38 protein-coding genes and 5 tRNA genes (2 of these 43 cut by a window edge) are annotated in these 57,671 nt (G+C 41.8%); 21 read left to right on the forward strand and 22 right to left on the reverse strand.

Annotated elements, in window-relative coordinates; genetic code table 11:
* Both CRJ00_RS05400 and CRJ00_RS05405 read left to right on the forward strand, forming a co-directional pair.
* Window positions 1-765, forward strand: the 3' end of a protein-coding gene (locus CRJ00_RS05400) for an NAD+ synthase (protein ID WP_099365862.1). Its footprint begins 876 nt before the window's first position; 765 of the gene's 1,641 nt are visible here — the last part of the coding sequence; its start codon lies off the left edge, out of view; its stop codon occupies window positions 763-765.
* Window positions 766-814: 49 nt separating this feature from the next.
* A complete protein-coding gene (locus CRJ00_RS05405) occupies window positions 815-1,363 on the forward strand; it encodes a DUF4136 domain-containing protein (protein ID WP_099365863.1) in 549 nt (182 codons plus the stop codon).
* A gap of 355 nt (window positions 1,364-1,718) precedes the next feature.
* On the opposite strand, the gene CRJ00_RS05410 is transcribed toward CRJ00_RS05405, so the two are convergent.
* Entirely contained in the window at window positions 1,719-2,429 is a 711-nt protein-coding gene (locus tag CRJ00_RS05410) for a FadR/GntR family transcriptional regulator (RefSeq protein WP_245153183.1), read from the reverse strand.
* Window positions 2,430-2,682: 253 nt separating this feature from the next.
* On the opposite strand from CRJ00_RS05410, the gene CRJ00_RS05415 reads away from it, so the two are divergent.
* Genes CRJ00_RS05415 through CRJ00_RS05445 form a run of 7 tightly spaced genes read left to right on the forward strand, consistent with a single transcriptional unit; the run spans window position 2,683 to window position 12,346 of the window.
* A complete protein-coding gene (locus tag CRJ00_RS05415; RefSeq protein WP_099365864.1) occupies window positions 2,683-3,606 on the forward strand; it encodes a dihydrodipicolinate synthase family protein in 924 nt (307 codons plus the stop codon).
* A gap of 23 nt (window positions 3,607-3,629) precedes the next feature.
* Window positions 3,630-4,727 carry a hypothetical protein gene (locus CRJ00_RS05420; protein ID WP_144038107.1) on the forward strand — a complete coding sequence of 366 codons (1,098 nt, stop codon included), beginning with the start codon at window positions 3,630-3,632 and terminating at the stop codon, window positions 4,725-4,727.
* A 12-nt stretch (window positions 4,728-4,739) separates the two neighbouring features.
* Window positions 4,740-5,966: an MFS transporter gene (locus CRJ00_RS05425; RefSeq protein WP_099365866.1), complete on the forward strand. Its 1,227-nt coding sequence runs from the start codon at window positions 4,740-4,742 to the stop codon at window positions 5,964-5,966.
* Window positions 5,950-8,016 (forward strand): GDSL-type esterase/lipase family protein, encoded by a 2,067-nt coding sequence (locus CRJ00_RS05430; protein WP_099365867.1) that lies wholly within the window; start codon window positions 5,950-5,952, stop codon window positions 8,014-8,016. The genes CRJ00_RS05425 and CRJ00_RS05430 overlap by 17 nt, the downstream gene beginning before the upstream one ends.
* Before the next feature lie 4 nt (window positions 8,017-8,020).
* Entirely contained in the window at window positions 8,021-9,217 is a 1,197-nt protein-coding gene (locus tag CRJ00_RS05435; protein WP_099365868.1) for an AGE family epimerase/isomerase, read from the forward strand.
* 11 nt (window positions 9,218-9,228) lie between these two features.
* Window positions 9,229-11,169 (forward strand): family 20 glycosylhydrolase, encoded by a 1,941-nt coding sequence (locus CRJ00_RS05440; protein ID WP_099365869.1) that lies wholly within the window; start codon window positions 9,229-9,231, stop codon window positions 11,167-11,169.
* 19 nt (window positions 11,170-11,188) lie between these two features.
* Window positions 11,189-12,346 (forward strand): sialidase family protein, encoded by a 1,158-nt coding sequence (locus CRJ00_RS05445; protein ID WP_099365870.1) that lies wholly within the window; start codon window positions 11,189-11,191, stop codon window positions 12,344-12,346.
* A gap of 151 nt (window positions 12,347-12,497) precedes the next feature.
* On the opposite strand, the gene uxuA is transcribed toward CRJ00_RS05445, so the two are convergent.
* Entirely contained in the window at window positions 12,498-13,670 is a 1,173-nt protein-coding gene (gene uxuA, locus CRJ00_RS05450) for a mannonate dehydratase (protein WP_099365871.1), read from the reverse strand.
* Between the two features lie 6 nt (window positions 13,671-13,676).
* The gene (locus CRJ00_RS05455) at window positions 13,677-14,498 is read right to left on the reverse strand and encodes an SDR family oxidoreductase (RefSeq protein ID WP_099365872.1); all 822 of its coding nucleotides are present in this window, start codon (window positions 14,496-14,498) and stop codon (window positions 13,677-13,679) included.
* 77 nt (window positions 14,499-14,575) lie between these two features.
* Here CRJ00_RS05455 and CRJ00_RS05460 point away from each other — a divergent pair, with 77 nt between their 5' ends.
* Window positions 14,576-15,565 (forward strand): sugar kinase, encoded by a 990-nt coding sequence (locus CRJ00_RS05460; protein ID WP_099365873.1) that lies wholly within the window; start codon window positions 14,576-14,578, stop codon window positions 15,563-15,565.
* Between the two features lies 1 nt (window position 15,566).
* The gene (locus CRJ00_RS05465) at window positions 15,567-16,214 is read left to right on the forward strand and encodes a bifunctional 4-hydroxy-2-oxoglutarate aldolase/2-dehydro-3-deoxy-phosphogluconate aldolase (protein WP_257213695.1); all 648 of its coding nucleotides are present in this window, start codon (window positions 15,567-15,569) and stop codon (window positions 16,212-16,214) included.
* A gap of 41 nt (window positions 16,215-16,255) precedes the next feature.
* Here CRJ00_RS05465 and CRJ00_RS05470 read toward each other — a convergent pair whose 3' ends face one another.
* From CRJ00_RS05470 to CRJ00_RS05540, 15 genes are all read right to left on the reverse strand, one after another.
* Window positions 16,256-16,933: an MgtC/SapB family protein gene (locus tag CRJ00_RS05470; protein ID WP_257213696.1), complete on the reverse strand. Its 678-nt coding sequence runs from the start codon at window positions 16,931-16,933 to the stop codon at window positions 16,256-16,258.
* A 159-nt stretch (window positions 16,934-17,092) separates the two neighbouring features.
* A complete protein-coding gene (gene rpoC / locus CRJ00_RS05475; RefSeq protein ID WP_099365874.1) occupies window positions 17,093-21,370 on the reverse strand; it encodes a DNA-directed RNA polymerase subunit beta' in 4,278 nt (1,425 codons plus the stop codon).
* Between the two features lie 75 nt (window positions 21,371-21,445).
* Entirely contained in the window at window positions 21,446-25,240 is a 3,795-nt protein-coding gene (gene rpoB, locus CRJ00_RS05480; RefSeq protein WP_367575541.1) for a DNA-directed RNA polymerase subunit beta, read from the reverse strand.
* 176 nt (window positions 25,241-25,416) lie between these two features.
* A complete protein-coding gene (rplL, locus tag CRJ00_RS05485) occupies window positions 25,417-25,794 on the reverse strand; it encodes a 50S ribosomal protein L7/L12 (protein ID WP_099365876.1) in 378 nt (125 codons plus the stop codon).
* 80 nt (window positions 25,795-25,874) lie between these two features.
* The gene (gene rplJ, locus CRJ00_RS05490; RefSeq protein WP_099365877.1) at window positions 25,875-26,393 is read right to left on the reverse strand and encodes a 50S ribosomal protein L10; all 519 of its coding nucleotides are present in this window, start codon (window positions 26,391-26,393) and stop codon (window positions 25,875-25,877) included.
* A gap of 2 nt (window positions 26,394-26,395) precedes the next feature.
* Complete coding sequence (gene rplA, locus CRJ00_RS05495; RefSeq protein ID WP_099365878.1) at window positions 26,396-27,094, reverse strand: 50S ribosomal protein L1; 699 nt, start codon at window positions 27,092-27,094, stop codon at window positions 26,396-26,398.
* 22 nt (window positions 27,095-27,116) lie between these two features.
* Entirely contained in the window at window positions 27,117-27,560 is a 444-nt protein-coding gene (rplK, locus tag CRJ00_RS05500) for a 50S ribosomal protein L11 (protein ID WP_099365879.1), read from the reverse strand.
* A gap of 515 nt (window positions 27,561-28,075) precedes the next feature.
* The gene (gene nusG / locus CRJ00_RS05505) at window positions 28,076-28,621 is read right to left on the reverse strand and encodes a transcription termination/antitermination protein NusG (RefSeq protein WP_099365880.1); all 546 of its coding nucleotides are present in this window, start codon (window positions 28,619-28,621) and stop codon (window positions 28,076-28,078) included.
* 23 nt (window positions 28,622-28,644) lie between these two features.
* Window positions 28,645-28,839: a preprotein translocase subunit SecE gene (secE, locus tag CRJ00_RS05510; RefSeq protein ID WP_099365881.1), complete on the reverse strand. Its 195-nt coding sequence runs from the start codon at window positions 28,837-28,839 to the stop codon at window positions 28,645-28,647.
* 25 nt (window positions 28,840-28,864) lie between these two features.
* Window positions 28,865-28,935 (reverse strand) — tRNA-Trp (locus tag CRJ00_RS05515).
* 154 nt (window positions 28,936-29,089) lie between these two features.
* Window positions 29,090-30,277 carry an elongation factor Tu gene (gene tuf, locus CRJ00_RS05520; RefSeq protein WP_099365882.1) on the reverse strand — a complete coding sequence of 396 codons (1,188 nt, stop codon included), beginning with the start codon at window positions 30,275-30,277 and terminating at the stop codon, window positions 29,090-29,092.
* 72 nt (window positions 30,278-30,349) lie between these two features.
* Window positions 30,350-30,421: transfer RNA gene (locus CRJ00_RS05525), tRNA-Thr, on the reverse strand.
* 106 nt (window positions 30,422-30,527) lie between these two features.
* Window positions 30,528-30,600, reverse strand: a tRNA-Gly gene (locus tag CRJ00_RS05530).
* A 54-nt stretch (window positions 30,601-30,654) separates the two neighbouring features.
* Window positions 30,655-30,738, reverse strand: a tRNA-Tyr gene (locus tag CRJ00_RS05535).
* A 24-nt stretch (window positions 30,739-30,762) separates the two neighbouring features.
* A tRNA-Thr gene (locus tag CRJ00_RS05540) sits at window positions 30,763-30,835 on the reverse strand.
* Window positions 30,836-31,122: 287 nt separating this feature from the next.
* On the opposite strand from CRJ00_RS05540, the gene CRJ00_RS05545 reads away from it, so the two are divergent.
* The gene (locus tag CRJ00_RS05545) at window positions 31,123-32,292 is read left to right on the forward strand and encodes a BamA/TamA family outer membrane protein (RefSeq protein WP_099365883.1); all 1,170 of its coding nucleotides are present in this window, start codon (window positions 31,123-31,125) and stop codon (window positions 32,290-32,292) included.
* A gap of 29 nt (window positions 32,293-32,321) precedes the next feature.
* Here CRJ00_RS05545 and CRJ00_RS05550 read toward each other — a convergent pair whose 3' ends face one another.
* From CRJ00_RS05550 to CRJ00_RS05565, 4 genes are all read right to left on the reverse strand, one after another.
* Window positions 32,322-32,846 (reverse strand): hypothetical protein, encoded by a 525-nt coding sequence (locus tag CRJ00_RS05550; protein ID WP_144038108.1) that lies wholly within the window; start codon window positions 32,844-32,846, stop codon window positions 32,322-32,324.
* A gap of 143 nt (window positions 32,847-32,989) precedes the next feature.
* Window positions 32,990-34,309 (reverse strand): sensor histidine kinase, encoded by a 1,320-nt coding sequence (locus CRJ00_RS05555; protein ID WP_099365885.1) that lies wholly within the window; start codon window positions 34,307-34,309, stop codon window positions 32,990-32,992.
* Between the two features lie 4 nt (window positions 34,310-34,313).
* Complete coding sequence (locus tag CRJ00_RS05560) at window positions 34,314-35,666, reverse strand: sigma-54-dependent transcriptional regulator (protein WP_099365886.1); 1,353 nt, start codon at window positions 35,664-35,666, stop codon at window positions 34,314-34,316.
* Window positions 35,667-35,681: 15 nt separating this feature from the next.
* Window positions 35,682-36,989: a TolC family protein gene (locus CRJ00_RS05565; RefSeq protein WP_099365887.1), complete on the reverse strand. Its 1,308-nt coding sequence runs from the start codon at window positions 36,987-36,989 to the stop codon at window positions 35,682-35,684.
* A gap of 224 nt (window positions 36,990-37,213) precedes the next feature.
* On the opposite strand from CRJ00_RS05565, the gene CRJ00_RS05570 reads away from it, so the two are divergent.
* The 9 genes from CRJ00_RS05570 to CRJ00_RS05615 form a co-directional block, all read left to right on the forward strand.
* The gene (locus tag CRJ00_RS05570) at window positions 37,214-38,467 is read left to right on the forward strand and encodes an efflux RND transporter periplasmic adaptor subunit (protein ID WP_099365888.1); all 1,254 of its coding nucleotides are present in this window, start codon (window positions 37,214-37,216) and stop codon (window positions 38,465-38,467) included.
* 47 nt (window positions 38,468-38,514) lie between these two features.
* Entirely contained in the window at window positions 38,515-39,192 is a 678-nt protein-coding gene (locus CRJ00_RS05575) for an ABC transporter ATP-binding protein (RefSeq protein ID WP_099365889.1), read from the forward strand.
* 225 nt (window positions 39,193-39,417) lie between these two features.
* The gene (locus CRJ00_RS05580; RefSeq protein ID WP_099365890.1) at window positions 39,418-41,775 is read left to right on the forward strand and encodes an ABC transporter permease; all 2,358 of its coding nucleotides are present in this window, start codon (window positions 39,418-39,420) and stop codon (window positions 41,773-41,775) included.
* Between the two features lie 216 nt (window positions 41,776-41,991).
* Complete coding sequence (locus CRJ00_RS05585) at window positions 41,992-44,397, forward strand: ABC transporter permease (RefSeq protein ID WP_099365891.1); 2,406 nt, start codon at window positions 41,992-41,994, stop codon at window positions 44,395-44,397.
* A gap of 246 nt (window positions 44,398-44,643) precedes the next feature.
* Window positions 44,644-47,043: an ABC transporter permease gene (locus CRJ00_RS05590; RefSeq protein ID WP_099365892.1), complete on the forward strand. Its 2,400-nt coding sequence runs from the start codon at window positions 44,644-44,646 to the stop codon at window positions 47,041-47,043.
* A 300-nt stretch (window positions 47,044-47,343) separates the two neighbouring features.
* Window positions 47,344-49,746, forward strand: coding sequence for an ABC transporter permease (locus CRJ00_RS05600; RefSeq protein ID WP_180268423.1), 2,403 nt, complete (start codon window positions 47,344-47,346; stop codon window positions 49,744-49,746).
* Window positions 49,747-50,082: 336 nt separating this feature from the next.
* Window positions 50,083-52,479 carry an FtsX-like permease family protein gene (locus tag CRJ00_RS05605; protein ID WP_099365895.1) on the forward strand — a complete coding sequence of 799 codons (2,397 nt, stop codon included), beginning with the start codon at window positions 50,083-50,085 and terminating at the stop codon, window positions 52,477-52,479.
* 459 nt (window positions 52,480-52,938) lie between these two features.
* Window positions 52,939-55,341, forward strand: coding sequence for an ABC transporter permease (locus CRJ00_RS05610; RefSeq protein WP_099365896.1), 2,403 nt, complete (start codon window positions 52,939-52,941; stop codon window positions 55,339-55,341).
* Window positions 55,334-57,671, forward strand: partial view of an FtsX-like permease family protein gene (locus CRJ00_RS05615; RefSeq protein WP_099365897.1) — the 5' portion only. 59 nt of this gene lie beyond the right edge of the window; the window shows 2,338 of its 2,397 coding nt (coding positions 1-2,338); its start codon is at window positions 55,334-55,336; its stop codon lies beyond the right edge, outside the window. Before CRJ00_RS05610 ends, CRJ00_RS05615 begins: the two co-directional genes overlap by 8 nt.

Here is a 57,671-nt window from a genome sequence, read left to right on the forward strand (position 1 = left end):
GTTCTAGGGCTTTCCGGAGGTTTGGATTCTGCCTTGGTAGCCGCTCTTGCCTGTGAAGCTTTGGGCGCAGAAAACGTGCTGTCGGTCTTGATGCCTTCCATTTACTCCAGCGACCATTCCTTGAAGGATGCCTTGGATTTAGTGGAAAACACCGGATGCCAAAAGCTCATCCTTCCGATAAAAGACATTGCAGCGGCTTTTGAGGCAACATTGGCTCCAGCATTTGAAGGTCGGAACCCTGATACCACCGAAGAGAACATCCAGGCTCGCACGCGTGGAACCTTATTGATGGCCCTATCCAACAAATTCGGAAACATCTTATTGAACACATCCAATAAAAGTGAGGCTGCTGTGGGATACGGAACCTTGTATGGCGATATGGCGGGTTCCTTATCCGTGATCGGTGATGTGTACAAAACCCAGGCCTATCAATTGGCAAAATACATCAATAGGGACCGGGAGATCATCCCATTGAACACCATCGTAAAACCGCCTTCCGCAGAACTTCGCCCTGGTCAAAAAGATTCGGATTCCCTTCCGGAATACGACATCTTGGATAGCATACTTTACCAATTGATCGAAAAGGAAAAACCATATACCGAAGTGATTGCCTTGGGCTTTGATGAAGCAACGGTTCTACGGGTCAATAAGTTATTGAACAATGCAGAGTTCAAGCGCTTCCAAGCGCCACCAATTTTGAGGGTTAGTCCGAAAGCATTTGGTCCCGGAAGGGCCATGCCATTGGTCGCAAAATTTTCTTTCTAGCCATTAAACGTTTAGCAACCCATGTAGTCTAATTAAAAAAATGAGAATTATGAAGACGCTTAGGACTTTTTTCATGGCAGGAATCGTGTTATTCCTGGCTTCCTGTGCCTCGTACAATTATAACATGACGAGGGTGCAGCAATTAGACTTTTCACAATATAAAACATATGGATGGTTACCGCCTGTAGATTCCTTGTCGAAAAACTATTTCAACAATGATATTGCGCGAGAGAACATCCTTTCTGCAGCGAATCGGGAATTAGCAGCCCGTGGTATGCAATACAGCAAGAACGATCCGGATATCCTATTTCGCTATGTGACCATCGTCAATAACAAGAGCCGTATGGTCTATGGCCACATGGGTGGCTGGGGCGGCTGGGGATGGTACCGTCCTTGGGGCTATTACATGAGCCCTTCCTATCCTATCGGAAAGGAAAAATACCGGTATTCGCATTTGATCATAGAAGCGGTGGATAGAAGAACAAATTCCGTGGTATGGCAAGCTCGTGGATCGGGAGAGATCAAAGCTCCAGAAAAAGCGATCAATAAATTACCGGAAGTGGTTCAAGGTATTTTCAAGGAATATCCAATTAAATAGTAGAAAGTCCGAATTTTATATAATATAAATTAAGCCAAGCGGTATGCTTGGCTTTTTTTATATTCTCTCGTCATTGCGAGGAGGCTATCTCGTCATTGCGAGGAGGTACGACGAAGCAATCTTTCGATTAGTGTAAAGATTGCTTCGTTCCTCGCAATGACGCTGTATGTCGCAATGTCGCTGTTTCTCGCAATGACGCTGTTCCTTCCAATGTCGAAGTAGCTTCGATTTTCATTCGCTATGTATGTAAATTCTAAGCAGGATGTAAGCAAGATATAAGTGCATAAAGTCACTTACAACTCACTTACACATCACTTACACCTCACTTGCAGTAAGTAGCCTGTACGAAACAAACTTAGCCTAAAATCCTCTTGAAGTGGTTGTTCAAATGTTTCCGAATGGCATTCCGGTAAGCATCTGCATCGCGCGTTTTCAATACTTCCACCAATTCCTTATGGGAAACAAAATCTCCCGTCACCACCTCACTCGATAATAGGCCACTTTCATGAACATAATTGAAAATCGGCATCAGCATCACCTGTAGCTCCAACAGGATCCTATTTTTAGAAATCTTATACAATTTGCTATGGAATCTGATCTCATCTTCCACCTGCCAGGTCTGCGCCGTATCACCCGACCCTACCTGGTTCGCAATATCTTCTAGTTCCTTGATATCCTCATCAGTGATATTCTTTACGATGAAATCGGCCATCCCGACCTCTAATCCCAATCGAAGTTCGAACATATCCTTCAGGGTAGCATCATCCAAAATAGATGGATGGAATACTTTACGTAATGATCCCAATACATCCGGATTGCGCAATACTGCACCCTTATGTTTTTTGGACTCCACCAACCCGATAGTCTTCAGGCGTAAAAGAGCTTCCCGGATGACGGTCCGACTTACCCCTAGATTAAGCGCAAGATCCAACTCCTTGGGCAATACATCACCAATGACCATCTTGTTCTCTTGGATATATTGAACAATGCGTTCCTCTGCTTTGTCGACTAAACTGGAGGTGTCTATGGTGCCTATTTTCCCCATATTCTCATTCGGATACTCCATATGTGCATTTAAATAGTTAATGTTAAAAGGTACAATTATATCAAAAAAAAATTTGGAAGTAAAACATTAAGTCTTACATTTGAAATCATTATATGTATGACATAATCTAATTTATAAAATATATTCGATTATTAAACATGTATAAGGTATAAAAATTACAGACCAGAACCATTTAGGCAAAAATATGTTTGTAATCAAATATTAATCAATTAGAACAAAACGTAACATTTACCCTGAGAAAATTTCAGAACCCATGCTTAATAAAAAAATTGAAGGATTAATTGCTGCCCCTTTTACCCCATTCGACGAACAAGGCGAATTGAACCTAGAACTCATCCCTTCTTACTATGATTCTTTAAAAAAGAACCAGATTAAAGGAGCATTCATCTGCGGATCTACGGGTGAGGGTGTATCCCTAACCTTCCAGGAAAAAGTAGCCACCTTAAAAGCATGGACTGCCCTAACCAAAAGCGATGATGATTTTGCGTTGATGATGTTTCTTGGAGGAACAAATGTGAAAGAATGCCAAGAATTGGCAAGAATAGCGGAACAGGAAGGTGCAGATGCCATTTCCTTTACCTCCCCCTATTATTTCAAACCGGCCAACGTAAAACAATTGGCCAAATGCTGCCAGGAAATTGCTTCTGCTGCGCCAAAGACTGCATTCTACTATTACCATATCCCGGTTTTGACGGGTGGAACCTTCAACATGATCGACCTTTTGCAAGAAATCGATGAACAGATTCCAACCTTTAAAGGCATAAAATATACCCATGAAGATTTTATGGATTTCCTTTCCTGTTTAAATTTTAAGAACAGAAAATATGATATGTTATGGGGAAGAGATGAAAACATGTTATCTTCCCTAATCCTTGGATCTAAAGGTGCAGTGGGCAGTACGTATAATTACGCCGCCCCGCTTTACTTGGACCTTATGGAAGCCTATGAAAATTCTGATTTCCAGAACGCCAATGCCCTTCAGCAAAAATCGATCGATATGATCCGGTTATTGGGCAAATATGGAGGTATTGCAACCGGAAAGGCCTATATGAAATTAATAGGTTTGGATTGTGGAACATTCCGCTTACCTATTGCCAATATGACAGAGGAGCAGTTTGCCTTATTCCAAGCAGATGTGGCTGACCTCGGTTTTGAACATTTTAAATCAATTCGTTGATGCGAAACATCGGGTTTATGATCATGACCATACTATTAACGGGATGTGAACCGAAAAACACATCCTTAGCAGTACAATGGCTACCTTCGGCAAACCTGCCTATGCAGGAAGAAAAGGCGCATCTGGGTCTTGCAGGTCCTGTTACCGGCATACTACAGGATAAGTTACTTATTGCTGGAGGCGCAAATTTTCCTGACGGAATGCCTTGGGAGGGTGGTAAAAAGAATTATCACAACTCCATTTACCTCTATGATATCGTAGGAAAGGAATTGCAGTTCAAAGAAGAAATTGCTTTGGATAGGGAAATTGCCTACGCGGCCAATGTGGTTATGGATGATAAGCTTTATAGAGCTGGTGGAGAAGACTCTACTGGAGCTATCAAGAACTTCCAAGCCTATTCGATCTCGGAAAATAAGGAGCTGAAAACGGAAGAACTATCCGAGTTGCCCTTAGCGTTGACCAACGCTGGGCTTGTGCATCTTTCGGACAAACTTTATTTCGTTGGTGGGGAAAATGCCGAATTGGTTTCCAATAAGATATATTGCTATCAAATCGATCAAGATAATAAGGGCTGGCAAGAATTCCTGACCCTGCCCTACCCGATTTCCAATGCTGTAGTGTTGGCCGACGGAAAAGAAAAGATATATATCGTTGGGGGTAGAAAGAAGAATGTGAATGCCAAGAGCGATATCTACGATCAGGTCCTTGAAGTGAATATAGGCAGCAAGGAAATAAAAGCAATCAGTAGATTAGCAAAGCCGATGGCTGCAGGAACCGGTGTATTATATAAAAACCATCTCCTATTGTTTTCAGGAGATGATGCCCGTACTTTCCATCAGGTAGAACAGGCCATCGCCAACATCAACTTAAATAGCGATCCTTCTAAAAAGGATAGCCTTATTACCGCCAAAAACAATATCTTGGTGAACCATCCTGGTTTTGAACGCCAGGCATTGGCGTTAAACCTAAGTGATTTGACCTGGAAAACATTAGCAGCATTACCATCAGCAGGAACAGTAACGACAACTGCCCTATTACATCAAGATTTATTGATTATTCCTTCGGGGGAGATCAAAGCCGGCGTAAGAACAGATCAGATCTTATTGGGGCAATTAAAATAATTTTTTACTACCATGAAAAATAGCAGAAAATATCCTTGGGTGATTGTCGGATTATTATGGTTTGTGGCTCTTCTGAACTACATGGATAGGCAAATTCTATCGACCATGCGACCAGCGATGGCCCTGGATATTTCTGAATTGGAGAGTGCCGCCGTATTTGGCAACCTCATGGCTATCTTTTTATGGATCTATGGATTTATGAGCCCGGTAGCGGGTATTGTAGCCGACAAATGGAACAGAAAATGGTTGATCGTGGGGAGTCTGTTTGTATGGTCGGCCGTAACCATGGCTATGGGCTATGCAGATACCTACGAACAATTATATGCCCTACGGGCTATTATGGGCGTTAGTGAAGCCCTATACATCCCTGCAGGTTTATCTTTAATCGCCGATTACCATTCCGACAAGACCAGATCACTGGCCATAGGTATACACATGACCGGGTTTTATTTTGGACAGGCCTTAGGGGGATTTGGTGCCACCGTCGCTGCCTCCTATTCCTGGCATTATACCTTTATCCTCTTCGGACTGATCGGGATTATATATTCCTTTATATTGATCTTCTTCCTTCAAGAGGCTCCGCACCGCAGCGAAACCAACACCCTAGTAAAGGAAAAAGTACCTGTATGGAAAGGCTTATCGGTGCTATTTTCCAATATTGCGTTTTGGGTCATCCTATTATATTTTGCCATCCCCAGTCTGCCGGGATGGGCAACGAAGAATTGGCTGCCAACCCTTTTCTCTGAAAACCTGCATATCCCGATGGAACAAGCTGGCCCATTGGCCACCATTACCATTGCGCTATCCTCCTTCTTTGGGGTCATCCTGGGGGGAATATTATCCGACCGTTGGATACAGAAAAACATTAAAGGAAGGATCTATACCAGTGCCATTGGCTTGGCCTTGACCATCCCTGCCGTGATCCTGATGGGATTTGGCGACAATGTCTATGCAATCGTCGCAGCAGGTTTGATGTTCGGGTTTGGATTTGGCATGTTCGACGCCAATAATATGCCGATCCTTTGCCAGTTTGTATCTTCCAAATACAGAGCAACCGCTTATGGGATCATGAATATGGTCGGTGTTTTTGCTGGTGCATACATTACAAAGATCTTAGGTGCATCTGCCGATGAAGGCCGTTTGGGAAGTGATTTTGCCCTTTTGGCAGGTATCGTGCTCTTGGTGCTGATCATTCAATTAGCCGTTTTAAGACCAAAGTCACATGAAGCCGTATCTTAGTTCCATTCTTATATTCCTCTTTTCCATTCAACTCCTTCTTGCCCAACAAAAAAAGAAGGTGGCCTGTATCGGTGATTCGGTTACCAAAGGCTATGGATTGGCCAAGGGAAAATCCTATCCAGACCAACTTCAGTCCTTATTGGGTGAAGATTATATCGTTGAAAATTTTGGGAGAAATGGGGCTACATTGCTCCAGCATGGGCATAACCCCTATTTAAAATCTGAAGAATTAAAAGCAGCGTTGGAGTTCCAGCCTGATATCGTGGTTATCGCGCTTGGATTAAATGATACCGATCCGCGGAATTGGCCTAATTATCAGATGGAATTCAGAAAAGATTATCATCAACTATTATCACTTTTCTGGCAGAACAATCCCGCCGTGGAATTCTATATCTGTAAGATGACGCCGATTTTCAGTGGTCATCCTCGTTTTTTATCGGGGACTCGGGATTGGTATGATCAGATTCAAAAAGAGATCGTAGCTATTGCCAAGCAGCATGATATCCCATTGATCGATAATCATCAATCCCTTGCCAGTCGGATCGATCTGTTCAACGATTTCCTCCATCCCTCGGAAGCAGGTGCAGCAATGATCGCCAAACAAGTGCATGGACATTTGGTTCCGAAGGAACAAGAACTTTCGGTGGAGCATCCTTTTGGTTCCCATATGGTGTTGCAACGAGATAGGAAGAATGTGTTAAAAGGAAAATCGAATGCTTTCTCGGAAATCAGTGTGCAACTTAAAGGTAGAACCTACCAAACACAAGCAGATTATTTGGGAAATTGGAAAGTAGATCTTCCGCCCACTCCAACCTCAGGCCCAACGGATATCGTCATTCATGCACAAGGGGAAAACCTAACTTTAGAAGATATATTGTTTGGGGATGTATATTTAGCTTCGGGCCAATCCAACATGGCCTTTCCTTTAAAACATGCCCTGCAATCGAAAGAGTGGATCGAAAAGACCAGCAACAATCCTAACATCAGGTTATTCAAGCATAAAGCGATTGCAGAGACCAATAACCAGGCTTGGACTGCGGAAATCCTGCAACAAGTAAACGACTTAGCCTACTTTAATGGTACATGGGAAAAGCCGACAAAAGAACATGCCGCTGATTTCTCGGCCGTCGCCCTTTCTTTTGCCCAGGATATACAATTGAAATCAGGGGTACCAGTAGGGATAATTGAATTGGCTGTGGGTGGATCGAATACGGAATCCTGGATTCCGAGGAAAGCTCTGGAGGATGATGACCTGTTAGCCTCTTATATACATTCTTGGAAAACTGCTGATTTCATCCAGGATTTTTGTCGGGAGAGAGCATCCGTAAACTTAAAGAACTCCACGCTCAAAAACCAAAGACACCCGTATGAACCTGCCTACAATTATGAGGCTGGTATGGCTTTATGGAAGGATGTACAGTTTAAGGCTATTCTATGGTATCAAGGGGAAAGTAATGCCCATAACCTGGAATTACATGAACATCTTTTCGGAACATTGGTTCAATCATGGCGGGAGGAACTGCAGCAGCATGTTCCCTTTTATGTCGTTCAGCTTTCCAGCCTGAACCGTCCATCTTGGCCAAGATTTCGGGAGAGTCAACTCCTATTAAGCCAAAAGCTGCCAAACGTACATATGGCCGTTTCCTCGGATCTTGGCGACTCGACGGATGTACATCCAAGGGATAAGGTTCCAGTGGGTTTGAGGCTATCGGCCCTGGTCCAACAACATGAATTCAAGAAGCCAATAAACGCTGATGCTCCTTATGCCGTAAGCTATGAGCTAAAAGGAAGCAACCGGTATGTGCTTAAATTCAATAACTGCAAAAGCCTTTCCACGAAAGGAAATCAGCCCTTAAAAGGCTTCCAGATCATGGATATCTATGGAAAAATAGTGGATCTTGAAGCCGTTCAAATCGAAAAAAACAACATTATCATAACCACCGCGGAGAAACCGACCCGAATACTATATGCCTATGAGCCTTTTACCAGGGCAAATCTGCAGAATGAGATGGGTACTCCCGCATCGACCTTTTCTATAGCTATAAAATAACACCATGTATACGACCCAGGAACTTGCCGAACTTGCCGATTTTTATAAGAACCAATTGTTGAACGATACGGTCCCTTTTTGGTTTCCAAGGTCTTTTGATGAGGAATTTGGAGGATACCTGCTGATGCGTGATGCGGATGGCAGTTTGATCGATACAGATAAGGCGGTATGGATTCAAGGCCGGGCATGCTGGCTATTGGCAACCCTGTACAATACAGTGGAGCAGAAAGAAGAGTGGTTGAAAGGTGCCCAACTGGGATACGCCTTCCTGAAGGAAAAATGTTTCAACGCGGAAGGAAAAATGTATTTCCACGTGGATAGAGCTGGCAACCCGATCCGGATGCGTCGCTATTTTTTCTCGGAGACCTTTGCGGTGATCGCCTTCGCTGCTTATGCGAAAGCATCGGGCGATGAAGAGGCTGCGGAATTGGCGCGGAAAATCTTTGGTACTTGTATGCAATATGCAGATGGAAGCCTTAAAATGGATCCGAAGTTTGAGGATACGAGACCATCCAAGGGTATTGGCATACCGATGATCATGATCAACACCGCACAACAATTGCGGGAAAGCATCGGAGATCCCCGTTGTGATGTGGCAATTGCCAATTGGATAAAAGAAATCGAAAGCAATTTTGTGAAGGATGATATCCGTTGTGTGATGGAACAAGTGGCACCGGATGGAAGTATCATTGACCACATCGATGGTAGGACCTTGAATCCGGGACATGCGATTGAAGGGGCCTGGTTTATCCTGCACGAAGCCCGATATAGAAATAACGATCCAGCGATGATCGATTTAGGTTGTAGAATGTTGGATTATATGTGGGAAAGAGGTTGGGATAAAGAACATGGCGGAATATTGTATTACCGGGATGTTTATGATAAACCAGTTCAGGAATATTGGCAGGACATGAAATTCTGGTGGCCTCAGAACGAGGCGATCATCGCTTGCCTTCTGGCCTTTCTGATGACCAATGAAAAGAAATATGCCGAAATGCATAAACAGATCCATGACTATGCCTATGCCTATTTTCATGATAAGGAAAATGGCGAATGGTTTGGTTACCTGCATCGGGATGGCCGGATCGCCCAAACTGCCAAAGGGAATCTGTTCAAAGGACCATTCCATCTACCAAGGCAAGAATGGTATTGTTCTCAGATCATACAGCAATTCTTGGCCGATAAATCCATAAACTCTTAATCGTTGGAATAATGAAACTAAAATTTACTTATTTTCTTTTATTGGTCTTGTTGCTGCGTATTCCTACGAGCTTATTTGCCCAACAGGCACTCATCCCCCTTCCTCAAGAGCTGAGCTGGAAGAAAGGTACACTGAATTTGGATAAAGGGATTTTTATTCCAAATTATCTTTTTTTCAAGAATGAGATGGGCCTTGTTAAACAGTTTTTTGAACAGAATAATATAAAGGATTTTGAAGAAGGGAGAAGAAAGCCTCTTTTTACTTTACAATTATTGACCAAGACCGAATTAGGAAACGAAGGTTATAATTTAGAGATCAATGCGAAGGGGATTACGATTGGAGCTGAGCAGGAGACTGGCTTATTCTATGCCCTTAAAACATTGGAGCAATTGTTACTGGAGAACAAAAAGCTCCCTTATGTCAAAATAAGGGATATTCCCGCTTTTTCCTTTCGGGGATTTTTACTGGATGTAGGCCGAAATTATCAGCCCATGGCTATGCTCAAGGAGCAGATCGATGTGATGGCGAAGTATAAATTGAATGTGCTGCATTTTCATTTCACGGAGGACATCGCTTGGCGATTGGAGAGCAAAAAATATCCGGGCTTAACGGCCAGCAAAAATATGACCCGTTGGCCTGGAAAGTATTATACCGAAAAGGAATTTAAGGAACTGATCGATTATTGTAAAAAAAGGCATATTCTTTTCTTGCCCGAAATCGATATGCCAGGCCATAGTGCTGCCTTCGAAAGGTACTTTGGGCATAATATGCAGTCGGATTCGGGGATGTACTATATCAAATCCCTATTAAAGGAGTTTAAGGAAACCTATCCTTCCTTAACGCATCTGCACATTGGGGGCGATGAGGTCAAAATCAGCAATAAGAATTTCATGCCTGAAATCACGCGATTTGTGGAAGATTTGGGATTTAAAACCTATGGTTGGGATCCTGGAAGTAACCTGCAGGCAAGAACTGTTCGGCAGTTGTGGATGGGTGGTCCTAAAGCCATCGATCAGGCTAGCCAGTTTGAGTTCATCGATTCCAAGCACCTCTACATCAACCATATGGACCCCTTGGAAACTGTAACCACCCTTTTCTTCCGGCAGTTTGCCGAGCAAAAGCAGGAAAGTGAACAGTTGAAAGGTGCTATATTATGTTCCTGGCCAGATCGGGCGGTAGCCCATCCGGAAGATATGTTCCTACAGAGTGCTATCTACCCAGGATTGTTAACCTTTGCAGAAAGGGCTTGGCGGGGCAATGGAGAAACGGAATGGAAGGCTAATTTACCGCAGGAAGGAACGGCATCGTTCGAGGCGTTTTCGGAATTTGAGACGAGATTATTGCAGCATAAGGAACGATTTTTTGAAGGGATGCCTTTTCCCTATGTGCAGCAGACGAAGCTAAAATGGGAACTGATTGGTCCTTTTGACAATGGAGGCGATCTTCAAAAGCGTTTTGATATTGAGCAAGCTCCTTTTGCGGATCATTTGAAAGTAGCCAAAACACAGGTTGGTGCCACGGTGATCTTAAGGCACTGGTGGGCGGATGTTGTCAAAGGCGCGCTTGATGATCCAAAACCGAACAGCACCTGGTATGCAAGGACAAAAATATGGAGTGACAAGGAGGAAGTTCGTTCCTTTTGGATCGGATTTGGAAACCTTTCCCGATCCTATGCTAGCGATACACCTAAGGAAGGGACTTGGGATGACCTTTCGAGCCGGGTTTTTGTAAATGGCTCGGCTATCCCTGCTCCTTCTTGGCTTTTTCCAGGCCGAAAGGGTAGCTTGGAAGTTCCATTGATCGATGAAGGGTATTCTTTCCGGATGCCAACAAAAATAAAATTAAAAAAAGGCTGGAATGAGGTGCTAATCAAGGTTCCTGTGGGTAAATTTGCAGGGAAAGATTGGCAGAATCCAGTGAAATGGATGTATACCTTTACACCGATACCGTAAACCAACAAAAACATCATATATGAAAAAATTACTTTTATCCTTACTTGCTGCTTGCTTTATTTCGGGCACACAGGCCCAGGAAACCGTTGTTTTCCGTTCTGGAGAAGATGGCTATGCCAGTTACCGCATCCCGGCTTTGATCAAAAACAAAAACGGTGACCTGATAGCCTTTGCGGAAGGACGAGTTGACCATGCTGGAGATTATGGAAATGTGGATATTGTGTATAAGATCAGTGAGGACAATGGGAAAACTTGGGGGAAATTGGCGATTGCTGCTGATTATGATAAGTTGCAGGCGGGTAATATGGCGCCAGTAGTGGACCTAACGGATCCGCAATATCCTAAAGGAAGAATATTTTTGTTCTATAATACTGGTAATAACCATGAGGGCGAGGTGAGAAAAGGAAAAGGACTTCGTGAGGTATGGTACATTACTTCGGTGGATGGTGCGAAGACCTGGTCGGAACCGGTAAATATTACCACGCAGACGCATCGTCCGAAGCAACCGCAGTTGAACCCTTCTTATAATTTCTCAGAAGATTGGAGAACATATGCGAATACGCCTGGCCATGCTTTTCAATTTGTTTCCGGACCGAAGAAAGGAAGGATCTATGTGGCAGCTAATCATAGTGCTGGCGACCCTGCCCCTGCCGGAAAGGATTGGAATGCACATGCATTTTATTCCGATGATCACGGAAAGACTTTTCAGTTGAGTGATAATGTGCCTTTTAAGGGATCTAATGAGTCTTTGGCAGCACAGATCGGGGATAATGAGGTGTATATGAGTTCGAGAAATCAACAGATCCAACCGAAGCAACGGATTATTTCTATTTCTCATGATGGGGGTGAATCTTGGGTTTCTTCAGCACCAGATCCGAATCTGCCTGATCCGATCAACCAGGGAGCTGTGCTTTCTTGGAAGAAGGGGAAGGGTTTTATCTTGGCGCATATTAATGCTGCGGATCAGAATAACAGGGATAATTTGACGTTGAGGTTGTCGAAGGATAAGGGAAAAACCTGGTATTTTAATAAAGTGATTGCGAAAAGCCCGGCTGGGTATAAAGGATCGTATTCTGCGTATTCGGATATTGTGTTGATCAAACCGAAACTGATGGGTATTGTGTATGAAAAGGATAATTATAAAGAGATTGTTTTCTTAACGGAGAAATTGAAGTAAGGGGGCTCGTCATTGCGAGGAACGAAGCAATCTTTACCCGTCATTGCGAGGAAAGAAGCAATCCACCCGTCATTGCGAGGAACGAAGCAATCTTTCGAATAGTTTAAAGATTGCTTCGTCGTACCTCCTCGCAATGACGGTTAAAAAAACATTACCCTTCTGCCCTTATCACCCCCAATTCCAATCCCCTTAATTCCGCAAGGCCTCTCAACCTACCAATCGCCGAATACCCCGGATTAGTCACCTTTTCCAAATCATCCAACATCTGATGACCATGATCCGGACGAAAAGGCATCGCCATTTCCCGTTTCTGATTCTCTTCCACCAGCGCCTTCATGATCAAATACATATCCACATCCCCATCCAAATGATCTGCCTCATAAAAACTTCCCAATGCATCCTTCTTCACATTCCTCAAATGCACAAAATTCACCCGATGCTTAACCTGGTCAAAGATCCTCGGAAGATCATTCGCCGGCCCTGCACCCAAAGAACCCGTACAAAAACAAATCCCATTAAATTCCTTTTCCTGACCATTGATCAAATACAACAGATCTTCCTCGTTACTTACCACCCTAGGAAGCCCTAAAATACTATATGGCGGATCATCCGGATGAATGGTCATCTTAATACCATTAGCCTCACAAACCTCCTCTATCCCCTCCAAAAACAACAATAGATTCTTTCTCAATCCATCCCTGCCTATACTCCCATAGGTCTCGATGCTATTGCTCAAGGATTCCAAGGAAATATCCCCTTCACCAGGAATTCCCATCAACACATTATGCTGAAGGTTCAGCAAATCCTCTTTACTCATCTCCCCCAACCGATCTGCTGCTTGTTCCTGTATCTCCTGAGAATAATCATCCAATGCTCCTTCCCTTTTCAGGATATGGATATCAAAAATGGCCAGATCTATCCAATCAAAATACAAAGCTTTGGATCCATCCTTCATTTCCAGGTCCAATTGAGTTCTAGTCCAATCCAATACCGGCATGAAATTATAGCAAACGGTATAAATGCCACAATCAGCCAAGTTCTTTAAGGATTGCCTATAGTTCTCCAGATAAATACCGGCATCCTCAGCATTGGTCTTGATCGCCTCATGTACCGGAACAGATTCCACGACCGACCATCTCAAGCCAGCATCCTCAATCAGTTTCTTACGTGCTAAAATATCTTCCACCGGCCAAACATCGCCATGTGGGATATGATGTAGTGCTGTTACAATTCCCGTTGCACCAGCTTGTTTTACATCGTTCAAGGAAACGGGGTCATTGGGACCATACCATCTCCAGGTTTGTTCTAAAAATTTCTTGTTCATCTTTTTTTATACGCCACACCAAGCATCAAAACCACCATCTACAAATATTGTTTCGCCCGTTACGAAGGCCGAAGCATCGCTTAATAGGTAAACCAAAGTCCCCTCCAGCTCAGAAGGATCGCCCAATCGCCTATAAGGTGTTCCGTTAATAAACTTCTGTGCCCGATCGGTATAGCTACCATCTGGGTTGGTCAAAAGGTTCCGATTCTGCTCTGTTAAGAATACGCCCGGAGCGATCGCATTGACACGCACCTGATCGCCATAACGAAGGGCCAGTTCCGTAGCCATCCATTTGGTAAATCCATCTATTCCATGCTTCGCAACCGTATAGCCCAGCACCCTGGTTAAGGGTCTGCTCGCGGCTAGCGAAGATATATTAATGATGGAACCTTTTCCCTTGGAAGCAATGATCTCACCGAACACCATGCTTGGAATAATGGTTCCGTAAAGATTCAATTCGATGGCCTTAATGGTGTCTTGGATTTTATTATCAAAAATAGATTGTTGGTCGCCAATCGTTGCACCCGGGATATTACCCCCAACCGCATTGATCAAGCCATCAATGGTACCCCATTGCGCTAGGATTTCTGATTTCGCTGCCTGAACAGCCTGCTCATCCATCACATCAGCAATAATTCCAATGGCTTCTGCGCCTAGCGCCTGTGCCTCTTTAATTCGTTCATCAATTTTCTCTTGGCTTCTACCGAGGATACAAATTGATGCGCCAGCTTCTGCTAATGCATGTACAAAGGCCTTCCCTAAAATGCCTGTACCGCCTGTAATAATAATTTTCTTGTTTCTTAAAGAGAACTTCTCTAGGATTCCCATAGTATGTGGTTAGATTTTAACCCAATAATAGTGAAAATCCTCAAGAAAAAGAATTAACTTGCCAATCAATTCAACCAATGAACACAATACTTTCCTTTGGAGAAATCCTGATTCGTCAACAAAGTCTTGGGAGTCATTTTTTTGACAGCCCCAACAATCTCTTGCGTATTTACCCTGGTGGAGCTGAAGCCAATGTAGCAGCCTCACTGGCCCAAATGGGAAATAAAGTGGAATATGTAAGTGCTTTCCCACAAAACAGTTTGAGCCAAGAAATCGTTCAGAAATTGAATGGGCTAGCTGTTGGAACCAATAAGATTATTTGGTCTGGGGATCGATTGGGAAGCTATATCTTACTTTCAGCAAATGGACTGAGTTCGGGAGAAGTGATTTACGACCGTAAATATTCCAGTTTTAGCCAATTGAGCAAGGAAGATTTCCCTTTCGACAGTTTATTGGAGGATGTTTCTTGGTTGCATTGGTCGGCATTAACACCTGCTTTGAATCAGGATATGGCAGACCTGATGGAAGTTCTCCTAAGGAAAGCTTCCGAGAAAGGGATTCAGATTTCGGTGGATCTCAATTACCGGAGTAAGCTCTGGCAATATGGTAAAGCCCCAATAGCGATTATGCCAGCTTTGGTCAAATATTGTGATGTCATTATGGGCAACATCTGGGCATCCAATAAAATGCTAGGAACTGCTATTGATGAACAGCTAAATAGAAACAGTAGTAAGGAAACCTATTTCGAATTTGCTAAGCAGAATGCCCAAGAGATACGGAGAGTGTTTCCAAAGGTCAAATACATTGCAAACACGTTCAGGTTTATGGATCGGCCTACGCATAACCTCTTTTATGGAACCTTGCATACCGAAACGGAAGATGTGATTTCCGAAGTCTATGAAACCGAAGAAGTGATTGATCGAATTGGAAGTGGGGATGCGTTCATGGCGGGATTGATACATGCGCTTTCCCATCAATGGGATGCCCAGAAAGTCATAGATACTGCCACAGGCGCTGGTTATCAGAAATTATTTGTGGAAGGTGATTTTGGAAACGGTAAATTTTAACATGATGAAAAATCAAATCTTAGATACCATAGCAGCTTATCCGGTCATCCCGGTTTTTTACCATGATGAGGTGGAAATCTGTATAAATGTATTAAAAGCCTGCTATGAAGGTGGAATCCGTGTTTTTGAATTTGTAAACCGCGGAGCTGCTGCTACGGAGAATTTCAAGGCTTTAATGGCTTATAAAGTGGAACATTTCCCTGATCTAAAATTAGGCATCGGAACCATTCTGGATACCGAAGCCGCTAAAAAATTCATCAAATTGGGAACAGAATTTCTAGTGAGTCCTATTTTCACGCAGGAGCTAGCTAAACTGGCTAAAGAAAAAGGTATACTATGGATTCCTGGATGTATGACACCATCTGAGATCGCAGCGGCCATGCATGCAGGATGTGGATTCATCAAATTGTTTCCGGGAGAAACCTTAGGTACAGGCTTTCTAAAAAGCATCAAACCTTTGTTCCCTACTGTTAAGTTTATGCCTACTGGAGGTGTGGATGTCACGCAGAGCAATATCCAGAACTGGTTTGAAGCCGGCGTATCGGCAGTTGGATTGGGTTCAAAATTATTTGTGAAAAACCAAACAGGATTTGATTATCAGGCAATCAGTCAAAATTGTAGGAATCTTTTAAGTTGGGTCAAAAAATAGCTGAGCATCAACCCCGCAAATAAGCTACAGCCGATTTTAGCTTATATACTGATCTCAATGAGCTTTCTATTGGCCAAAATGGTCCTTTCGAATTTTCGGATATTTTCCTTGTTGATCAATACCTCCAAAATTACAGTAAGTTCATCCTCGGTCATGGTGACTTTTTTCACCTTGAGCTGTTTGGTTAAGGGTTTAAGTTCCTTGATGAGTTCATCTTTCGCATCCAGGTCTTCACGGTCTAGGGTAATGGTTACCTGCCTTCCCACACTCTTAATGATATGTTTATTGATGAATTTTCCGGAACCAATAATAATAAAACAAGCGAACAAGAAGATTGCCGCTGTTAGGAATACCCCAAAGCCAATTGCCATTCCAATGGCTGCCGACATCCAAATGATACTTGCTGTGGTCAATCCATTCACATTAACACCATCCTTGAAGATTACACCTGCACCCAAGAAACCAATCCCAGAAACCACGTAAGAGGCTATTCGGGTAGCATCTTCGGAATCCCCTGCACCCAATTTATAGGATAACAAAGAAAATAGCGTACTCCCCAAACAGATGATAGAAATGGTCTTAAAACCGGCGGATTTGTCTTTCCATTCCCGTTCAAAACCTAGCACAAAGCCGGCAACAAGGGAAAGACATGCTTTCAGCAAGTCGTTCCATTCCCATACAAATTGATTGATGATGATATTCAGGTCCATTTCAAACATAGCTTAAAGCAAATAAACAAATTATGTAACAATTAGTTGGAATTTTATCCAAATTTCTATTTTTTATAAAAACAAAATGGCCTGGATCCTTTCGAATCCAGACCATTTGTATATGTTTGCTCTGCCGGTCCTCAGTCCAACATCGCTACCTATCAACGATTAATCTTCTTCTTTAGAAGCTAATAATTGATCGTATTCTTCACGAGAACCAACAATGATATTGCTGTACTGACGTAAACCTGTACCTGAAGGGATCAAGTGACCAACAATTACGTTTTCTTTCAATCCTAATAGGTTATCACGTTTACCTGCGATTGCTGCTTCGTTCAATACTTTGGTAGTTTCCTGGAAGGAAGCTGCAGAGATGAACGATTTCGTACCTAATGAAGCACGGGTAATACCTTGCAACAATGGACTTGAAGTCGCTGGGATAGCATCACGAACCTCTACCAATTTCATGTCTTGACGTTTCAAGCTGGAGTTTTCCTCACGAAGCTTACGCATAGCCACGATCTGTCCTGGACGTAATGTTTTGGAATCGCCCGCATCAACAACAACTTTCTTGTCGTATAATGAATCGTTCTCTTCCATGAAATCCCATTTGTTCACCGCTTCTTTTTCTAAGAAACGTGTATCTCCTGGATCCTCGATATTCACTTTCTGCATCATTTGGTGAACGATGGTTTCGAAGTGTTTATCGTTGATTTTTACCCCTTGAAGGCGGTAAACCTCTTGGATACCATTTACGATATATTCTTGTACTGCTGAAGGGCCTTTTATCGATAAGATATCTGAAGGAGAGATCTGACCGTCTGACAATGGCATACCAGCTTTGATAAAGTCATTATCCTGTACCAAGATGTGTTTAGAAAGAGGTACTAAGTACTTCTTCACTTGGCCATCACGAGACTCGATAGAGATCTCACGGTTACCACGTTTAACACCACCTAATGATACAACACCATCGATTTCAGTTACAACCGCAGGGTTTGAAGGATTACGAGCCTCGAACAACTCCGTTACACGAGGAAGACCACCCGTAATATCTCGGGTCTTACCTGTAGAACGAGGGATCTTAACCAATACCGCACCTTCTTTCACTTTCTGACCATCAGATACAGAAACGTGAGCTCCTACTGGAATGTTATATGAACGGATGATTTCGCCTTTATTATCCAATACCTTAATGGTAGGGTTTTTCGTCTTATCACGCGTTTCGATGATCACTTTCTCTTTGTGGCCAGTCTGCTCATCAGACTCTTCACGGAAAGTAATACCTTCGATGATCGCATCAAATTCTACCTTACCCGCAAATTCGGAGATAATTACCGCATTATATGGATCCCAGTCAACTAACTTAGCTCCTTTTTCTACTTTCTCTCCTTCTTTAACGAATAAGTTCGAACCGTAAGGGATGATCTGTTGGTAAAGAACTTTTTTCTCGTCATTTACTACTTTGATCTCACCAGAACGACCTAATACGACTTGGTATGGACCATCTTCGCCTTCTTTCTCCACCGTACGAACATTTTCGAATTCGATTTTACCATCGTATTTCGCGATGATCGAAGACTCTGCCGCAATGTTGGATGCCGTACCACCGACGTGGAACGTACGAAGTGTTAACTGCGTACCTGGCTCACCAATGGATTGTGCTGCGATTACACCGACAGCCTCACCCAATTGAACACGCTTACCAGATGCTAAGTTACGTCCGTAACAACAAGCACAAACTCCGCGTTTAGACTCACAGGTCAATACCGAACGAATCTCCACACCTTCGATACCAGCGTTTTCAATTGCTTCCGCAATCTCTTCCGTGATATCTTCGTTTGCCGCTACGATTACTTCCTCTGTCTCCGGATGTACCACATCATTCAATGGCGTACGTCCTAAGATACGGTCGTAAAGTGGTTCAACGATATCATCGTTGTCTTTCAATGCTGTTGTATAGATACCACGTAAACCGTTACAATCTTGTTCAACAACAATCATATCTTGAGCTACGTCATGTAAACGACGAGTTAAGTAACCCGCATCCGCCGTTTTCAACGCCGTATCCGCAAGACCTTTACGCGCACCGTGGGTAGAGATAAAGTACTCTAATACGGATAATCCTTCTTTAAAGTTCGATAAAATCGGGTTCTCGATAATCTCACCACCTGAAGTACCAGACTTCTGAGGTTTCGCCATCAACCCACGCATACCACATAACTGACGAATCTGCTCCTTAGAACCACGAGCTCCAGAATCCAACATCATGTAAACAGAGTTGAAACCTTGGTTATCGTTCGAAAGGATATCCATTACGTGTGCAGTCAATCGGTTATTGATACGTGTCCAGATATCGATGATTTGGTTGTAACGCTCGTTGTTGGTAATGAAACCCATGTTATAGTTGTTCATTACTTCTTCTACTTCGTTGGTAGCTTGAGCGATCAAATCAGCTTTTGCAGCCGGGATGTTCAAATCTTGCAAGTTGAAGGACAATCCTCCTTTAAATGCTGTTTGGAATCCTAGCTCTTTCATATCATCCAAGAATTTCGCTGCGCGAGCCATACCGGTGTTCTTAACGATCTCACCGATAACATTACGCAAAGATTTCTTGGTCAACAATTCATTGATATAACCTACTTCTTCCGGAACGATCTGGTTAAAGATCACACGACCTACCGTAGTTTCAATGATTGCTTGTTTGAATTCACCTTCTTTGGTTTTGATTTGTGTCTTAACCTTGATGAATGAGTGAAGATCCAACTGTCCTTCGTTCAAAGCAATGATTACTTCTTCAGCAGAATAGAAGGTACTTCCCTCCCCTTTCATCTTACGGCTATCATCTGTTTTACGGCCTTTGGTAATGTAATAAAGACCCAATACCATGTCTTGAGATGGCACTGTAACAGGAGAACCGTTTGCCGGGTTAAGAATGTTGTGTGCTGCCAACATCAAGATTTGGGCTTCCAAAATTGCAGCATTACCTAAAGGTAAGTGAACTGCCATCTGGTCACCGTCGAAATCGGCGTTGAACGCTGTACACACTAATGGGTGCAATTGGATCGCTTTACCTTCTACCAAAGTAGGTTGGAAAGCCTGAATACCCAAACGGTGAAGCGTAGGAGCACGGTTTAATAATACAGGATGTCCTTTTAGAACATTCTCTAAGATATCCCATACTACCGGATCTTTACGATCAACGATTTTCTTAGCAGATTTTACGGTCTTCACAATTCCTCTTTCGATCATCTTACGGATGATGAATGGTTTGTAAAGTTCTGCTGCCATATCTTTTGGAAGACCACACTCGTGTAATTTCAAGTGAGGACCTACCACAATTACCGAACGAGCCGAGTAGTCAACACGTTTACCCAGTAAGTTCTGACGGAAACGTCCTTGCTTACCTTTAAGGATATCGGATAATGACTTCAACGCACGGTTACCTTCAGTTTTCACCGCATTTACTTTACGCGAGTTATCGAATAAAGAGTCAACGGCTTCTTGAAGCATACGTTTCTCGTTACGTAAGATTACTTCTGGAGCTTTGATCTCGATCAAACGTTTCAAACGGTTGTTACGGATAATCACACGACGGTATAAGTCGTTCAAATCCGAAGTCGCGAAACGACCACCATCCAAAGGCACAAGAGGACGCAATTCTGGTGGAATGATCGGAACGATCTTCACGATCATCCATTCCGGACGGTTCTCGATGTGATCATTGGCACCGCGGAAAGCTTCTACTACGTGAAGGCGTTTTAAAGCCTCGTTCTTACGTTGTTGAGAAGTTTCGTTAGCTGCTTGGTGACGAAGATCGTATGATAATTGGTCAAGGTCTAGACGTTTCAATAAATCTTCTAGCGCCTCAGCACCCATTTTCGCTACGAATTTCTGAGGATCTGTATCGTCAAGGTATTGGTTTTCTTTTGGAAGGGTATCCAAAATATCCAAATATTCCTCTTCTGTCAAGAAATCCATGTAGGAGATACCATCATCTTCTTTGATACCTGCTTGAATAACCACATATCTTTCGTAGTAGATGATCATATCCAATTTCTTGGTAGGAAGACCTAATAAATAACCGATTTTGTTTGGCAAAGAACGGAAGTACCAGATATGCGCTACAGGAACCACCAAGTTGATGTGTCCCATACGCTCACGACGTACTTTCTTCTCTGTAACCTCCACCCCACAACGGTCACAAACGATACCTTTATAACGGATACGTTTGTATTTACCACAGTGACATTCGTAATCTTTTACAGGGCCAAAAATACGCTCACAGAATAATCCGTCGCGCTCTGGTTTGTAAGTACGATAGTTGATGGTTTCTGGTTTAGTAACCTCACCACTTGAACGCTCCAAAATAGTCTCTGGAGATGCCAAGCTGATCGTGATCGATGTAAAGTTACTTTTGATTTTATTATCTTTTTTGTAAGACATACTTAGTAAAAAGTTAAAGCTGTATGTGAAAGCTTAAGAAGGATTTGACCCCTTCTTAAGCTCAATTTTGCTTGATTAATCCAATGTGATATCTAAACCTAGACCGCGAAGCTCATGTACCAATACGTTGAACGATTCTGGTACCGATGGTGTTGGAAGGTTATTACCTTTAACGATCGCTTCGTAAGTTTTCGCACGACCCACAACATCATCTGATTTCACCGTTAAGATCTCTTGAAGGATGTTCGATGCACCGAATGCCTCTAATGCCCAAACCTCCATCTCACCAAAACGCTGACCACCGAACTGTGCCTTACCACCTAATGGTTGTTGAGTAATCAACGAGTATGGACCGATTGAACGTGCGTGCATTTTGTCATCTACCATGTGTCCTAATTTCAACATGTAGATTACACCCACTGTTGTAGGTTGGTCAAAACGCTCTCCAGTTAAACCGTTGTACAAATAGGTACGACCTGATTTCGGTAATCCTGCTTTCTCTACCCATTCTTCTACCTGGTCCATTTCAGCACCATCGAAGATCGGCGTAGCAAACTTAACCCCTAATTTCTGTCCTGCCCATCCTAAAACAGTTTCATAGATCTGTCCAAGGTTCATACGAGATGGTACCCCTAGTGGATTCAATACGATATCTACCGGTGTTCCATCTTCCAAGAATGGCATATCCTCATCACGAACGATACGTGCAACGATACCTTTGTTACCGTGACGACCAGCCATCTTATCCCCTACTTTAAGCTTACGTTTCTTAGCCACATAAACTTTAGCCATTTGAACAATTCCTGATGGAAGCTCATCACCCACAGAGATAGCGAATTTCTCACGTTTGAATGCACCTAACTCCTCATTAACTTTAATGCCGTAGTTATGTAATGCATACTTGATCATTTCGTTTTTATCATCATCCGTAGTCCATCCAGTTGGGTTTACATTGTTGTAATCCAAATCCTGAAGGATCTTTTGGGTGAATTTAGCACCTTTAGCAACCAAAAGCTCTTTGTAAACACTGTAGATCCCTTGAGAGGTCTTACCATTTACAATAGTGAACAATTTATCCACTAAACGGTCTTTTAATGCTCTGATGTTTTTATCGTGTGCAACTTCTAATTTCTCTAAAGCTTTACGCTCTACTTCTTTAGACATTTTCTTCGCACGGGAGAACAATTTCGTGTCGATAACAACCCCTTTGATGGATGGAGGAGTCTTCAAGGAAGCATCCTTCACATCGCCGGCTTTGTCACCAAAGATGGCACGTAATAATTTCTCTTCTGGTGAAGGATCAGATTCTCCTTTTGGAGTGATCTTACCGATCAAGATATCGCCTTCGCCAACTTCCGCACCGATACGGATAATACCGTTTTCGTCTAAGTCTTTCGTAGCTTCTTCAGATACGTTCGGGATATCAGCTGTTAATTCCTCTTCACCACGTTTGGTATCACGAACTTCCAGTTCGAATTCCTCAATGTGCAATGAAGTGAACAAATCCTGAGAAACAACGCGCTCAGAGATTACGATCGCATCCTCAAAGTTGTATCCTTGCCAAGGCATGAACGCTACTTTTAGGTTACGGCCCAATGCTAATTCACCGTCTTCTGTTGCATATCCCTCACACAATACCTGACCTTTAGATACCTCTTGTCCTTTGATGACGATCGGTTTCAAGTTGATACAAGTATTCTGGTTGGTTTTCTTGAATTTTGTTAATTTATAAACCTTAACATCCTCATCGAATGAAACCAATTTCTCGTTTTCATTACGGTTGTAGCGGATGTGGATTTCCTGTGCATCTACATATTCTACTACACCGTTTCCTTCAGCATTGATCAAGGTACGGGAATCTTTCGCTACGCGAGCTTCCAATCCTGTTCCTACAACCGGTGCTTGAGGACGTAATAAAGGCACGGCCTGGCGCTGCATGTTCGATCCCATCAATGCACGGTTGGCATCATCATGCTCCAAGAAAGGAATCAATGAAGCCGCAATAGAGGTGATCTGGTTAGGCGCAACGTCCATATAGTCTAATTTCTCAGGCTCGATAATCGGGAAGTCACCCTCATATCTTGCTTTTACTTTCGCATCCAAGAAATTACCTTTATCATCGTACAATGCGTTTGCTTGTGCGATTGTTTTATCATCTTCATCTTCTGCCGACAAGTAAACAACTGGCTGATCAACCACTACCTTACCGTCTTCAACTTTACGGTATGGTGTTTCGATAAATCCTAGGTTGTTGATCTTCGCGTGTACAGATAGTGAAGAGATCAAACCGATGTTCGGACCCTCAGGCGTTTCGATCGTACAAAGACGGCCGTAGTGCGTGTAGTGAACGTCACGAACCTCGAAACCTGCGCGCTCACGAGAAAGACCACCTGGACCTAACGCTGATAAACGACGCTTATGTGTAATCTCCGCCAATGGATTCGTTTGGTCCATGAACTGAGATAACTGGTTTGTTCCGAAGAATGAATTGATTACTGATGATAATGTACGTGCATTGATCAAATCAGTAGGTGTGAACACTTCGTTGTCACGGATGTTCATACGTTCGCGGATTGTACGCGCCATACGAGCAAGACCCACACCGAACTGCGCGTATAATTGCTCACCTACCGTACGTACGCGACGGTTTGATAAGTGGTCAATATCATCCACCTCAGCTTTGGAGTTGATCAGGTTGATCAAGTATTTAACGATCGCGATAATATCCTCGCGTGTCAATACTTTGGTATCTGAATCCGTTCCTAAGTTCAATTTACGGTTGATGCGGTATCTACCTACATCCCCTAAATCATAACGTTTATCAGAGAAGAACAAACGATCGATGATACCACGAGCAGTTTCCTCATCAGGTGGTTCAGCGTTACGTAATTGACGGTAGATGTGCTCCACAGCCTCTTTCTCTGAGTTCGAAGTATCCTTCTGTAAAGTATTATATATAATCGAATAGTCCGCATTGTTGGATTCGTCTTCTTTGGTCAGGATAATAGATTTTACCCCTGCATCGATGATCAAATCAATGTGGTCCTCTTCTAAAACTGTTTCACGTTCAAGGATGATTTCGTTACGGTCGATAGATACCACTTCACCGGTATCCTCATCTACGAAATCCTCTGTCCATTTGTTCAATACCCTAGCCGCTAAACGACGACCAACGTATTTCTTCAGACCCGTTTTACTAACCTTTACTTCGTCTGCAAGGTCGAATAATTCTAAGATATCCTTATCAGAATCGAAACCAATAGCACGTAATAAGGTAGTAACTGGGAATTTTTTCTTACGATCGATGTAAGCATACATCACGTTGTTCACGTCTGTTGCGAATTCGATCCAAGACCCTTTAAAAGGAATTACCCTAGCAGAATAAAGTTTAGTACCATTTGTGTGTCTACTTTGACCAAAGAACACACCAGGAGAACGGTGCAATTGAGAAACGATTACACGCTCGGCACCATTGATCACAAAGGTACCTTTTGGAGTCATGTAAGGGATAGTTCCTAAATATACATCTTGTACAATGGTTTCAAAATCTTCGTGTTCTTCATCATTACAAGATAACTTCAATTTTGCCTTCAAAGGTACGCTATACGTCAAACCACGTTCGATACACTCTTGGATATCATAGCGCGGTGGATCAATGAAATAATCCAAAAACTCTAGCACAAAGATGTTTCTTGAATCAGAAATAGGGAAGTTTTCGGCGAAAACCTTGTAAAGCCCTTCCTGATGGCGATCGTCGGAAGTAGTCTCTAATTGAAAAAACTCCTTGAAAGACTCCAATTGTACGTCCAAGAAATCCGGATAATCAATTACCTTCTTACTGGTCGCAAAATTTACTCTTTCTTGTTGCATATTATTGTTTGCCAAGGGAATAAGAATTTAGTTTAAAAAAACTGAGCTAACATAGCTGATGTTGTCTTCCAATCTGGCCTCAGCGAAAGCGCAGATTCATATCATTTATTATAAACAGGAATAGACTCTGATAGATTTCACTATCAGAGTCTAATTTTTTGGTGCTTTATGCGAGATTACTTAATCTCAACTACAGCTCCAGCTTCTTCTAGTTGTTTTTTCAAAGCTTCAGCTTCGTCTTTAGAAACACCAGCTTTTAATTCTTTAGGTGCACCGTCAACTAAGTCTTTTGCTTCTTTCAAACCTAAACCAGCTAAATCTTTAACTAATTTAACTACAGCTAATTTCTGACCACCAGCTTCTTTCAAGATAACGTCAAATGAAGTTTTCTCTTCAGCAGCAGCAGCGCCGTCTCCAGCAGGAGCAGCAGCAACAGCTACAGCAGCAGCAGCAGGCTCAATACCGTATTCGTCTTTTAAGATATCAGCTAATTCTTTAACTTCTTTTACTGTTAAGTTCACTAACTGTTCAGCAAGTTGTTTTAAATCTGCCATTTTATTTTGATTTTTTGAATGTACTTTTTTAAAAAATAATTGTTAATTAAAATGCAACGAGTTTTTGTGAGTAGGTCTCGTTAACCTCTTTCTTCTAAAGCTTTTACTAAGCCGGAAATTGTATTGCCGCCTGATTGAAGAGCAGAAATAACATTTTTCGCTGGTGATTGAAGTAAAGCAATAACGTCTGCGATAAGTTCCTCTTTAGATTTAAGGTTCACTAATGCATCAAGTTGGTTGTCGCCTACGAAAGCAGTCTCTTGAATATATGCTGCTTTCAATACAGGCTTGTCACCTTCTTTACGTAATTGTTTGATCAATTTCGCAGGAGCGTTGCCGGTTTCGGCAAACATCATTGTAGATGCTCCTTTTAATACGCCAAAGATCTCTTCTGAATCAACACCTGCTTCTAATAAGGCTTTCTTGATCAAGGTGTTTTTTACCACTTGAATCTCGATACCTTGCTCGAAACATTTGCGACGAATGCCATTCACCTTCTCAACAGTTAAATCTGCCGTATCCGTAATGTAGAAATTACCGTAAGATTTAATCTGCTCAGCCAAGGCTTGAACAATTTCATGTTTAAGTTCTTTTCTCATGATTAAATTCCTACTACTGATTTAGTTTCTACATGAATACCTGGACTCATGGTTGATGAAATGTGAATACTCTTGAAGTACGTTCCTTTAGCTGCAGATGGTTTCAAACGCGCTAACGTTTGTAATACCTCTAATGCGTTATCATAGATTTTATCTGCATCGAAAGACACTTTACCAACTGAAGTGTGGATGATACCTGTTTTGTCAACTTTGAAATCGATCTTACCACCTTTAACCTCTGTTACAGCTTTACCAACTTCGGTAGTTACTGTACCAGTTTTAGGGTTAGGCATCAAGTTTCTTGGACCTAAAATACGACCCAATTTACCTACTTTCGCCATAACACTAGGCATAGTGATGATGATGTCAACGTCAGTCCAACCACCTTCGATTTTGCTGATGTAGTCGTCAAGACCTACGTAGTCCGCACCTGCTGCTTTAGCTTCTTCTTCCTTATCAGGAGTACATAAAACTAAAACACGAACTGTCTTACCAGTTCCGTGAGGTAATGTTGCGATACCACGAACCATTTGATTTGCTTTACGAGGATCTACGCCCAAACGAACGTCGATATCCACTGAAGCATCAAACTTGGTATTGGTGATTTCTTTAACTAAAGCCGAAGCTTCTTTTAAAGTATACGCCTTACCAGCTTCAATTTTGGATAGTGCCGCTTTTTGATTTTTTGTTAATCTAGCCACTTTCTTAAACTGATTTCGTTAATTAATTTTTCCAAGGAGCATCTCCAGATACTGTGATACCCATACTACGCGCTGTACCGGCAACCATTCTCATAGCTGACTCTACGGTAAATGCATTCAAATCTGGCATTTTATCTTCAGCGATTTGCTTTACTTGATCCCAAGTAATGCTTGCCACCTTCTTACGGTTAGGCTCGCCTGATCCACTTTTCAATTTAGCTGCGTCTTTTAACTGAACCGCTACTGGTGGAGTCTTGATGATAAAATCAAAAGATTTGTCGGCATATACAGTGATTACAACAGGTAATACTTGACCTGGTTTGTCTTGCGTACGAGCGTTGAATTGCTTACAAAAATCCATGATGTTCACACCTTTAGCACCTAATGCAGGTCCTACTGGTGGAGATGGGTTTGCAGCACCGCCCTTCACTTGTAATTTTACTAACGCACTGACTTCTTTTGCCATTTTTTTTGTGATTTAATTTGTTAAATGTTTGTTAGTAAGTTGGAAGCAATAACGTAACATTTACTTTTTCTCGTTCGACCTTAAACCTAAGTTTTGCAATCAAACGAGGTGCAAAGATATATATAAATTCTTTAAGATGAAAATATTTTTTACTTTTTATTTGAGGCGATGGATTGCTATTTGTTATAGCAAGGAATTAAGATTAGCTTTGTATTTAAAATGATAGCAAGATGAATACAAATAATTCAAAGAAATCATCCTCTTTACGAATTGAGAGCATTCATTCTAATAAACCTAATGATAAGACTAAGAAAGCCATCGAGGAAACACTTTCTGTTTCTAAAAAACTCAAAGGTTTTACAAATATGGATGATCTATTTGCGAGCTTATCCAAATAATCATATCTCAATATATACAGATATTAAGTTTATAAAAAAAACAAAAAACCGATATTTCTCAATATCGGTTTTTTTTGATAGACATTATTGCTGTCTCTATATTATCTTCGATCCGGATTATTCCTTCTCCACTTGCATATAGTTCAATTCAAGAGGAGTCTTTCTTCCAAATACCTTAACCATTACGGTCAATTTCTTCTTATCCTCATGAACCTCTTCGATTTCACCGGTGAATCCATTGAATGGACCATCGCTTACTTTCACTGTTTCACCTACGTAGTAAGGAACGTTGATAGACTCGCCTTGCTCGGCCATCTCATCCACTTTACCTAGGATCCTGTTTACTTCTGCCGGACGCAAAGGGATCGCATTACCTGCTTTATCACCTAAAAATCCGATTACGCTATTTACGTTTTTGATCGCGTGCTCAATCTCTCCATCCAAAGCTGCTTCAATCAATACATATCCAGGGTAATAGTTACGCTCTTTCGCTACTTTTTTACCATCACGCATCTGATAGTATTTCTCCATAGGGATCAATACCTGCGTTACTAAATGCTGTATTCCTAAACGATTGATTTCTGCCTCAAGATATTGCTTTACCTTCTTCTCTTTCCCACTAACAGCACGAACTACGTACCATTTTAAACTTTGATCTGCCATAGTCTTCTTTCGAATTAGAAAAATTAAGAAGCTGTATTGTACAACAACTCCATAATGTTGCTCGATGCTTTATCCATTACGAAAATCAACAATGCGATGATAATGGAAGCAACAAGTACAATAATAGCATGACTCTGCAATTGTGACCAAGTCGGCCAAGTCACTTTCTCGGTGATCTCTGTATAAGAGTCCTTAAAAAAATCAAGTACTTTTGCCATTTAATTGTTTTCTAAGTTTATTAAGCACGGGCACAAGGATTCGAACCCTGATCGAAGGTTTTGGAGACCTCTATTCTACCATTGAACTATGCCCGTGTATTTTTTATGATGTTGCAAATATAGCGTTTAAACCGCATTACAACAAATATTATTTCAATTTTAATGGAGTTTATCGCAAGCTCCATTGTTAGAAAAAATAAGCTAATCAGCCTGAGCCAATTAGCTTATTTTTTATGTTGTAATCGACAGATTATGCTAAGATTTCAGTTACCTGACCAGCACCTACTGTACGACCACCCTCACGGATAGCGAAACGTAGACCTTTTTCCATCGCGATAGCGTTGATCAACTTCACAGTGATCGTAACGTTATCACCTGGCATAACCATCTCTGTACCTTCTTCTAAAGTGATCTCTCCAGTAACGTCTGTCGTACGGAAGTAGAATTGAGGACGGTATTTGTTGAAGAATGGAGTATGACGACCACCTTCAGCTTTTGATAATACGTAAACCTCAGCTTTGAAGTCTGTGTGAGGAGTTACTGAACCTGGTTTACAGATAACCATACCACGACGGATATCAGTTTTCTCAATACCACGTAACAATAAACCTACGTTATCACCTGCTTCACCGTAATCTAAGATCTTACGGAACATCTCAACACCTGTTACGGTAGATTTCAAGTTCTCAGCACCCATACCTAAGATTTCTACTGGATCTCCAGAGTTGATTACACCTCTTTCGATACGACCAGTTGCAACAGTACCACGACCAGTGATCGAGAATACGTCTTCGATAGGCATCAAGAAAGGAAGTTCAGTCAAACGTGGAGGGATTGGAATGTAGTTATCTACAGCGTCCATCAATTCCATGATTGAATCAACCCATTGCTCTTCACCGTTCAAAGCACCTAATGCAGAACCTTTGATTACAGGAACATCGTCACCTGGGAATTCGTAGAATGATAATAATTCACGAACTTCCATTTCAACTAAGTCTAATAACTCAGCGTCATCAACTAAGTCAACTTTGTTCAAGAATACTACTAACGCAGGAACACCTACCTGACGAGCCAATAGGATGTGCTCGCGAGTTTGAGGCATAGGACCATCTGTAGCAGCAACTACGATGATAGCACCATCCATCTGTGCAGCACCAGTTACCATGTTCTTCACGTAATCCGCGTGTCCAGGACAATCTACGTGTGCATAGTGACGGTTAGCTGTTTGGTATTCTACGTGTGCCGTGTTAATTGTAATACCACGCTCTTTTTCTTCAGGAGCAGAGTCAATTGAATCAAATGAACGAGCTTCTGAAAAACCTTTATCAGCTAATACTTTAGTGATAGCAGCTGTTGTAGTTGTTTTACCGTGGTCAACGTGACCGATAGTACCAATGTTTAAGTGCGGTTTACTACGGTCAAATTTCTCTTTTGCCATGTTTATGCGAATTAGTAATTATAAAATATTTCCTTTAATTATCTTACAAAGTTAATAAAACTTATGTATTCGAGCCAAAGATGGGATTTGAACCCACGACCTCTTCCTTACCAAGGAAGTGCTCTACCCCTGAGCTACTTCGGCTTAAAACCTTTTTAACAGGTTAAAAACCCATTTACAAAGATAAGTCTCTACCCTTTTAATTTGTTCATTGAAAAGAAGAGAGACTTAGATTTGTTTTTATAAATTGAGCGGAAGACGAGGTTCGAACTCGCGACCTATAGCTTGGAAGGCTATCGCTCTACCAACTGAGCTACTTCCGCTTGTCGTTTCCCACTGTAGAAACCCCGAGAGGTAAGTGGAGAACTCCATTTTCATGGTGGAGGGAGAAGGATTCGAACCTTCGAAGCCGAAGCAACGGATTTACAGTCCGTCCCATTTGACCGCTCTGGAACCCCTCCAGACCAGCAACTTGCGTCGCTTTGAGCCTCCTATCGGAATCGAACCAATGACCTACTGATTACAAGTCAGTTGCTCTACCAGCTGAGCTAAGGAGGCGGATTTTAATTTAATAAAACTTTCTTTTTAAAGAACGGCTTTCCGGAGATAGCGAGTGCAAAAATCTAATATTTATCTGATATTCGCAAGTTTTATTTTTATTTTTTTTCACTTAAAGAACTTCCAAAACTTTTCGACCTATTGTCCCGTTTTGATGATGCAAAGATAGCTAACGCCAGAATATATCAAAAATATTTGCCGGTTTTTTTTGCCATTGAAAATCATATCGTTGATATGCAAGTAAATAATTTTCATTTTTCATGTCAACTTATCCCCTATATTTGTGCATGATTAAGCATTTTCACACGAAATTTTTCCGCATTCTTTTTACAGCAAGCGTCCTTTTCGCCGCAAATTGTAACAGCTCCCAAGCACAAGAACAGAAAAATATCATCCAAAAAATCATAAAAAAATTCATCTCCTCCGAAAAAGACTCCAGCCGATCCGCTAGTTTCATGGTCCTGCCTGCTGTGGGCTATGCCCAGGAGACCGGCTTTGAATATGGTCTTGCCAGTACCTACAACTTCTATATGGATAAGGAAAACCTGGAAAGCCGCACTTCCAATATCACCCTGATCGGTACATTGACTACCAAAAAACAGAAGAACATCAAGTTGCTTTCCGATATCTGGACAAAGAAGAACGAATACCATATCCTTTCGGAACTCCGTTATCGCGATTGGCCCTTCAACTTCTATGGGATCGGAAATGATACCTGGAAGACCGATGAGGATTACCTGGAACAGAAACTCTATCGGGTAAAACTGGATGTGGAGAAGAAGATCATCCCCAACCTCTATGCAGGCGTCAATGTCAATTATGAACATTTCCAATTCCAGGATGTTGAAGCCGATGGCATTTTCACCTCCCCTGAAGTGTTGGGTAAGGATGGCGGGCAATATGCCGCGCTGGGAGCTTCTGTACTATACGATACCCGTAACAACACCACCTATACCAGCCAAGGCTTCTATGGAAGGGTTAAATATGCCTATGCACCAAAATTCTTTCAGGATGATGATTTCACGGGAAGCCAAGCAGAAATCGATATCCGGGGATATTATCCATTAGCAAATAAATTGGTTTTGGCTGCCCAAGGGCTTTATCGCGGAACATACGGGAAGAATGTACCTTTTTATGTGATGCGGGATCTGGGTGGAGATATGACCATGCGAGGGTATTACCTGGGACGGTATAAAGATAAGAATTACCTGACCGCCCAAGCTGAGTTGAGGTACAGGTTCCATCCACGCGTAGGGGTTACCGGATTTCTTGGCACCGGAAGCACCTTCTCCGAAGACCATAAAGCACGCTTCCTTCCATCCTACGGCGGCGGATTGCGTTATTTCTTCAGTCTGGAACACAGCAGCAGTATCCGCTTCGATTATTCTTATGGCGAAAAAAGACCCGGAGAGAAACGCCAGTCTGGATTTTACCTGAGCATCAGCGAAGCCTTTTAGGATAGGTTGGAAAATTCAATCGCCTGGATCTATACCTGCCTCAACAGAAAGTCCTCTTTATGTTGAACGGGTCTATACAGCAATATGCCAAAATGGAACAGGTTGATACTTACGGTAACCTCTTTTTTCTGCAACATTTGCCTCCAAAGCGCTCTATTTTGCCGTGAATAAGGGTTTTTCACAAAAAGAGGTTTCCCTGACGTTAAGACCTGAAGCAGCGCATCATCCAGTGCTGGCAATTTCTCCAGCCAGTACGCTTCAGCTTCCACATCGTTCCAATCATCACCTAACTTCGCTATTCCCCAAAAAGAAAGGATATTCTTTATCAATTCCTTTTGGTGGGCCGGTATGCTAGCCGGAACAGCCACCTCCCCTTTCCTTTCATAATCCTTTTGGTAGATCACCTGATCTGCTAAAGCATAGACAAAAGGCGAATGCGTACCATGTCGGCTATTCGAAATCAGGTAATGGTAAATGTAATCATACAGGTGGCGCATGAGGACAAAATTAAGGTAATAATCGGTATAGCAATCGAATGAAAAACAATATTTCATTCGGAGTGAAACCATGGTGAAAGTAACCTAAAAGTATGTAAACAGTATGGTAAGCATATAAAAACACGCTTCTACCCTACTTAAACCTTGATTTCATAGCGAAACCTAGTCATTTACATACTGAAAACATCGATTTTTTAAGGTTAAGGGAATTGCAGGGTAAACGTACTGCCCTCGCCTTCTTTACTATCCACGGCGAGGTTGCCATGGTGCATGAGCATGATCTGTTTGCTGAGGGTTAGACCAACCCCTGTACCCGTCTTTTTGGTCGTAAAAAATGGGGTAAAGATCTGGTCTTGGATCTCTGGAGACATCCCGATCCCATTATCCTTGATCCGGATCTGTATATTATCCTTTTGTTCAATAGCGGAAAGTGTGATGTAAGGTTCAGGCTGATCTTTAACCGCCTCAATGGCGTTCAATAGGATATTAATGATGACCTGTTCCAAAAGGTTCACGTCTGCCTGAATAACCAGTCGGGTATTTTTGATCACGATATCCAGGTCAATGTTTTTCTGTAGAAGGGTGGGTTCCAAGAGTTGGTAAATGTTTTCGAACAATTGAACCACCTGTACATCGGCAAATTGCGGTTGGTCCACCTTATTGATCATCCGGTAGCTCTTGGCAAATTGCAGCAGCCCTTCTGACCTTCTTTTGATGGTAAAGATACCAACCTTCAGGTCTTCGAGATCCGATTCGGAAGTCCAGTTTTCCAGTCGATGGTGCAGGGTGTCGGCAAGTGAACTGATGGGGCCAATGGAATTCATGATCTCATGGGTCAGTACACGCAAGAGTTTATGCCATGCCTTGGTCTCCGTTTCATCAATAGCCTCGTTGATGTTCTGGTAAACCACTACGCGGAATAAACCTTCCTGGGTTTCAAATTCGGAACTCTGCATGAACAGCTTGATCTTTCCCTTACTCGAATGCGCAGTTTCCATCTGGTGCTTGCCCAACTTTAGGAGCATGGTTTTCTCATACAATTCCGCATGTCTCTTTTTCATGCCCGAAATATTGCCGAGGTGTGGAACCTGAAACAGCTCCTTAAAGGCATCGTTCAACCACATCACCTTTCCACTATCCACATGGTAAAATAGGATCGCCGTATCCAGCATATTGATCACCTTGTTCAGGTATTGTTGCTGCAGGGCTTGATCTATACTGATGTTCTTATAGACCTCGTTGATCTGGTTGAACGCCTCAAATAACTTACCTTCGACGCTGTGCTTACGTTTCACCACAAAACGTCGGGTGAAATCCCGATACTTTACGGCTTCCGAAAATTCGCGCAACTGGGTATATAAAAAGCGATGGCCAGCGAATAGGCGGTAACCAAAAATGCTGAGCATAAAGAACGATAAGACCGCATAACCATAATACCCTTTGAAAATAAGCAGGGCTACCCCAACGGCAAGCGCCAAGAGGAAGAGCATTTTCAGGAAATCGAAAATAGCCAGGCGCATGGTATTAAATATTGTATTTTTCCAATCTTCTATAGAGTGCCGCTCGGGTCAGACCCAATTCTTTTGCAGCTTTTGAAATATTGCCGTTATATCTTTCAATGGCCGATTTGATGGCCTTTCTTTCCATTTCTTCCAGGTTATGGGATGCAAACTCCACGGGTTTGGGTTGCTCCAGCTGTTGTTCAATAGGTGAAAACAGGATGTCCTCCGCCCGTATGCTAGCCCCATCCGACATGATCACCGCACGTTCAATACTGTACTGTAGCTCGCGAACATTGCCCGGGAAATGGTATTGTTTTAATTTCTGAACCGCATCCTGCTCCAAGCCTTCGATATGTTTGTGGTATTTCTTATTGTAGAAAGCCAGAAAATGCTGGGCAAGCAAAGGGATGTCTTCTACCCGTTCGCGAAGTGCGGGAACTTGGATCTCTAAGGTATTGATCCGATAGATCAAATCCTTTCGGAACCTGCTTTCATCCGCCAAGGTTTTCAAGGGCACATTCGTGGCGCTCAACAGGCGAATATCTACCGATATGGGATGGCTACTTCCCAAGGGAACCACCGCCCTATTCTGGAGTACACTCAATAATTTAGCCTGTTGTGGCAGAGCGATATTGCCGATCTCATCCAGGAACAAGGTTCCACCATCTGCATGCTCAAACCTACCCTTCCTGTCTTCTCGAGCATCCGTAAAAGCCCCTTTCTTATAACCAAAAAGTTCACTTTCGAAAAGCGTTTCGGTCAATGAACCTACGTCCACTTTAATATAGGCATTTTTACTCCTTAAAGAGCGTTGATGAATGGCCGAGGCGATCAAATCCTTACCCGTACCATTCTCTCCCAAGATCAGGATGTTGGCTTCGGTCGGAGCTACCTTATCCATCTTGTATTGTAGATCCTCCATAATGGCGGATTTCCCGATTATACCATCGAATTCTTTATTGACAAAAACAGGATGTACTTTTTGTACCTGTTGGTTCTCCTCAAAAACATGGTTTATGGTATTCAGCAATTGTTCGTTCTGCCAAGGTTTCACGATAAAATCTGCCGCCCCCTGTTTTAGGGATTTTACCGCCAGATCCACCGCACCATAAGCTGTGATCATTAAAACATGGATATGTGGGAATTGGGATTTGATCTTGGCAAGCCAGAACAGCCCTTCATTGCCGGTGTTGATGGCACTCTTAAAATTCATGTCCAAAAGCACCATATCCACTTTATTGCGCTCCAGGATATGGATCAATCGTTCGGGATTATGCTCTACCAGCACTTCCTTTACGTTTGGTCTCAATAATATTCGGGTAGCGGTTAATAAATCCTGATCGTCATCAACAACTAAAATGGTTGCCTTTTTCATACCTCGCTAAGTTACTTATAAATCCAATGAACCTGCGTAATAATCATTGATATATTTTTGCATCAACCATTCATATTCCTTGATGATCAATTGGCTTTTTACCGCATCCAATTTGTTCTTGGCTGTCAAAAAAAGTACAGAGTTACTATTTCCCGCTTCAAAATGAACCGTAGAAATCCGAAAAGCTTCCGTGTAGTTCAGTTCTTGTTCCCGAAGATTCTGCAGGTTTTCCTGGGTGATCGCGAGATCGAATACCGCTTGGGCGGTTTTGGATCTCAATTCATTCTTTAGGATTTCCCGATCCAATTCTGCACTTGCCAGATTAACCTCTGCCAAGCGAACCAGTGTCCTGGTCTGGAACTTATTGAAAATAGGGATACTCAGGTTCAACCCGATACCTTTGTAGAGGTTATTTTTATATTGACTGGAAAAGGATCCCCCTTCGCGACTATAATTGGTACTCATTCCTCCTGATAAGGATAAGGATGGAAAATAATCTGCCTTTGCTAATTTCACACTCTCTTCCATTTCCTTGATCCGCCAATCCATCGCCTTATAATTTGGCATATTGAACAGGGATTTTTCGAACAGCTCTTTGGCAGATTGTGTTTGGGCTTTCGGAGCGGTATCTACAGACCTTAATCCAGGCAAATCTTCCGGTGCGATGTTCAATAGGGCTGCAAGGGAAACCCGTGCATTGTTTAGGGACTGTTTGGTCTGTTCCAAGACATTCAATTCTGCACTATATTGCCCCTTGAGGTCATAAAAATCACCAGGATTGATATTCCCTTCCCTATGCATGATTTCAGATCGCTGCAACTGCTCCTTGGTAACGGTCAATTGCCCTTCAGTCTGTTTCAACATATCCTGAGCGGTCAAAACTTTGATATAGGCTTCAATAACATTCAATTTCAGCTCATTCAGTTGTCCCTCAAACTCCAGTTTTCCTGCATCCTTTGCATTCGAACGCATCCGGATATCATGGAGAATGGCAAAACCATTGAAAATGGGCAAGCTCAGGTTCAGGGATTGTCTCCCTGAACTGTTGCTCTTATCTATGTATTGATTGGTTGTCGGATCGATGGATCTACCTTGGGTAAGATCGTGGGAGATATTGCCGTTCAGATTTGGCAAACGGTTATATTTTGCCTGTTTATAATATAAATCCGCGCGGGAAACCTGTAGTTCCCCTTGCTTTAATGTAGGATTGTTCTTGATCGCCAGCGCAATGCAATCGGTCAAGGACAGGTCGCTCACCTGTCCTTTAACCGTGCAAACTAAACAACAAACAAAAATTATTAAAACTGTGGATATTTTTTTCATGAATTAATTTTCCAAGACATCCCACAGCCTGTGCCAAATATTTAGAAAGCTGAAAATCAAACACTTAAAAATAAGGGATTGGAATGGTTGTCCATGAGCGAACAGGCAACTGTTCATTAACGAACAGTCACTTCCCTAATTGCTTATAACAATAGCTGATAATCAACCACTTATAAGTTTGGCACAACCTTGTCTATGCAAATAGCAAATACAAAGATTTATCAATGGACAGACCGATTGAACAGAAGACCTGGAACTCTAAAAGAATATTAACCCTTGTCGGGATCGTGGCAGTTGTGGCCTTAATTGGAGCAAGCTATTATTTCACGAGTGGCAATAGTAAACTGAATGTGGATGCGGAACGAATTTCCATCGTAGAGATAAAGGAAGGATCCTTCCAAGAATTCATTCCTATCAATGGAACGGTGCAGCCCATCAGTAGTATCTACCTGGATGCCTCTGTAGGTGGCCGTGTGGAAGAAAAATATGTGGAAGATGGTGCCCACCTAAGGAAGGGAGATCCCATTATGCGCTTATCCAATACGGATTTGGAACTATCGCTTATCCAACAGGAAACGCAGGTATTGAATCTATTGACCCAAGCACAGATTGCCCAGACCAATGCACAGCAGGTTTCCATCAGCAATAAAAACCAAATGGCGGATGTGGAACAGGCGTTAAAGGAAGCTGATCGGGTATATACCTTGAACAAAAAATTATTGGCCGAGAAGGCGATCGGATCGCAGGAATACCAAAAATCATTGAACGATTATAATTATCAAAAGGAACGGGTAAACTTAACCAAACAGATCCTGAAGCAGGATGAAGTATCCAACAACCAGAAGGTGGCTCAGGACAGGGAGACCTATAAGAGAACCCAGAATGGTTTGGCCTTGATGCGCCAGAAAGTGGGTGATCTGATCCTCCGAGCGCCAGTCGATGGACAATTGACTTCCTTTGATGTAGAGATCGGACAGAATAAATCGGCCGGGGAAAGGTTGGGGCAGATCGATGTACTGACCGGATTTAAGATCCGTGCGGATATCGACGAACATTATATCAACAGGATCTTCCCTGATCTACAGGGGCAATTTACCATTGGGGATAAAACCTATGATCTACGCATCAAGAAAGTGTATACCCAGGTTAAGGATGGTCGTTTCCAGGTTGATATGGAGTTTGTGGGGGAAAGACCGGAAAGTATCCGCCGTGGACAGACCCTATCCATCCGTTTGGCACTGAGTGATGAAACCAAAGCCTTATTATTGGCCAAGGGAGGATTCTATCAGCAGACTGCCGGAAATTGGATCTTCAAATTGGATAAAAATGGAACGACAGCCTATCGGGCAGATATCCAATTAGGCCGACAGAACCCACAGTTCTATGAAGTTCTGGGCGGTTTGAAAGTTGGAGACAAAGTAATCGTATCCAGCTATGAAAGCTATGATAAGATTCAGGAACTGAATATCAAAAAATAAACCTATAACAATTCATAAAAATAGTACACCTCCATAATTAGAGAAACATGATTAAAATAACCAATCTGCAAAAATTTTACCGCACCGAAGAGGTGGAAACCGTGGCCTTGAATGATGTGAACATTCATGTAAAGGAAGGGGAATTCGTGGCTGTTATGGGGCCATCGGGCTGTGGTAAATCCACCTTATTGAATATCGTGGGATTATTGGATGATCTGGACGAGGGAAGTTACCTGTTCAATAATATAGAAGTAGCGAAATTTAAAGAAGGTAAGCGTTCCGATTTGCGGAAACATAATATCGGATTTGTATTCCAGAGTTTTAACCTGATCGATGAGTTGACCGTTTTTGAAAATGTGGAACTGCCATTGGTGTATACGAATGTGCCGGCTGCAGAACGGAAGAAACGAGTGGAAGAGGTGTTGGAGAAGGTACAGATCATGCACCGTAGGAACCATTTCCCACAGCAGTTATCGGGTGGTCAGCAGCAAAGGGTTGCAGTTGCCCGGGCGGTGGTGAATAATCCTAAATTGATCTTGGCGGATGAGCCTACGGGAAACCTGGATTCGAGCAATGGTAATGAAGTGATGCACCTGTTGACGGAATTGAATGAATTAGGGACTACGATTGTTATGGTGACCCACTCGGAGCATGATGCAAAATTTGCGGATCGGGTGATTAGGATGCTGGATGGGCAGGTTATTTTGGAGACGGTAGGGGTTTAAGTTGATGCGTCATTGGATTTTTCGCATCATTGCGAGGAGGCACGACGAAGTAATCATACGCGTCATTGCGAGGAGGCACGACGAAGTAATCATACGCGTCATTGCGAGGAGGCACGACGAAGCAATCTTCCCGCATGTCCAAAGATTGCTTCGTCCCTCGCAATGACGTAACCCTCGCAATGACGCGAAACCGAAAACAAAAAATAATAATAAAACAATTAACTCATGAACAACAACATCAAACTTGCATTCCGGAATCTAAAATCCAACAAGGGTTTTACAGCTATCAATATCATAGGCTTAGCCATCGGAATGGCTGCTTCGATGTTGATCTTACTATGGGTAAACCACCAGTTTTCCATCAATAACAATTTCCCAAAATCGGATCAGATCTATGCCGTTGGAACCAAAGAACCCACCGACAATGATATCGCCGTATGGTTTGGTACCCCGAAACCCCTCGTACCAGCACTGAAAACCGATGTGCCTGAAGTCAAATCAGCTTCCCGGTTAAATGGGACAAGAGGATTTCTATTCCAGGTTGGCGACAAAAAATTGGTAGCCGGAATTGGTGCATTCGTTGACCCCAGCTTTCTTAGCATTTTCGATTTCCCTTTATACAGTGGAAATCCAGCAAATGTCCTCACTGCACCCAATCAAATCGTCTTATCCGAAAAACTGGCAAGAGACATGTTTGGATCCGTAGATGTTGTAGGAAAAACGGTGCATATTGATAGTACCGAAATATTATCCGTGAGTGCGGTGTTAAAGGCAGGGCGAGCAGACAATGGCTTCCAAGGATATGAATATTACCTGCCTTGGTCTTTAATGGAAAAACAAGGGCAATCAGATGAAAATTGGGGCAATAGTTCAGTTTATACCTATGTAGAGTTGGAGAAGAACGCAAATGTAGATCAAATTAACAAGCAGTTCACCGCCCTACCTGCAAAACATTCCAATACTGAGGCACAATTTTTCCTGAAACCACTTTCAGAAGTTTTTCTGTACAATAAATATGAGAATGGCGAAGTAGTTGGTGGCAGGATCGAAATGGTGCGGATCTTTATCGTGATCGCGGTATTTATCCTATTGATTGCTTGCATCAATTTCATGAACCTCAGTACAGCGCAAAGTGAAAAGAGATCCAAAGAGGTAGGGATAAGGAAAGTGGTTGGCGCACAGAAATCAAGTTTGGTGCTCCAATTTTTGTCGGAGTCGCTGCTTTTGGCAACTTTCTCCGGAATCCTATCCTTATTATTGGTTTTCCTTTGTTTACCAAGCTTCAATGAATTGGTAGGTTTAAAGATGCAGATCTCGTTCCAAGAATTTGGTTTTTGGGTGCTATTCCTTGGATTTATTATCCTGACAGGCATCTTGGCAGGAATCTATCCAGCCTTCTTCCTATCTTCCTTCAATCCTATAAAAGTTTTAAAAGGACGTTTCAGGCATATACATTATAAACTCAATCCGAGAAAGATTTTGGTAGTCACGCAATTCGCTATTGCCATCTTGCTGATCATTAGCACACTAGTGATTCGGAAACAGATCCAACATGCTCAGGATCGCGATTATGGCTATAAGCAGGAGAACCTGATTTTCCTACCTGAGTTTGGGAATATTTCTAAAAATGCGGTCTTAATAAAACAGGAATTGATTGCTGAGGGCATTGCACAATCGGTTACACGAATGATGTCTCCACTGACGGAGCGTTGGAGTGGTTGGAATGGATTCACTTGGGAAGGAAAAGATCCGAATGCGATTATTCAATTCAACCGTCAGACAGCGGATGATAAGGTGGTGGAAACGGCAGGATTTGAATTGGTTGCCGGTCGCGACTTTGATTTGGGTAGTTATGCTACGGACTCCACTGCAGCTATCATTAATGAAACCGCAGCAAAAGCCATGGGGTTTAAAGATCCGATCGGGCAATATTTCATGGATGGATCGAGTAAATTCCAAATTATTGGGGTGATTAAGGATTTTATCCAAGAATCGCCTTTTGAACCAGTTAAACCACTTTTGATCGAGGGTGCTTCCAGTAATATGAACACGATGCATATCCGCTTCAATCCGCAATTAAGTAGTAAGGAAGCTTTGGATAGAACGGAAAAGGTATTGAAAAAATATAATCCGGATTTTCCATTTGATTATAAATTTATTGATGAGGCTTATGCTCGGAAATTTGAGGAAACGGAAAGGACTGGAAAATTGGCGACGTTGTTTGCGGGCTTGACGATATTTATTTCTTGCTTGGGATTGTTTGGTTTGGCGGCTTTCATGGCAGAAAGTAGAACCAAAGAAATCGGAATACGGAAGGTCTTAGGGGCTTCGGTATTTTCGGTTACTCGTATGCTTTCAAAAGAATTTGTGGGTTTGGTGCTGGTTTCATGTTTGATCGCATTCCCGATAGGATATTGGGCTATGGATAAATTTTTATCTAATTATAGTTATCGCATTGAGCTTCATTGGGGCGTGTTTTTAATAGCTGGAATCGGGGCGGTTTTGATAACGATTTTTACGGTGAGTTTTCAATCTATTAAGGCGGCAATTGCAAATCCGGTGAAGAGCTTGAGGGATGAGTAGGGTGAATAGGGTCAGCCATTGCGAGGGCCAGCGTCAAGGGTAGGCCCCGCGTCATTGCGAGGGCTTTCGTCATTGCAATGGCCAGCGTCATTGCGAGGAACGAAGCAATCTTCCCGCATGTCCAAAGATTGCTTCGTCGTACCTCCTCGCAATGACGTAGAACTCCTCGCAATGACGAAAAAAAAATAACATTTAATACTAACATAAAACCAAATAATGATACTCAATTACCTAAAAATAGCGTGGAGAAGCATCAAGAAAAACAAGTTTTTCAGTTTGCTTAACATCTTTGGCTTATCCATCAGTTTGGGGATTGCCTTATTATTAATCGGCTATGCACTATACGAACTAAGCTATGATAAATTCTTCCCGAAGGGAGAACATATCTATCGAGTTAACATGCAGACTACTCCAGAATATGATAAGGAAATCTGGGTAAACTTACCCAATTCCGTTGGTCCAGCCATCAAAGAGGAAGTTCCAGGAGTTGTCAACTTCACCCGATTGGTAAAGAATGATTTCGGAACCCCTTCTTCCATCCTGGTAGGGGAAAAAACATTTGTCGAAAAGAACGTTTATCTCGCTGATGCTTCTCTATTCTCCATTTTTGATTTCCAATTTATTGAAGGAAATAAGAACACTGTTTTTAAAGATGTCAATAGCATTGCCATCTCCAAATCCAGAAAAGAACTCTTGTTTGGAGATGCATCTGCCATAGATCAATTGATCATCCTCAACCAAAGGGATACCCTAAAAGTATCGGCCGTTTATGAGGATCTACCTAAGAACAGTAGCTTGGATTGCCAAATGGTTTTTAACATTATGGATAGCTGGATGGGAAAAAACGTTTATTGGAGTAATGCCAGTTACGAAACCTATATTCAGATTCAGGAAACAGCAGATCCCCAAACCATTTCAGAACTCTCCACCGCATTGATCGACAAGCATGTCGAAAAATCCAATCAATATTTTACGGATTTTTATCTACAGCCCCTTCATAAGGTCCATCTTTACTCCAAATCGTTTCGAGAAGGAAACAGTCCTAAAAATGGCGATATCGATAGGGTAAAAAACTTACTTTATCTAGCGGGTCTGGTACTCTTGATTGCCTGCATCAATTACATGAATCTTGCTACGGCAAAAACAACTTTGTATGCCAAAGAGGTTGGTGTCAATAAAGTACTTGGAGCCTCTAAAAAACAACTTCGAACCCGATTTTTAATGGAGACCATGCTGCTAAGTGGCATATCCATCAGTATAGGGTTTATCCTCTGTTTGGTCGGCATTCCATTATTCAATAACATTACAGGGGCTGAACTCTCCTACCAGCATTTCCTTTCTATAGAAATCCTGTTGATCCTTCTTGCTTGTTTAATGATCACCACCCTGTTTGCGGGTAGTTTTCCAGCATTTTACCTATCGAGTATCAGTTCATTGAACCTTATGGGTAAAGGGAAAAGTAGAAACGCAGCTTTGGTAGAACCTGCGAGAAAAGGCTTGGTCGTTTTTCAGTTTGCCTCTTCCATCATCCTGATCATCTCTGTGATCATTATGATCCAACAAATGAAATACATTGCGGATAGAAATATTGGTTTTAATCCCGAAAAGTTGTTAGCAATCAATACCATTTCGATAAAGACCACGAAGAGCTATGAAAGCTTGGTAAATGGATTGAACCAGATTCCAGGGACTACGGCAATTACAGGCACCCAAGCCATTCCTGGATTGGGCGAAAGTGGAAAAAACATTCATAAATCAGGCAATTCAGATCCTGCTGGCTTACCAGTATTTACGAATGTGGCTAATGGTCCTGTTGTAAAGACCCTTGGATTAAAGCTTTTGGCAGGACGTGACCTGCCTGGGTCGCTTTCTTTGGGGGATACGGTAAACTATGTATTGATCAATGAAGTGGCTTTGGCGTATTTGGGATACCAAAAACCGGAGGATGCAGTTGGTCAACTTTTAAACGCAGAAAGTGCTGGAAAATCGATAATCCAAGGGGTAGTTGCAAATTTTAATTTCAAGAGTTTAAAAGAAAATATTGGTGGATATTATTTCAATCGGATGAATGTTCCTTCGGAAGGGATCAGGTATTTAATGATCCGGTTCGAAGCGGAGCATACCCAGGAATATTTAGCCCAGGTTGAACAGGCATTTAAAACCCATATTCCAGAATCGGCATTTGATTACACATTTGTGGACAATCATGTTGCTATGCAATATGAGGCTGAAAAGCGATCTAACCAGGTTTTAATTAGTTTTTCGATTCTTACGATCGGTATTGCCTGTTTAGGCTTGTTGGGATTGGCGGCCTTTACGGCAGAGCAAAGGAGTAAAGAGATAGGTATCCGGAAAGTACTTGGTGCTTCGGTGTTTAACATCAGTAATTTGCTGACGGGAGGATATTTTAAATTGATATTGATCGCTTTTGTGATTGCTTCGCCAATTGCTTGGTATTTTATGAACCAGTGGTTGAATGATTTTGCGTATCGGATAGAGATTCCTTTGTGGGCATTTGTAATTGCTGCCGGGATAACGTTGTTGATCACGGCTTTGACCATTGGTTTTCAGACGTTGAGGGCGGCTATTGCGAATCCAGTGGATAGTTTGAGGGATGAGTAGGCCAGCGTCATTGCGAGGAACGAAGCAATCTTCCCGCATGTCATGCTGAGCGCAGTCGAAGCATCTGTTCGTTTGTAACCGTAGAGATCCTTCGACGATGCTCAGGATGACAAAAAGACTGCGCTCAGGATGACAAAGTCCAAAGATTGCTTCGTCGTACCTCCTCGCAATGACGCGGAAGTACTAAAACACAATGAAATACTCATTAATAAAACATAGAACATTAAATACAAAACATAAATAACCATGAAATTAAACCACATCCTTCGGAAACTATGGAAAAACAAGTTTTTCACCATTTTGAATATCGTTGGTCTTGCCATCGGGATAAGTGCCTGTTGGATTGTATTTAAAATTGTGAGTTATGAATTCAGTTTTGATAAACCAAACCCTGCCCGCGAGCAGATCTATAAAGTTTATTCTAAATACGAATACAACAATGAGGTCAACAGCTTCGATGGTACACCGGCTCCGCTATGGGATTATGTAAAGAACAATCTTTCACAGGTCGAACTGAGTATCCCGATGTTCAACCGCTATTTTGAAAAGATCACCATCAATTCCAACAGCAATGAAAAAGCTGAGTTCAATGAAAATGAAAGGATATACAGTACCCATCCTGATTACTTTAAGATGGTTAATTACCAATGGCTGGCAGGGAATGAAAAACAAGCCTTAAACTCCATTGATAAGGTTGTGCTTACAGAGTCAAGAGCAAAAATCTACTTCCCGAATCTCAAACCGAATGAAATAATCGGCAAACAAATCCTATATGACACGACCTTATATGCTGTTTCGGGAATTGTTGAAGACCTAAATTATCCAAGTACTTTTACCGCCAAGGAATTCCAGCTGGTCAAAGATTCAGAATGGAGAGATCAGTCCTGGGCATCCTCCAATTCCAACAATCACCTGTTTATCAAAATCAATAATGAAAAAGATATTGCGCCTGTTCTCCTGCATTTAAAGAACAAACTCATGCAATTAACCGAAAAGGAATGGTCGGAGTATAACGTGAAGGGGGAATTACAACTTGCAAAACTATCTGAAGCACATTTTAACACCATTCTTTCCAACAGCACCAATAAAAACGTGGTCTATGGCATGATCGGTATAGGGTTATTTCTATTGCTTTTGGCCAGTATTAATTATATCAACCTTAGTACGGCTTTAATCCCCCAAAGAGCCAAGGAAATCGGCATCAGAAAAACATTAGGTCAACAAGGGAAACAAGTAACTGTCAATTTCTTTTTAGAGACGTTGATGATTACCAGTGCCTCTCTCCTATTGTCTTGGCCGCTTACCAAGTTATTCGAACGGTTTTTCAGCCATTATTTGCCAAGTGACTTAGAAAATTTCAGCCATGCTGGATTGATCTTCCTCTTTTTGTTGGCCTTGCTGCTGCTGATCACCCTTTTTTCCAGCATCTACCCAACCTATCTCATCAATAAAGTCCAAATAATTGATGTTTTGAAGGTGAATAAAAATGCTAAACTTTCTTTTGGTAATATTTCTGTCCGAAAAGCATTGATCGTGTTCCAATTTATTATTGCACAAGTATTTGTGGTTGCAACCTTTATCATCGGCTTTCAGATGAAACATATGTTGAGCAGTGATCTTGGGTTCAATAAAAACGCTTTACTTACCTTGTCTTTACCATTTAAAGAGGAAGATGGCAAAAAAAATCCCATAATCTTTAAGGAAATACTCAACAAATATCCGGAAATCCAACAGGCTGCGCTAGGTCATTTTCCCCTAAGTAATGATCATTGGGGAAATTTTGTCAACCGCTCTTCGGATACTGGATTAATGAAAGTTAATATGCCCTTTAAGCTAGTGGGTGATTCCTATTTTGATGTCTATGACATGAAATTGCTCGCTGGACGAGCACTTACGATCTCCGATACCAGTACAGGAATTATTTTGAATGAAAAAGCCATCTATGATCTGGGCTATAAATCGCCGCAAGAAGCTATCGGACAGGAAGTAAATGCTTGGGATAAAGACCGAAAGATTACAGGTGTGGTTGGGAATTTCCATAGTAAAAGTATGCATGTGGCATTGGAGCCTGTATCCTTCCTTGCCTCCAATAAACGTGGTCAATTACAAAATATAGCCATCAAATTAAACAATGATCCTTCGACTTGGAAGTCTAGCATTGGAATCATTCAAAAGGAATGGGAAAAATACTATCCAGCAACTGCTTTTAGCTATGAGTTTTATGATGATCGGATCAAGCAACTGTATGAAAAAGAGGAGCGGTTTTCAAAGATCATCAATTTATCTTCTGGTATTACCATTTTGATCAGCTGTTTGGGATTGGTGGGCTTAGTGACCATAACTACTGCACAACGAACGAAAGAAATCGGTGTTCGGAAGGTTTTGGGTAGTACCGTTGGGGGAATTATTAGGCTATTATCAAAGGATTATATCAAGTTAATTTTGATTTCTATTGTTATTGCTACACCAATTGCTTGGTGGGCTATGAATCAATGGTTGACAGATTTTGCTTTTAAGATTGAATTGAGTTGGTGGATGTTCAGTATTCCGGCTATTGCTACTTTGCTGATTGCTTTTATTACCATGGGAGTTCAATCTTTGAAAGCCGCCAGAGCGAATCCGGTTGATAGTTTGAGGGATGAGTAATTGAGCATGGAGAGGGGCTACGTCATTGCGGGACTTTGCGTCATGGGGTTCTCGCCGTCATTGCGAGGAGGTACGACGAAGCAATCTTTCGCCTTTGTCATCCTGAGCGCAGTCGAAGGATCTGTACGTGTACCAAATGTAGATGCTTCGACTTCGCTCAGCATGACATGCGGGAAGATTGCTTCGTTCCTCGCAATGACGCAGAAAACGAAAAAAAATAAACAATAAAACATAAAAACATCACACCATATGTTTAAAAACGCGATCAGACAATTAATTCGAAATAAGCTATTCAGCTTTTTGAATATATTAGGTCTAACCATAGGCATCAGTTCCTGCTGGGTGATCTATAAATATGTGAGTTACGAACTATCCTTCGAAAAGGAACTTCCGAAGAAAGAAAGCATCTATCGTATCATCAGTCATTTTAAGGCGGAAGGTAGGGACGACCTACATTCAGGTGTATCCAGACCGATCTATTTTTATTTGAAAGCCAATAATTTTGGATTGGATGAAGTTGTCCCTGTCTTCAGGTATTTTGTAGAAACTGTAACCATCCCAGCAACAAATGGTCAGGAGAAAAAACAGGAAGAACCCACATTTGATGAGACGGCTACTATCGAAACAGATAAAGATTATTTCAACCTTATCGAGTATAATTGGCTTGAAGGTAATAAAGAGACTGCACTTACCTCGCCCCATCAAGTTGTCCTGACCGAAAAAAGAGCAAAGCATTATTTCCCAAAATTGTCCAATGCGGAAATCCTAGGAAAAACCATTATCTACAATGACAGCCTAAAAAAAGAAGTTTCTGGAATTGTGGCTGACCTTTCCTATCCCACTGAATTCACTGGGCAGGAATTCATATTGATCAGGGAAACAGAACGGGATAAGAACCTAAGGACCTGGACACATACTAATGGCCAGCATAAGCTCTATGTTTCTGCCCAATCTGAAGGAATTGTGCATCAAGCGGTCCAGAAAGTACAACAATTTTCGGATGCCAAATGGATTGAAATTAAAAACAAGGAATTACTTGATTATAACTTTACACGGACCTTAATCACCATGCCGCTCCTTGAATCTCATTTTTCAACAGCGATGATGGAAAGAGATGTTCCCAAAACAAGTAAGCGGATTATATATTCATTAATTGGTGTTGGCATATTTTTATTGGTATTGGCCTGTATCAACTATATCAACCTGAGCACAGCACAATTGCCTCAGCGCCATAAAGAGATCGGAATTCGTAAAACATTAGGTGGTTCAAAACGGTCCTTTATTCTTCAGATGATGTGTGAAACTGCCCTTGTTGTCCTGATTGCAGCCTTTCTTTCCTTCTTTGTTTCCCAATTAGGAATCTATCTTTTGGGAGATCTGATCAGTGAAAGCAATAAAGCCTATGCAGATCCTACATTATTTGTTGGCATAATGGGCGGCTTGTTAATTTTTACGATTTTGTTCGCTGGTCTTTATCCATCATGGATGATGGGCAAGGTAAATCCTATTGACATCTTTAGATCTAAAAATCTGCTTGCTGTAGGAAAAGAAAAAATAAACCTGCGTAAAGGCTTAATCATTTTTCAATTCATCATTGCACAAATATTTATCGTTGGGGCCATTATTATTGGCCAACAATTAAATTATGTGGTCAAAAAGGATTTTGGATTTGACAAGGACGCTGTGATTCTTGCCCAAGTCTCTTATAAAATCTATAAATCGAAAAATTTCCAAAGCAAGAAACATGCTTTGTTGGATGAAATCAGAAAAGTGCCCGGAGTGACCAATGTAACTTTCGGTTCAGAGCCCTTTTCGGATAATTATGCCTCGGGAGAAATGCGGTATTATCCAGCGGATAAATCAGCGCCTATCGCGAGGACTGTGTACACAAAAACCATTGATACCGCTTACCTGAATTTCTATAAACTGGAATTGATTGCCGGTTCGAATCTTATTCCATCCGATACAACCAATGGGTTGTTGATCAATGAAACTGCAGTGCGGGCTTATGGATTCAAAACGCCTGAAGAAGCAATCGGAAAAGTTATAGGACAGACGAATAGGATGTATCCTATTGTTGGGGTAATCAAAGATTTTCATTCCCGTGATTTTTATACTCCAATAGAACCAACGGCTTTGGTTTATGATGAAAGGGATCTTCAAATGTATAACATCAAATTGGATAATCTTAAGAAATCGGATTGGCCGAATATTATTGAGAATATACAGCAGAGATGGAGTAAGTTTTTCCCTTCGGAAGAATTCAGTTATAAATTCTACGATGAGCTGGTGCTGGCGCTTTATAAAAAGGAACAGCAATTGGCGAAGATGACTAATATCAGTACCGGAATCGCGATCCTGATCAGTTGCTTAGGGCTATTTGGATTGGCCACGTTGAGTACTTTCCAACGGAGCAAGGAGATTGGAATTCGGAAAGTGTTAGGGGCATCGGTTTCGGGGATAGTTGGGATGCTGTCTAAGGATTTCGTGAAATTGATTTTGCTGGCTTTTGTTATAGCAAGTCCGATTATTTATTGGGCTTGTAGCAAATGGTTAAATGATTTTGTTTATCGAATTGAGATTTCATGGTTACCGTTTTTGTTGGGCGGGATGTTGGCGATTTTTGCGGCGATGTTGACGATAGGTTATCAAGCTGTTAAGGCCGCAAGGGCAAATCCGGTGGATAGTTTGAGGGATGAGTAACCGGCCGCGGGGAACGAGGGAATGGAGTGCGAGGGTATGGAGAGCGAGGGAATGGAGAGCGACGCCAGCGTCATTGCGAGGCCAGCGTCATTGCGAGGAACGAAGCAATCTTCCCGCGTCATTGCGAGGAACGAAGCAATCTTCCCGCATGTCATCCTGAGCGTAGTCGAAGGATCTGTACGCTGTTAAGTATACGAACAGATGGTTCGACTACGCTCACCATGACATGGCGAAAGATTGCTTCGTCGTACCTCCTCGCAATGACGAGATAGTCTCCTCGCAATGACGTTATAGCGAGAATAAAAAAATAAAAAATTAACTAATAAAAACTTAATTATGCTTACTTCAGCCATAAGAACCATAAAAAAGAACAAATTGATGACCTTTATCAATGTCCTCAGTTTGGCGATAGGTATCAGCGCCACACTGGTTATCTTTCTCTTTGTGCAATATGATTATAGTTTTGATAAGCATGTTCCAGATAAAGAAAGGGTATACCGCATTGTCACCGATGGAACATTTAAGATTTCTGGTCTAGTAGCACCATTGATTGAAACCATCGACCAAGAAGCTTCCAATAAGGAGTTCATAGCGCCTATCTTCAAATCATTCTTGGAAAAAATAAAAATCCCTACCACTTCAAACAGCGAAGAGAAAGTATTTTTCAAGGACAATAAAATAGCCTTTGTTAATGACAAATACTTCGAACTCTATCCACATACCTGGATAGCAGGAAATGTTAAGGACCTAAATAAACCCAATAGCATTGTATTGACAGAACGCAACCTGGAAAGGTTCTTTCCAAAAGAAACCCCCGATGCAGTGCTTGGAAAAACGGTCGTGTTTCTAGATTCGATCAATCTACAAGTAACCGGTGTGGTTAAAGAAATGACCGAAAACTCAGATTTTAAGTTCCAGTCATTTTTATCAACCGCTACTATTCCAAGCTACCCATCTCTCAACACGATTTTTGCTTATGATTCCTGGAACAGCTACAATGATAATACCAATGCATTGGTCAAATTAAAACCAGGTGTGGACGCAGAAACTTTTGAAAAAACCATCATTGCCATCAATAGGAAAAATAAAAACCTTGAGGAAAACTTTGTTGATGATTTCAAATTACAACCCTTATCGGATGTACATTTCAACAGTGATTTCAATTATAATGCGACCAAAGCTGGCACACTAAGAAACATGATCATTTTGGCTATCTTCTTATTGGCCTTGGGAATCATCAATTTCATCAACTTGACGACTGCCCAATCTACAGAGAGAGCCAAAGAGATAGGTATTCGTAAAACACTTGGAAGTTCAAAGGCCAGATTGACCAGACAATTCCTAACAGAAACCTTTTTAATAGCTTTGACCGCCACCTTACTGTCCCTTCTTTTCACACCAATCCTGCTGAAAGCATTTGAAGGATTTATTCCCGCAGGTTTATCCTTGTCCGCTTTGGCAAGCCCACTGGCAATCGCTTTTTTGGTTGGACAATTATTGCTAGTAACCCTTTTGGCAGGTTTTTATCCGGCCTGGGTCTTAACAGGCTACTCTCCTATCCTTGCCCTCAAAAATCAAGTAAACCAGAACAGTAATCTTTCACGTAGTAGCTGGGTAAGAAAGGTAATGACCGTTTTTCAATTTGCATTGGCACAGGTGTTTCTGATTGCGGTATTCTTGGTGGTTAAACAAACGACCTATATTTCCAATAAGGATCTGGGCTTTCAAAAAGAGGCTGTCCTGACGTTCTTTATTCCAGGAAATTATCAGAACTCCGAGAAAGGAAATATATTGAAAACAAGGTTGGGATCTATTCCTGAGATCCAAGGTATCAGTTTTGGTAATCAAGCGCCTATTTTAAATGGGGAATTAAAAACCAGTATTACGCTAGACAATTCCAGTACGGAAGAGTCCATTGATATGGATTTCAGAAGTGGGGATGACCAGTACCTTCATGTTTATGGAATCCCATTGATTGCTGGCCGGAATGTGATGATGCGGGATTCCCTGCAGGAGATCTTGATCAATGAGAAAGCCTTGGAAAAGTTGAAGTTGGAATCTCCTCAGGAGGCTTTGGGATTAACCTTGAATAAAAAAAGTATGATGATTGTTGGGGTCATGAAGGATTTCGACATCACCAATGCTCGCGTTGAAAACCGACCAATTCTTTATGCAGGGGACCGGGATGGGTATGTAATGCATATTAAATTGAATAAAAATCATCCTGAAACTTGGAAAGGGACAACCGATAAGATTGCTAAAGAATTTAATGCTGTTTTCCCGACGGATCTATTCGAATTTAAATTTGTAGATGAAACGATTCAAGGATTATATAAGAAGGAACAGCAATTGTCGAAATTATTGACCTGGGCAGTTACGTTGTCTATTGTTATCGCTGGTTTGGGTCTTTTTGGATTGGGATTGTTTACAGCAAACCAACGTACTAAAGAGATCGGTATTAGAAAGGTTTTGGGTGCTTCCATCTCGCAGATCCTTATGATGTTATTGAAGGGTTTATTGAGTCTGGTGGCTATTGCATGTTTACTGGCATTCCCAATAGCATGGTATGTTGGCAATAAATGGTTGGAGGATTTCAATTATCGAACAGCTTTCAGCTGGTGGATTTTTCCGGTATCAGCAATGGGTTTGTTGTTGGTAGCAACGGTTATTTTATTATCCAAAACGTATTTGGCAGCAAGGGCAAATCCGGTGGATAGTTTGAGGGATGAGTAGGCCGGCGCGGGGGAGCGATGGCAATGCCATTGGGAGGGCAATGCGAGGGCAACGTCATTGCGAGGAACGAAGCAATCTTCCAGCGTCATTGCGAGGAACGAAGCAATCTTCCCGCATGTCATCCTGAGCGTAGTCGAAGGATCTGTACGCTGTAATGCATACGAACAGATGGTTCGACTACGCTCACCATGACATGGGTAAAGATTGCTTCGTCGTACCTCCTCGCAATGACGCAGAAAGTACCTCCTCGCAATGACGGGGAAAAACCTCCTCGCAATGACGGGGGAAATACAATCATCAAACCGTTCAAATCCGTACAAACACTGTTCATTATCGAACAATATCAACCCAAAAACAAACTAACAACAATCTAAAAATCAACCACATACCCAACTGGCAAGGCAATTGTCTTAATACTAAATACTAAATACTAATTACTATATACTAAATACTACAACAATGTTGAACATAAAAACTGCTTGGAGGAGTATCCTAAAAACCAAATCACTAAGCTTAATCCACATCTTGGGTTTAGCGATTGCTTTGGGATCGGCCATTATCCTTTTCCTAACGGCCAGGTTTGAGCTTTCCTACGATTCCTTCTACAAGGATGTTGATCGCATCGGATTATTATATAGTAAGAGCCAACCCGAACGCGGGGTGGAATACAACACCTCCATGCCGGCTCCATTAGGTCCATTGCTCAAAAAAGAACTTCCGAATGTCGAAGCAGTGACCCGAATTGCCAATGGCAATGTGGTCATCCGAAATGGTAGCAAGGAAATTGAATCCTCCAATAAGTTTGTGGATGAAGAGTTTCTTTCCATCCTCAGTTTCCCCATCATCAAAGGAGACCAAAAGGCTTTGAGCGATGTTGGCAATATCGTCATTGATGAATCCATGGCTGAAAGACTATTTGGAAGCCTGGATGCCACAGGAAAACAGGTAGAAGTATACATCCAAGGCACTTGGATTCCAAAAACAATATCAGCCATCGTTGAAACTCCCCCGAATAATTCCAGTTTAAAATTTACTAGTTTGGTTCGCTTTGAGCAGAAACCCAATTACCAGGACGATAAGGATCGATGGGATAATGTCAATCACGAAGTGATAGTTAAGCTAAAGGATGGAAAAATCAATGAACAGAAATTCGCAAAGGAAATCAGATCATTGACCCAGCAATATTACAAGAGCAATATTGAAAACCTGAAAAGGGATGGTGCAACAGCCGACAAAGATGGGCAATACTTTTCTTTGCAGATCATACCGGTTGCGGATTTTCATCTGAGCAATTTAGGGATTGCCAATGGGCCATCAGCCTCCTTCCCTTGGATACTGTTAACCATTGCCGGCTTGATCGTTTTTATTGCCTGTTCGAATTTCATCAATTTATCCCTTGCCAATTCCTTATTGCGAAGCAAGGAAATCGGTACCCGAAAAACATTGGGAGGAACTATTAAACACTTGGTGGTTCAGTTATGGACCGAGGCCTTTCTATTGTGCATTATTGCTCTAGTGTTCGGCGGCCTGCTTGCTTGGGCGCTATTGCCAGAATATAATGCCAGCATGAATTACCGTTTGACTATCCTGGATATATTTTCACCCACTAACCTCTTGATATTTCTTGGTATTTTCTTAGTTATTACCTTGATTGCTGGTGGTTACCCGGCATGGAAAATAGCCAACTCCAATATCATCCATTCCTTAAAAGGCGGGTCTTCGGTAAAATCTTCTAGAATCAGGAACACCTTAACCGTTTTGCAATTTGTAATAGCTATTTTATTGATCGTTTCGACCATCGTCATCAGTTCACAATTGAACTACATCAGTAATCGGCCATTGGGTTATAATAAATCCGAAGTGATCAGTATCCCTATTGGAAGTGGAATTGACCATGAAGATGCCTTGAACAGAATGCGGGTAGCCTTAGAAAAAGAATCATGGGTGAAAGCTGTCAGTGGATCGGATGTGAATATGGGTTTGGGAAATGATGGTACTTCCAGAAGAAGTGTGTTTGGTTTCAACCAAGACAACCGGGAGATCACGACCAATTATATGCGAATAGATTACGATTACCTAAAAACACTGGATATCAAGTTATTGGCCGGAAGAGATTTTGACAGAAGTTTTGCCACGGATACCAATTCAGTCATCCTCAATAAAAAAATGGCAGAACAGATGGGTGGAATCGATAAAGTTTTAGGAACACAGATTAATTTGAATGGAAAATCCTTGGTGATCGGTGTAATCCATGATTTTAATTTTCAGGATCTACGCAAAAAAGTAGAATCTCTAACTTTATCTATCAATCCAAGTGTATTTGCCGTAGACTATATTTTTGTACGGGTTGAAACCCAGGATTTATCGGAAACACTGGCCAACGTAGAAAAAATTTGGAAAACAGTGAACCCTAAAGCAACAGTTGCTATTTCCTATCTGGATGAAAACACCCAGAATATGTATAAGGATGATCGTCGCTTCTCCGGCATTGTGATGGTAGGAACTGGTATCGCAATTGTTATCTCCTGCATGGGCTTATTTGCCTTGGCATTATTGACCATCAATCGACGAGTAAAAGAGATAGGTATCCGGAAAGTATTGGGTTCCTCGATCGCCAGTTTGATCCTATTATTATCCAAAGATTTTATTAAGCTGGTTGGGATAGCCTTTCTGATTGCAGCACCGATAGCTTTATGGATGATGAACAAATACTTGGAAATGTATGCCTTCCGAATCGGCATCCAATGGTGGATGTTTGCATTGGCCGCTTTAATAACCGTTTTTATAGCTTGGAGTACGATTGCTTGGCAAACTTTACGTGCCGCAAGAGCAAATCCTGTAGATAGTTTGCGTGATGAATAGATTGATATTTCGTAATATTTTAAAGAACGGGACTTTTACTTGGATCAATATCCTAGGTCTGTCCCTTGGTTTCTTGATCTGTTTGCTGATTTCCAGTGTTTATTTTGAGGAACAATCCTATGATAAATCTTGGACAAATTCCTCCCAATTATACCGTATTGTCACGATCGATTCTACCGCAGGTGTAGAAAATGAAAATGGTACCGCTTATGTCAATCTCGGTACCGAGCTGGAAAAATCTTTTCCGGAGATTGAGGCTGCCTCACACATGCGCCAAGGGCAGATCTACCTCAATTTACAGGGCGAGGCAGAACCTGCAATAAAAATTGAAGGTTTGGAAGCGGAGAACAATGTATTTGATCTACTGGATGTGCATATTCTTGAAGGAAGTGCCAAAAACCTAGTTGCAGGTAAGAAAAATCTGTTGATCAGTAAATCTTTTAAGGAACGCTATTTTAAAGGGGAAAATGTCATAGGAAAAACCATTTTATCTGCTGATTCCTATTCTGACAAAAAATCGGAATATGTGATCCTTGGCGTTATGGATAATATGCCTTATAATTCGGTTTTCCGAACCGAATTTATCTACCTGACTGGTAAACCTAAAATCCCATTAAATCGGGAAGGATGGGGCTTTTTTAGCCAACAGATTTTGAAATTAAAAGTGGGTACCGATGCAGATGCTTTGGCGAAAAAAGCAAGCCAGTGGTATGCTAATTTCCTTGGTCCAGAGATGGCTTCCAAAACATCGTTCAGACTTCAGCCAATAACCGCGATGTATATGGAACCTATCGATGGAACGAACATCAGTGGGAATAAAAAAGCAAGCCAAATATTGATGGCTGTTGCAGCGCTGGTACTTTTGATTTCCTGCATCAATTATATCAATATTTTTGCTGCAAAAACCTTAAAAAGGGTCAAACAGATCAACCTACATAAAATATTGGGGGCAAAGCGAAGCAGCTTGATAGTAAATCTATTAAAGGAAACTATTATGCTATTTTTCATCGCTGCATGTATTTCGCTGTTGTTCTATTTTCTTTCCCTCCCGGTATTGGAAAAATTCTTAGGGTATGAATTAGCTTATGTTAGAGCGCAATTAATTCCTATGCTTGCCCTGTACTTTCCCACTATTTTGTTGCTGAGTGTGCTTGTCGGCATATATCCCGCGTTTATCATCTCTAGGGTGAATACCGCAGAGGCCTTACGAAATAAAATCAGTAAATCGCAGGTGATTGATGTATGGGTCAAGAAATCATTGATCATTACTCAATTTTCCATTTCATTGATCGTAATCATTGGCTTGATTACGATCAAATCTCAACTGAAATTGGTTCAGGAAAAATCTTTGGGAATCAATGTCGACCATGTCATGGGTATAGGTCATTTTGGCGTTGGAGAGAAAAGTGCTGCTGTAAAGAACGAATTGGCAAATTTACCTGGCATAGAAACGGTTAGTGTATCAGGCTGGACACCAAGTAACGGGTCAGGAAATTTTTCAAAATTCATCCCAGACCCCGACAATGCGGAGCATAAAATTCAGGTAAACTATATTAATGGCGATGTGGATCTGGGTAAGCTTTTGAATATGGAGCTTTTGAAAGGTAGGTTTTTAAATGAGTCGGACTATGTGGAAATAGCAGACCCAGATGCTGTGGAAGGGGAAGAAACTGATGGAATTAAGAAGGTATTGCTGACAGAAAGTACTGCCATGAAATTGAATATTAGCGAATTGGGGCAGATACATCGTGATTTGAAGGTTATACCTGTTGGGATAGTAAAAGATTTTCATAGTGAGTCTTTCCATAAGAAAATAGGATTTACGGTAATTAGTGCACATCAATTAACTTCCTATGCAGGGATATTACTCAAGGTAAAACCTGGGCAGGAAAGGTTGGCCATGCAAGGGGTACAGAAAGTGATGGATCAGTTCTATCCTGGAAGGTATTTAAACTATAATTGGGTGGATGAGCTGTATGAAAAAACGTATGTGAAGGAAAGTAAACAGGCCCAGTTGTTTTTGTTGTTTGCAGGAATGGCGCTTTTTATTTCTGCTTTGGGTGTTTCTGGCTTAATATTGCAAAGCGTAGAACAACGGACAAAAGAGATTGGGATAAGGAAGGTGCTTGGGGCTTCGATTATGAGTATTTCCAACTTGTTTAATAGGGATTATGTGCTGATTATATTTTTGGCGGTTTTGATTGCAAGTCCGATAGCATGGTATTTTTCGAATAAATGGCTGGAGGATTTTGCCTATAGGATAGAGATTTCGTGGTGGTTTTTCGGCTTGGCGGCATTGTTGGTTTTTGTGGTTACTTTAGTTACGGTGA

The sequence above is a fragment of the Sphingobacterium sp. 1.A.4 genome (assembly GCF_002734245.1).
GTDB lineage: Bacteria > Bacteroidota > Bacteroidia > Sphingobacteriales > Sphingobacteriaceae > Sphingobacterium > Sphingobacterium tenebrionis.

Coding starts and splice junctions, on each gene's coding strand:
- CRJ00_RS05405 (WP_099365863.1), top strand. CDS start 815: ATGAAGACGCTTAGGACTTTTTTCATGGCAGGAATCGTGTTATTCCTG.
- CRJ00_RS05410 (WP_245153183.1), bottom strand. CDS start 2,429: ATGGAGTATCCGAATGAGAATATGGGGAAAATAGGCACCATAGACACC.
- CRJ00_RS05415 (WP_099365864.1), top strand. CDS start 2,683: ATGCTTAATAAAAAAATTGAAGGATTAATTGCTGCCCCTTTTACCCCA.
- CRJ00_RS05420 (WP_144038107.1), top strand. CDS start 3,630: ATGACCATACTATTAACGGGATGTGAACCGAAAAACACATCCTTAGCA.
- CRJ00_RS05425 (WP_099365866.1), top strand. CDS start 4,740: ATGAAAAATAGCAGAAAATATCCTTGGGTGATTGTCGGATTATTATGG.
- CRJ00_RS05430 (WP_099365867.1), top strand. CDS start 5,950: ATGAAGCCGTATCTTAGTTCCATTCTTATATTCCTCTTTTCCATTCAA.
- CRJ00_RS05435 (WP_099365868.1), top strand. CDS start 8,021: ATGTATACGACCCAGGAACTTGCCGAACTTGCCGATTTTTATAAGAAC.
- CRJ00_RS05440 (WP_099365869.1), top strand. CDS start 9,229: ATGAAACTAAAATTTACTTATTTTCTTTTATTGGTCTTGTTGCTGCGT.
- CRJ00_RS05445 (WP_099365870.1), top strand. CDS start 11,189: ATGAAAAAATTACTTTTATCCTTACTTGCTGCTTGCTTTATTTCGGGC.
- uxuA (WP_099365871.1), bottom strand. CDS start 13,670: ATGAACAAGAAATTTTTAGAACAAACCTGGAGATGGTATGGTCCCAAT.
- CRJ00_RS05455 (WP_099365872.1), bottom strand. CDS start 14,498: ATGGGAATCCTAGAGAAGTTCTCTTTAAGAAACAAGAAAATTATTATT.
- CRJ00_RS05460 (WP_099365873.1), top strand. CDS start 14,576: ATGAACACAATACTTTCCTTTGGAGAAATCCTGATTCGTCAACAAAGT.
- CRJ00_RS05465 (WP_257213695.1), top strand. CDS start 15,567: ATGATGAAAAATCAAATCTTAGATACCATAGCAGCTTATCCGGTCATC.
- CRJ00_RS05470 (WP_257213696.1), bottom strand. CDS start 16,933: ATGTTTGAAATGGACCTGAATATCATCATCAATCAATTTGTATGGGAA.
- rpoC (WP_099365874.1), bottom strand. CDS start 21,370: ATGTCTTACAAAAAAGATAATAAAATCAAAAGTAACTTTACATCGATC.
- rpoB (WP_367575541.1), bottom strand. CDS start 25,240: ATGCAACAAGAAAGAGTAAATTTTGCGACCAGTAAGAAGGTAATTGAT.
- rplL (WP_099365876.1), bottom strand. CDS start 25,794: ATGGCAGATTTAAAACAACTTGCTGAACAGTTAGTGAACTTAACAGTA.
- rplJ (WP_099365877.1), bottom strand. CDS start 26,393: ATGAGAAAAGAACTTAAACATGAAATTGTTCAAGCCTTGGCTGAGCAG.
- rplK (WP_099365879.1), bottom strand. CDS start 27,560: ATGGCAAAAGAAGTCAGTGCGTTAGTAAAATTACAAGTGAAGGGCGGT.
- nusG (WP_099365880.1), bottom strand. CDS start 28,621: ATGGCAGATCAAAGTTTAAAATGGTACGTAGTTCGTGCTGTTAGTGGG.
- secE (WP_099365881.1), bottom strand. CDS start 28,839: ATGGCAAAAGTACTTGATTTTTTTAAGGACTCTTATACAGAGATCACC.
- tuf (WP_099365882.1), bottom strand. CDS start 30,277: ATGGCAAAAGAGAAATTTGACCGTAGTAAACCGCACTTAAACATTGGT.
- CRJ00_RS05545 (WP_099365883.1), top strand. CDS start 31,123: ATGATTAAGCATTTTCACACGAAATTTTTCCGCATTCTTTTTACAGCA.
- CRJ00_RS05550 (WP_144038108.1), bottom strand. CDS start 32,846: ATGAAATATTGTTTTTCATTCGATTGCTATACCGATTATTACCTTAAT.
- CRJ00_RS05555 (WP_099365885.1), bottom strand. CDS start 34,309: ATGCGCCTGGCTATTTTCGATTTCCTGAAAATGCTCTTCCTCTTGGCG.
- CRJ00_RS05560 (WP_099365886.1), bottom strand. CDS start 35,666: ATGAAAAAGGCAACCATTTTAGTTGTTGATGACGATCAGGATTTATTA.
- CRJ00_RS05565 (WP_099365887.1), bottom strand. CDS start 36,989: ATGAAAAAAATATCCACAGTTTTAATAATTTTTGTTTGTTGTTTAGTT.
- CRJ00_RS05570 (WP_099365888.1), top strand. CDS start 37,214: ATGGACAGACCGATTGAACAGAAGACCTGGAACTCTAAAAGAATATTA.
- CRJ00_RS05575 (WP_099365889.1), top strand. CDS start 38,515: ATGATTAAAATAACCAATCTGCAAAAATTTTACCGCACCGAAGAGGTG.
- CRJ00_RS05580 (WP_099365890.1), top strand. CDS start 39,418: ATGAACAACAACATCAAACTTGCATTCCGGAATCTAAAATCCAACAAG.
- CRJ00_RS05585 (WP_099365891.1), top strand. CDS start 41,992: ATGATACTCAATTACCTAAAAATAGCGTGGAGAAGCATCAAGAAAAAC.
- CRJ00_RS05590 (WP_099365892.1), top strand. CDS start 44,644: ATGAAATTAAACCACATCCTTCGGAAACTATGGAAAAACAAGTTTTTC.
- CRJ00_RS05605 (WP_099365895.1), top strand. CDS start 50,083: ATGCTTACTTCAGCCATAAGAACCATAAAAAAGAACAAATTGATGACC.
- CRJ00_RS05610 (WP_099365896.1), top strand. CDS start 52,939: ATGTTGAACATAAAAACTGCTTGGAGGAGTATCCTAAAAACCAAATCA.